Origin of the sequence: Polaromonas sp. CG_23.6, from assembly GCF_029892315.1 — a bacterium.
GTDB lineage: Bacteria > Pseudomonadota > Gammaproteobacteria > Burkholderiales > Burkholderiaceae_C > Polaromonas.
This window is the reverse complement of the sequence record NZ_JARXUY010000001.1, coordinates 2,793,077-2,850,747: the sequence shown is the minus strand read 5'-3', so window position 1 is coordinate 2,850,747 and position 57,671 is coordinate 2,793,077. Positions and strand designations below refer to the sequence as shown.

50 protein-coding genes and 3 pseudogenes (2 of these 53 running past the window's edge) are annotated in these 57,671 nt (G+C 59.2%); 29 read left to right on the top strand and 24 right to left on the bottom strand.

Annotated features, from left to right (window positions below; genetic code table 11):
* The 5 genes from H4V98_RS13460 to H4V98_RS13440 all read right to left on the bottom strand — a co-directional run.
* Positions 1-211: the 5' portion of an AlpA family phage regulatory protein gene (locus H4V98_RS13460; protein WP_280757567.1), read on the bottom strand. It extends 44 nt beyond the left edge of the window; 211 of the gene's 255 nt are visible here — the first part of the coding sequence; its start codon is at positions 209-211; the stop codon falls past the left edge of the window.
* Complete coding sequence (locus H4V98_RS13455; protein WP_280757566.1) at positions 208-741, bottom strand: hypothetical protein; 534 nt, start codon at positions 739-741, stop codon at positions 208-210. Before H4V98_RS13455 ends, H4V98_RS13460 begins: the two co-directional genes overlap by 4 nt.
* Before the next feature lie 106 nt (positions 742-847).
* Complete coding sequence (locus tag H4V98_RS13450) at positions 848-2,686, bottom strand: ParB/RepB/Spo0J family partition protein (RefSeq protein ID WP_280757565.1); 1,839 nt, start codon at positions 2,684-2,686, stop codon at positions 848-850.
* A gap of 16 nt (positions 2,687-2,702) precedes the next feature.
* Positions 2,703-3,086: a hypothetical protein gene (locus H4V98_RS13445; RefSeq protein WP_280757564.1), complete on the bottom strand. Its 384-nt coding sequence runs from the start codon at positions 3,084-3,086 to the stop codon at positions 2,703-2,705.
* Entirely contained in the window at positions 3,083-3,322 is a 240-nt protein-coding gene (locus H4V98_RS13440) for a hypothetical protein (RefSeq protein WP_280757563.1), read from the bottom strand. The genes H4V98_RS13445 and H4V98_RS13440 overlap by 4 nt, the downstream gene beginning before the upstream one ends.
* 147 nt (positions 3,323-3,469) lie before the next feature.
* Between H4V98_RS13440 and H4V98_RS13435 the strand changes: the two genes are divergently transcribed.
* Positions 3,470-4,807, top strand: coding sequence for an IS4 family transposase (locus H4V98_RS13435; RefSeq protein WP_280757283.1), 1,338 nt, complete (start codon positions 3,470-3,472; stop codon positions 4,805-4,807).
* Here H4V98_RS13435 and H4V98_RS13430 read toward each other — a convergent pair.
* From H4V98_RS13430 to H4V98_RS13420, 3 genes are all read right to left on the bottom strand, one after another.
* Entirely contained in the window at positions 4,789-4,971 is a 183-nt protein-coding gene (locus H4V98_RS13430; RefSeq protein ID WP_280757562.1) for a hypothetical protein, read from the bottom strand. The two genes, H4V98_RS13435 and H4V98_RS13430, sit on opposite strands and share 19 nt — an antisense overlap.
* Before the next feature lie 81 nt (positions 4,972-5,052).
* Entirely contained in the window at positions 5,053-6,123 is a 1,071-nt protein-coding gene (locus tag H4V98_RS13425) for an IS3 family transposase (RefSeq protein ID WP_280757561.1), read from the bottom strand.
* Entirely contained in the window at positions 6,120-6,626 is a 507-nt protein-coding gene (locus tag H4V98_RS13420) for a transposase (protein WP_280757560.1), read from the bottom strand. The genes H4V98_RS13425 and H4V98_RS13420 overlap by 4 nt, the downstream gene beginning before the upstream one ends.
* 70 nt (positions 6,627-6,696) lie before the next feature.
* Between H4V98_RS13420 and H4V98_RS13415 the strand changes: the two are divergent.
* Both H4V98_RS13415 and H4V98_RS13410 read left to right on the top strand, forming a co-directional pair.
* Positions 6,697-7,125, top strand: a pseudogene (locus H4V98_RS13415) (ATP-binding protein); the annotation flags it as partial.
* A gap of 207 nt (positions 7,126-7,332) precedes the next feature.
* A pseudogene (locus H4V98_RS13410) lies at positions 7,333-7,554 on the top strand (IS3 family transposase); the annotation flags it as partial.
* Between the two features lie 637 nt (positions 7,555-8,191).
* Here H4V98_RS13410 and H4V98_RS13405 read toward each other — a convergent pair.
* Positions 8,192-9,022, bottom strand: coding sequence for a Hachiman antiphage defense system protein HamA (locus H4V98_RS13405; RefSeq protein WP_280757559.1), 831 nt, complete (start codon positions 9,020-9,022; stop codon positions 8,192-8,194).
* Positions 9,023-9,373: 351 nt separating this feature from the next.
* Positions 9,374-9,949, bottom strand: coding sequence for a hypothetical protein (locus tag H4V98_RS13400; protein WP_280757558.1), 576 nt, complete (start codon positions 9,947-9,949; stop codon positions 9,374-9,376).
* A gap of 617 nt (positions 9,950-10,566) precedes the next feature.
* Here H4V98_RS13400 and H4V98_RS13395 point away from each other — a divergent pair.
* From H4V98_RS13395 to H4V98_RS13335, 13 genes are all read left to right on the top strand, one after another.
* Positions 10,567-14,286, top strand: coding sequence for an Eco57I restriction-modification methylase domain-containing protein (locus tag H4V98_RS13395; protein WP_280757557.1), 3,720 nt, complete (start codon positions 10,567-10,569; stop codon positions 14,284-14,286).
* A 163-nt stretch (positions 14,287-14,449) separates the two neighbouring features.
* The gene (locus H4V98_RS13390) at positions 14,450-14,707 is read left to right on the top strand and encodes a hypothetical protein (RefSeq protein ID WP_280757556.1); all 258 of its coding nucleotides are present in this window, start codon (positions 14,450-14,452) and stop codon (positions 14,705-14,707) included.
* A gap of 3 nt (positions 14,708-14,710) precedes the next feature.
* The gene (locus tag H4V98_RS13385) at positions 14,711-16,324 is read left to right on the top strand and encodes a phage portal protein (RefSeq protein ID WP_280757555.1); all 1,614 of its coding nucleotides are present in this window, start codon (positions 14,711-14,713) and stop codon (positions 16,322-16,324) included.
* Positions 16,321-17,631 (top strand): S49 family peptidase, encoded by a 1,311-nt coding sequence (locus tag H4V98_RS13380; protein ID WP_280757554.1) that lies wholly within the window; start codon positions 16,321-16,323, stop codon positions 17,629-17,631. The genes H4V98_RS13385 and H4V98_RS13380 overlap by 4 nt, the downstream gene beginning before the upstream one ends.
* A 50-nt stretch (positions 17,632-17,681) precedes the next feature.
* A complete protein-coding gene (locus H4V98_RS13375; protein ID WP_280757553.1) occupies positions 17,682-18,047 on the top strand; it encodes a head decoration protein in 366 nt (121 codons plus the stop codon).
* Between the two features lie 37 nt (positions 18,048-18,084).
* Positions 18,085-19,125, top strand: a complete 1,041-nt coding sequence (locus H4V98_RS13370; protein WP_280757552.1) for a major capsid protein — start codon at positions 18,085-18,087, stop codon at positions 19,123-19,125.
* A 5-nt stretch (positions 19,126-19,130) separates the two neighbouring features.
* Positions 19,131-19,439: a hypothetical protein gene (locus H4V98_RS13365; protein ID WP_280757551.1), complete on the top strand. Its 309-nt coding sequence runs from the start codon at positions 19,131-19,133 to the stop codon at positions 19,437-19,439.
* Complete coding sequence (locus H4V98_RS13360) at positions 19,440-19,859, top strand: hypothetical protein (RefSeq protein WP_280757550.1); 420 nt, start codon at positions 19,440-19,442, stop codon at positions 19,857-19,859. It abuts the gene before it with no gap.
* Between the two features lie 41 nt (positions 19,860-19,900).
* Positions 19,901-20,659 (top strand): hypothetical protein, encoded by a 759-nt coding sequence (locus H4V98_RS13355; RefSeq protein ID WP_280757549.1) that lies wholly within the window; start codon positions 19,901-19,903, stop codon positions 20,657-20,659.
* A gap of 138 nt (positions 20,660-20,797) precedes the next feature.
* Positions 20,798-23,500, top strand: a complete 2,703-nt coding sequence (locus H4V98_RS13350) for a phage tail tape measure protein (RefSeq protein WP_280757548.1) — start codon at positions 20,798-20,800, stop codon at positions 23,498-23,500.
* Positions 23,501-23,899, top strand: coding sequence for a hypothetical protein (locus H4V98_RS13345; protein ID WP_280757547.1), 399 nt, complete (start codon positions 23,501-23,503; stop codon positions 23,897-23,899).
* Positions 23,900-23,905: 6 nt separating this feature from the next.
* Positions 23,906-27,406: a hypothetical protein gene (locus H4V98_RS13340; protein ID WP_280757546.1), complete on the top strand. Its 3,501-nt coding sequence runs from the start codon at positions 23,906-23,908 to the stop codon at positions 27,404-27,406.
* 12 nt (positions 27,407-27,418) lie between these two features.
* Positions 27,419-28,621, top strand: a complete 1,203-nt coding sequence (locus tag H4V98_RS13335) for a hypothetical protein (RefSeq protein WP_280757545.1) — start codon at positions 27,419-27,421, stop codon at positions 28,619-28,621.
* Positions 28,622-29,049: 428 nt separating this feature from the next.
* On the opposite strand, the gene H4V98_RS13330 is transcribed toward H4V98_RS13335, so the two are convergent.
* Positions 29,050-30,387 (bottom strand): IS4 family transposase, encoded by a 1,338-nt coding sequence (locus H4V98_RS13330; protein WP_280757283.1) that lies wholly within the window; start codon positions 30,385-30,387, stop codon positions 29,050-29,052.
* A 360-nt stretch (positions 30,388-30,747) separates the two neighbouring features.
* On the opposite strand from H4V98_RS13330, the gene H4V98_RS13325 reads away from it, so the two are divergent.
* The 8 genes and pseudogenes from H4V98_RS13325 to H4V98_RS13290 all read left to right on the top strand — a co-directional run bounded on the left by H4V98_RS13325 (position 30,748) and on the right by H4V98_RS13290 (position 35,888).
* Positions 30,748-32,907, top strand: coding sequence for a hypothetical protein (locus H4V98_RS13325; RefSeq protein WP_280757544.1), 2,160 nt, complete (start codon positions 30,748-30,750; stop codon positions 32,905-32,907).
* Between the two features lie 10 nt (positions 32,908-32,917).
* Positions 32,918-33,139, top strand: coding sequence for a hypothetical protein (locus tag H4V98_RS13320; protein WP_280757543.1), 222 nt, complete (start codon positions 32,918-32,920; stop codon positions 33,137-33,139).
* Between the two features lie 11 nt (positions 33,140-33,150).
* On the top strand, positions 33,151-33,456 hold the full coding sequence (locus H4V98_RS13315) for a hypothetical protein (protein WP_280757542.1): 306 nt from the start codon (positions 33,151-33,153) through the stop codon (positions 33,454-33,456).
* A gap of 5 nt (positions 33,457-33,461) precedes the next feature.
* Entirely contained in the window at positions 33,462-33,968 is a 507-nt protein-coding gene (locus H4V98_RS13310) for a glycoside hydrolase family protein (protein WP_280757541.1), read from the top strand.
* Positions 33,965-34,507, top strand: coding sequence for a hypothetical protein (locus H4V98_RS13305; RefSeq protein ID WP_280757540.1), 543 nt, complete (start codon positions 33,965-33,967; stop codon positions 34,505-34,507). The genes H4V98_RS13310 and H4V98_RS13305 overlap by 4 nt, the downstream gene beginning before the upstream one ends.
* Positions 34,504-34,683, top strand: a complete 180-nt coding sequence (locus H4V98_RS13300) for a hypothetical protein (protein ID WP_280757539.1) — start codon at positions 34,504-34,506, stop codon at positions 34,681-34,683. Before H4V98_RS13305 ends, H4V98_RS13300 begins: the two co-directional genes overlap by 4 nt.
* A gap of 143 nt (positions 34,684-34,826) precedes the next feature.
* Positions 34,827-35,612 (top strand): annotated as a pseudogene (locus H4V98_RS13295) (DNA adenine methylase).
* A 75-nt stretch (positions 35,613-35,687) separates the two neighbouring features.
* Positions 35,688-35,888, top strand: coding sequence for a hypothetical protein (locus tag H4V98_RS13290; RefSeq protein WP_280757538.1), 201 nt, complete (start codon positions 35,688-35,690; stop codon positions 35,886-35,888).
* 106 nt (positions 35,889-35,994) lie between these two features.
* Here H4V98_RS13290 and H4V98_RS13285 read toward each other — a convergent pair whose 3' ends face one another.
* Positions 35,995-36,225: a hypothetical protein gene (locus H4V98_RS13285; protein WP_280757537.1), complete on the bottom strand. Its 231-nt coding sequence runs from the start codon at positions 36,223-36,225 to the stop codon at positions 35,995-35,997.
* A gap of 23 nt (positions 36,226-36,248) precedes the next feature.
* Between H4V98_RS13285 and H4V98_RS13280 the strand changes: the two genes are divergently transcribed.
* Both H4V98_RS13280 and H4V98_RS13275 read left to right on the top strand, forming a co-directional pair.
* Positions 36,249-37,028: a DUF2971 domain-containing protein gene (locus H4V98_RS13280; RefSeq protein ID WP_280757536.1), complete on the top strand. Its 780-nt coding sequence runs from the start codon at positions 36,249-36,251 to the stop codon at positions 37,026-37,028.
* A 170-nt stretch (positions 37,029-37,198) separates the two neighbouring features.
* The gene (locus H4V98_RS13275; protein WP_280757535.1) at positions 37,199-37,507 is read left to right on the top strand and encodes a hypothetical protein; all 309 of its coding nucleotides are present in this window, start codon (positions 37,199-37,201) and stop codon (positions 37,505-37,507) included.
* A gap of 132 nt (positions 37,508-37,639) precedes the next feature.
* Here the strand turns inward: H4V98_RS13275 and betA are convergent, their stop codons facing one another.
* From betA to gabT, 12 genes are all read right to left on the bottom strand, one after another.
* Positions 37,640-39,310 (bottom strand): choline dehydrogenase, encoded by a 1,671-nt coding sequence (gene betA / locus H4V98_RS13270; protein ID WP_196863787.1) that lies wholly within the window; start codon positions 39,308-39,310, stop codon positions 37,640-37,642.
* 24 nt (positions 39,311-39,334) lie between these two features.
* On the bottom strand, positions 39,335-40,804 hold the full coding sequence (betB, locus tag H4V98_RS13265) for a betaine-aldehyde dehydrogenase (protein WP_196863786.1): 1,470 nt from the start codon (positions 40,802-40,804) through the stop codon (positions 39,335-39,337).
* Between the two features lie 81 nt (positions 40,805-40,885).
* Complete coding sequence (gene choV / locus H4V98_RS13260; protein WP_196863785.1) at positions 40,886-42,067, bottom strand: choline ABC transporter ATP-binding protein; 1,182 nt, start codon at positions 42,065-42,067, stop codon at positions 40,886-40,888.
* Positions 42,064-42,906 carry a choline ABC transporter permease subunit gene (gene choW, locus H4V98_RS13255; RefSeq protein ID WP_196863784.1) on the bottom strand — a complete coding sequence of 281 codons (843 nt, stop codon included), beginning with the start codon at positions 42,904-42,906 and terminating at the stop codon, positions 42,064-42,066. The genes choV and choW overlap by 4 nt, the downstream gene beginning before the upstream one ends.
* A gap of 101 nt (positions 42,907-43,007) precedes the next feature.
* On the bottom strand, positions 43,008-43,949 hold the full coding sequence (locus H4V98_RS13250) for a choline ABC transporter substrate-binding protein (RefSeq protein ID WP_196863783.1): 942 nt from the start codon (positions 43,947-43,949) through the stop codon (positions 43,008-43,010).
* A gap of 382 nt (positions 43,950-44,331) precedes the next feature.
* Positions 44,332-45,804, bottom strand: a complete 1,473-nt coding sequence (locus H4V98_RS13245) for an NAD-dependent succinate-semialdehyde dehydrogenase (RefSeq protein WP_280757534.1) — start codon at positions 45,802-45,804, stop codon at positions 44,332-44,334.
* A 107-nt stretch (positions 45,805-45,911) separates the two neighbouring features.
* Positions 45,912-46,856, bottom strand: a complete 945-nt coding sequence (speB, locus tag H4V98_RS13240) for an agmatinase (RefSeq protein WP_196863781.1) — start codon at positions 46,854-46,856, stop codon at positions 45,912-45,914.
* A gap of 159 nt (positions 46,857-47,015) precedes the next feature.
* Positions 47,016-47,843, bottom strand: a complete 828-nt coding sequence (locus H4V98_RS13235; RefSeq protein ID WP_196863780.1) for an ABC transporter permease — start codon at positions 47,841-47,843, stop codon at positions 47,016-47,018.
* A 7-nt stretch (positions 47,844-47,850) separates the two neighbouring features.
* Entirely contained in the window at positions 47,851-49,095 is a 1,245-nt protein-coding gene (locus tag H4V98_RS13230) for an ABC transporter permease (protein WP_196863798.1), read from the bottom strand.
* A gap of 63 nt (positions 49,096-49,158) precedes the next feature.
* Complete coding sequence (locus tag H4V98_RS13225) at positions 49,159-50,190, bottom strand: ABC transporter substrate-binding protein (protein WP_196863779.1); 1,032 nt, start codon at positions 50,188-50,190, stop codon at positions 49,159-49,161.
* Between the two features lie 68 nt (positions 50,191-50,258).
* Positions 50,259-51,335 (bottom strand): ABC transporter ATP-binding protein, encoded by a 1,077-nt coding sequence (locus tag H4V98_RS13220; RefSeq protein ID WP_196863778.1) that lies wholly within the window; start codon positions 51,333-51,335, stop codon positions 50,259-50,261.
* A gap of 122 nt (positions 51,336-51,457) precedes the next feature.
* Entirely contained in the window at positions 51,458-52,750 is a 1,293-nt protein-coding gene (gene gabT / locus H4V98_RS13215; protein WP_196863777.1) for a 4-aminobutyrate--2-oxoglutarate transaminase, read from the bottom strand.
* Between the two features lie 183 nt (positions 52,751-52,933).
* On the opposite strand from gabT, the gene H4V98_RS13210 reads away from it, so the two are divergent.
* From H4V98_RS13210 to H4V98_RS13200, 3 genes are all read left to right on the top strand, one after another.
* Entirely contained in the window at positions 52,934-54,325 is a 1,392-nt protein-coding gene (locus H4V98_RS13210) for a PLP-dependent aminotransferase family protein (protein ID WP_196863776.1), read from the top strand.
* A 72-nt stretch (positions 54,326-54,397) separates the two neighbouring features.
* Positions 54,398-57,022, top strand: a complete 2,625-nt coding sequence (alaS, locus tag H4V98_RS13205; protein WP_196863775.1) for an alanine--tRNA ligase — start codon at positions 54,398-54,400, stop codon at positions 57,020-57,022.
* 300 nt (positions 57,023-57,322) lie between these two features.
* Positions 57,323-57,671 carry the 5' portion of an SH3 domain-containing protein gene (locus H4V98_RS13200; RefSeq protein WP_196863774.1) on the top strand. 104 nt of this gene lie beyond the right edge of the window, so only the first 349 of its 453 coding nucleotides appear in the window; its start codon is at positions 57,323-57,325; its stop codon lies off the right edge, out of view.

The following is a 57,671-nucleotide window of genomic DNA, read 5'->3' as shown; positions in this document are numbered from 1 at the left end:
GTAGCAGGTCTGACACTGGCAGGCTTTTCCCCCAGGCTTCTAGTTCTTCCACCAGCCAGGCACTGCGGCCGGCGCTCAGCTTGCGTGGCTTGGGCAAGCTGCCTTGCGCGACCAGCTTGATCAGCATGCTCTCCGACAGCGACAGAAACGATGCAGCCTGCGCGCTGGCCAAGTACAGCGGCTTGAGGCTAATGATGGTGTCCTTTCTCATGCCTTTGCTCCCGTGTTGTAAATTTCAGGCCCGGCCACGTCCGTCATGCGGGCCGTGCCGTTTCGGACTTTGTCGGCCAGCTCGAACGCACCTGGAAAAGCACGCGTTCCAAAGACTGGCTGCGCCAAGAACACTTCCGTGGCCAGTTGGGCTGCCTCATGCAGGATCTTGGCTTGGCTGCTGCGCCAGCGCCCGCCGTCCACGCTGAATTGCACGACGGTGCGCAGGGCTGCGTGCAGTCGTTTGGAATCGGGGTGGTGCAGCGCCAGGGCCAGTGCGGTCTCGGCGCCGACGCCCAGCACCAGCGCCAAGTGGGACAGCAGCCGCGTGTCACGCTCGCCGTCTTGTGTGAAGTAAATCCGGGTGCTGACGCTGGTCATGCGGGTCATCAGCGCGGCCACGCAGTCAACCTCTTCCTTGGCGATAACGGCCCGGCCCACCGGGCTGGCGTGGGCGGAGTTGAACCGGCTGGCCAAGGCATGGGCCTGCAGGCGCTGGAGCTTGCGGCCGTGGGCAGTGGTTTTTCTCATAAAAAAATCCTCAGGACAATTTCAGCAACGACCACGCAGCCGGCGACCAGGGCCAGTGCTTGCGCAACGTAAATGGCTTGTGAGCGTTTCGGGTAGTGGCGCATGGTCAGGCTTCCAGCTCGGCTGGTTCTTCGACCGTCTCGACGGGGTATGCGCTGCGCACGTCCTCGACCTCTACGCCGTACTGCGTGGCAGCGGCTAACAACGCCGCTGGCGCCTCGGGCTTGCCGTAGCTGAAGGCACGGACGTGGTCCACCAGCGCGCAGTCCAGAAGCAGGGCGTTCAATTCCTTGTGCGACATTCGGCCGGCCTTGATCCTCAACGCTTCAATGTCTTTAGTGTCGTGCAGCGCCAGCAGCGTGTCCCTGTCCTTGTAGGCCACGCCGGCAATGGCCACCTGTGCAATCAGCCGCAGTTCGAACACGCCAGTGCTCACCCGGGTCGCTGTCTCGCGCACCTTGCGCAGCGCGACGACGTTCAGCCGGGTCTGCGCCGCCGCCTTGGCGTCGCGAACCTTTTCCTCCTCCTTGCGGTCAAGCTCGTAGGCATTCCAATTCATGCGGGAATTGGTGGTTTTGGCCGCTGGCGTCTTGACGCCTGCCGCCTCGGCTTCCTTGCGTTTGACCACCTCGATGGTCTTGCCGCTGCGCTGGTCCTGGATCGTCAGGATGGTGACGGCCGGCCCGGCTGTGCCGTTGTTGACGCTCTTGAGCGCTTCGCGCATCTCGCTGATCGGTATGTAGTCGCCCTTGACGTTTCCCTGCGCATCGACCGCCTTGCGCGCTGCGTTGCCGACCACCATCACCTTGCCCTTGGCTTCCAGCGCTTCCTGCTGGCGCTTGAGCTGGGCCGACTTCTTACCTGCAAAGCAGTCGGAGTCGGTGCAGACGTTGTCGCCCTTGGGCGTGTAGTCGTTGTAACCCTTCTTGTCGAGCATGTCGGCATACACGATGGGGTCAACGCCCGAACGCTTGGGGCATGCTGTGCAGGCGCCTGCACTCTCGACCAGGTCAGCGTCATCGAGCGCCCACAGCGCCGTTTTCAGGTCCAGCGTGAACTTTTCGGCCAGTTCGGAGCGGGCCGTGCGGTAGCTTTTCAACTCGCCTGCATAGCCGCCTTCGAGCGCCAGGGCCAGCGCCTTGGCCTGGTTCTTCTCGCCCGGCACCCGGGCTACCAGCGTGGCGACTTCCGTGCGCAGTTTGCCGGCGCGCAATGCCGCCTGGCCGGCCGGGTGCAGCGTGGCCAGTTTCAGGCGGTTGTACACATGGGTGCGGCTCTTGCCGGTCTGCCGTGCCAGCTCGTCCTTGGTGATGCCGTGCGCGGCAATGAATGCCGCATAGCCCAGCGCCTCGTCGATGGGGTCCAGGTCGCGGCGCTGGACGTTCTCGACCGCCTGCAGCTGGGCGCTTTGCGCGTCGGTGAGGTCGCGCACGATGGCCGGCATGATGCTTAGCCCGGCTTGCAGCGCGGCGCGGTGGCGGCGGTGGCCGAACACCAGCTCGTAGCTGCCATTGCCCCTGGGGCGCACCAGCACCGGCTGGATAATGCCCACTTCCTTGGCCGAATTGGTCAGCTCCTGCATCGCGTCTTCCGGGTAGTTGGTGCGCGGGTTAAAAGGCGAGGCGTGGATCGTGGCCGGCAGCAGCTGCTGCACCTGGTTGAGCTTGCTGTCCAGGTAAAGGTTGAGCGTCTTGCGGTGCTCGGTCAGAACCGGGGTGTCTGGATGGAGCTTGTTTGGATAGGGGGTCCAGTCACTTTCGTGGACAACAAAGACCTGGCCCGCCTGCGTTTCAACCTGGTAGGCGGTCTTGCTATTGCACACGATGACGGTTACTTTTTGACCGGCAGCGGGATGCGGGTCGCCACTGATGTCGCTCAAATTTATGTGGAGAACGACCTCTTTGCCAATCAGTAGGGTCGAGAGTTTGGAAGCGGCTTTGGCCATGGTTGGCTCCTTGGTGTTAATGCGTGAAAGCGGTGCGGCGCAGCAAGATCTGGCCCGGCTCTGCGTTGACGCAGGCGGTGCCTGCCGGCGTGATGCGGTAGCTGCGATGCACTGGCTCGATAAGCTGGAAGCGGATCAGTGCGCCAAGGGCGGGCAGCATGTCTCTTTCCCGGCCGGTCTCGCGGCGCAGCATCTGCGCGCTGGTCAGCTGGACCTTGTCCATGAAGCGCAGCACGTGGCGCGCAACGTGTGGCAGGTCGCACATTTGTGTCACAGGCGTAGCGGGTGCAGGCGTCTGCACCGGCAGGGCAGCGCCCTGGTGGTGGCGCAGCGAAAACTCACGCATGGCGACTGCTGCCAGCATGCGCAGCGTCTGGGGCGATGGCGTGGTGCGGATCATGACCGGCTGAGCCTGGAATAGGTAACGCCCATGTTGATCACATCGGCATCGCCCATGCCTGTCTCGGCCATTAGCCAAGCGCCTGTGACAACGCCCTGCAGGTGCTTGATGTCGTAGCAGTTGTGGATCACCAGATCTGGTGCAAATTGGCTGCCGTCCGCTTCGCTGATGTGACTGGTGTTGTGCTTCAGGCCTAGGCGCCTGATGTCCCAGATCACGCCGCCCATGGCACGCACCGCTGCGGCTTCATTGGCAAACCGTACGTCGCTGATGACATGGCGAAACTGCTTGCTTTGCTGCTGGGCATGAACTCGGGCCTTAAGGGCATTTCGTTATACACAACTCCGGCAAAATTCCCCTCAAGAAAGATTTGAAGGAAAACGATGGGCTGGGCAGGCACTGAATTTGAGACGATAGACTTGGGCGATGAGCGGCGCAACAAGCGGGCCATCCGGCTGGTGGAGCGCTTGAGCGCCCAGCCCATGGCGAGCGTGCCGCAAGCCTGCGGGGACTGGGCCGACACCATGGCGGCGTACCGGTTCTTCGGCAACGAGGAAGTCGATTGGCGTGCGATTTTGGGCGCGCACACGGACTGCGCCAAGACGCGCATGGCCGGGCACGAGGTGGTGCTGTGCATTCAGGACACGACCGAGCTGGACTTCAACGGGCAGGAGGCCAGCGGCCTGGGGCCGCTGAGCTACGAAGCGCAGCGCGGCATGTACGCGCATCCGACCTACGCCGTGTCGACTTCGCGCGAACCGCTGGGCGTGCTCGACGCGTGGATGTGGGCACGCGAACCCAAAAACAAGGACGGCAGCCGCCCCGGCATCAAGGAGAGTGTGCGCTGGGTGGAAGGTTACGAGCGGCTGGCCGAAATGGCCGCCGAGTTGTCCGGCACCCGGTTGGTGTACCTGGCTGACCGCGAGGCCGACATCATGGAGTTGATGCGGCGTGCGCGCGCGCTGGGCACGCCTGTGGACTGGCTGCTGCGCTCCCAACACAACCGCACCCTGTCCAGCGGCGACAAACTCTGGATCTCTGTGTTGCAAAGCGAGCCTCTGGGCGAAATACGCTTTGTAATGGCCTCGCGCAAGGGCCAGCGCGCCCGTGAAGTGGTCCAGCAGGTGTGGGCGCAAATGCTCGAACTGCCCGATGGCAAAGGCCACTTTGTGCAGGCCAGTTGCATCGTGGCCAAGGAAATGCAGCCTGCCGCAGGCGACAAGCCTGTCGAGTGGCGGCTGCTGACCAATCTACCGGTGCAGAGCCTGGAGCAGGCCGCGCGCATGATTGACTGGTACCGGGCCCGCTGGGAAATCGAGATGTTCTTTCATGTCCTGAAGAACGGCTGCCGCATCGAGGCGCTGCAACTGGGAAGCATCGAGAAGATTGAGCGCGCGCTGGTGCTGTACATGGTGGTGGCCTGGCGTATCGCCCGGCTGATGCGGCTGGGGCGAAGTTGCCCGGACCTGGATGCCCAGTTGATGTTCGAGCCCGATGAGTGGAAAGCCGCCTACATCCTGAACAAGCAGAAGCTGCCAAGCAAGCCGCCCACGCTCAACGAGGTGGTGCGCTTGGTTGCCAGACTCGGTGGCTTTCTAGCGCGCACGGGTGATGGTGAGCCGGGCGTGAAAACCATCTGGCTTGGTATGCAGCGCATTCTGGACTTTGCCGCCGGCATCAGGTTCTCACGCGAGCTTCAGGCTCAGGGGACTTGTGTATAACGAAATGCCTTAAGGGTGCGTGTCCAGTAGTCCTGGCCGCTGTAGGTGCGGCGGTATTCAGTGCCCCACCACTGCATGATCTGCCGAGCCGAGCGGGGGGCTTGAAATTCATCTTTTATGCTCTTGCCGGGTTCGAGCCATTTGCACTGCTCAATCACCGCCATCGCAAAGCCGTTAACAGTGCTGCAACGGCTCAAGGCCAGGGACGGGCGCTGTCAAGGTAGTTGCCGCAAAAAGTTCGATGCTCAAGCGGCTAGTTTTTCTGGTTGATTCTGCTCCTTTGGTGTTTGCGGGTTGAGGTGCACTTCGGTGATTGGCGACCAATTGCGAGTCCCCCCTGACCAGCGGTTGGGGTTAGCGTTTCGGGCCGCGGCGTAGACCTTGGCGCGCTCAGCCAAAATGGCCTCATCGAGTTTTAAGTGCCGCTGCGCTGGGGTGATAAATCGAATGGCGCTGTGCCGATGCTCGTGGTTGTACCAGTGCACCAGCTCTGTCACCCAGCGCCGCGCCTGCAACAGGCCGTTGAACGGTTTGACGGGCAGTTGAGGGCGGTACTTCAGTGTCCTGAACAAAGCCTCGGAGTAAGGATTGTCGTTACTGACTGCCGGTCGGCTGCGAGAGGCAGCTACGCCCAGGCGCTGCATGGTGGCAAGCATCGTTTCCCCCTTCATCGGCGAGCCGTTGTCCGAGTGAACGGTGAGCTGATGGGGTGCAATGCCGCGCCGCTCGCAAATGGCCCGCAGCAACTGACTGGCCAGCTCGGCGCTCTCGCAATCGAACACCTGCCAGCCCACGATCCGGCGGCTGAACAGATCGACAAACAGGTAAAGGTAAAAGTAGATGCCGCGGACCTCGGTGGGCAAGTAGCTGATGTCCCAGCAATAAATCTGGTCGGGCCCGGTCGCCACCAGCGCGCGTGGCCGGCTGCGTTTTTGCGCCACCCGTTCCAGGCGGCGGTGCCTCAACTGGCCGGTTTCACGCAGCAGCCGGTACAGGGTCGACTCGCTGGCCACATACAGGCCCTGGTCAGCCAGGCGCGGCACGATCTGGCCGGGTGGCAGATCCTTGAACTCATCGCTGTTGACCACCTCCAGCGCAGCTTGCCGCTCAGCCTCGCTGAGCTTGTTAGGCGGCACGGTGATGCGGCGTTTGTTCCCGACCCTGAGGTCGCCCTGCTGGTTCTCCGGGCGCCGCCAGCGCTGAACAGTACGCGCATCCAACCCAATCAGGGCGCAGGCCTTTTGCAGACGTGCGCCGTTGTCGCAGGACTGCCCTATCAGCGTCAGTAGCGTCTGACGCTGTTGGCAACTGGTCATTTCTCCTCGTCCTCCCACAGGGCCTGGAACTTTTTTTGTAGCACCAGCAGGGCTGCGGCTTCCGCCAACGCCTTCTCTTTTCGACGCAGTTCGCGCTGCAGCCCATCGTGTTTGACTTGCAACTCGCGCAGTGCCGTCCTGGCTTCGCGCGATTCAGGCGCTGTGGCGCTGCAAAACGCTTCACCCCAGGCCTTGAGCTGGTGCTCAAACAACCCCTTCTCCCGGCACCAGGCATGCAGTTGTGTGGGCGTCATGGCATGCGTCTGGTTCAGCGCAAGCAAGCGCTGGGAAGGGCTCCACGATTGGGCCGGTAAGTTCTCAAGCAGTTGCGCAGCGAGGCCAGTGACGGCATGCTTTCGGTTGGACTTGCTGATCCATTTTCTCAAGGTGCCCACTGGCATATTCAAATCATTGGCAACGTCCTGCACGCTGCGTGTGCCTCGTTGCCTGGCTTTGCTCAGCGCCTGTTCCTGGAATTCAGTTGAATGTCGATTTGTTTTCATAAATAGCGCTCCAATGCGGATCATCCGCAATCACGGGGGAGCGGCAACTAGTCTGACACGGGGGGAGGGCAAGCGCGTGCGCTTTTACTCCACGGTCGATCTGGTCAATGTGCTGGAGAAGGAAAAGCGTGACGGCAAGGCCGGACGCATGGCTCTGAGCTTGATGCGCATGGACCTGGTCGTTCTCGATGAGCTGGGCTACCTGCCGTTCAGCCAGGCGGGCGGCGCCTTGCTGTTTCACCTGCTCTCCAAGCTGTACGAGCACACCAGCGTGGTCATCACCACCAATTTGAGTTTCTCCGAATGGTCGAGCGTCTTTGGGGACGCCAAAATGACAACAGCGCTGCTCGACAGGCTCACCCACCACTGCCACATCGTGGAGACGGGCAACGAGTCGTACCGGTTTCAGCACAGCACCCTGGCCGCCAAGTCGCGGATCAAAGCGCGCGAGCAAGTGCGCAAGGAGGCAAAAGCAGCACGGCCAGACGAGCCGTTCTGAGCCGGGCGCGCACGGGGAAATCCGCTACGGGCTACGCCCTTCGCTCCTTTCCCCGTGCAGTCTAGGAATTCAAAAAGCCTGGATAAGGAAAGCCAAGAACCAGCTGCTGAGTACACTTATCCACAGTTGCTGGTTCCAACACCAGCGACCCGCCCTGGGTCACTATTGGATCGGCAGGGTGGGTCAATATTCAATCGGCGCCGACACCGCAAGGGCAATTGCTGGGATAACTCGGTGATGGAGCGCTTCTTCTTGAATCTGAAGATGGAGCGGGTCTGGCAACGTGACTACGCCAATCACAGTGAAGCCATCCATGACGTGGCTGACTACATCGTCAACTTCTACAACTCCGTGCGGTTGCACTCCAAACTGGGCAACTTGTCACCCAATGCTTTCGAGCATAAATCGGCAACTCAACCCACCTATTGATGTGTCCGAAATAACTTGACCCCCACAGACGTTTGTGCTGGTGAAGCGCCGCACAAGGTTCTCGAGCAGTCTTGCTGGGATCCATTCACTGGCACTGTCATCTAGCTTCTCTTTGGACGCGTTCTCTGTTTCACGGCGGGCGTCATCAATCTGTGAAAGTTCTCCCCGTTCAAGTGCATCAAGCAGAGATTGCCCCAACGCTGATCTCATGGCATTCGGTCGCTTGAGGAGGTCAGTACAGGCTAGGTAGCTTTCTGGCCCAGCAAGATCGACAGATTGACTCCGGATGGTGATGTAAGCCGAGGCGGGGAACCCACCACAGTAAAACGCAGCTGCAGCGAATAGCGTTGCTTCCGACTGCGAGATGCCAACGCGCTTGAGCTCGCTCTCTTGGCCAGGTGCTGCTATCTGCGCAAGGGCGTTACCTAGCTTAGACCAGCCCTCAGCGTCTTCCGACCCGGTGCGCATCCTGGTGAAAAGCTCACCCACCAGAGCTATGTAGTAGTCATCGACTCGCGCCCGCACTTCTGCCTGCTCGACAGTGACTTGGGGAACTTTAAAATGCTCAATGTGCCTGATTGCGTCTGCATCGCCAATCCATCGGAGAAGGTGTTGGTCCATTTTTGATGAGATGAAACTACTTAGTGTTCGTAATTTTGGCGGTTGCTACAGCCGACGGCACCGCGTTCATGGCAGCTGTGTATGCGGCTTCGTATGTGGCTTTCAGCTTCGGAACTGAGATGACCACCACCTCGTAATCCGGAGAAGCGGTCGCGGGGGCCTTCGCAGCCTCCTCGGTTACGAGCGAGTCGCATACAACGGCGACAGCTTGAAATTTTTTGACCGTTGGTGGAAGTCCTGCGAGCTTGATGAACCGATTCAACTGTGCGACGGAGGCACCCTCAGTTGCTCCAGTGATGGCGCGTTCTCGGAGCCAGACCAGTGTTCCTGCTAGCCGACTCGTCCGGTCGGTTTCGCAACCCTCAATGGCATTCTTTATGGGCTCGAACTTGCTCTTGGTCGACTTTGCTTTCACCTCTGAGCAGAGCACTGTGTCCATTGCAGACGAAGTGGGCCAGTTAGGTAAAACCAGATGTACGACATCGGAGTACGGTGCTGCCTTGTTGCGGTCTTGCTTGAGATGCCATCTTCTGAGCCCAACCGCCGCTTTTGGCAGAGCCGTTGCGCCTTGGTAGAAGTAGGTCAAGATCTCGCCGAACTCGCCCGACATCACTGACCCAGGATCTGGCAAAGCGGCCGCAATCACCTGGGTTGCCGGGGGGTATTGGATGGCCTGAATGTTGACCCTGTCATCGGAGATGTAGCACCGGCGTATCGCCATCCCAAGGGCTGTGGGGAGCGCGGCGGCATGTGCGTTTGTCACGCTTACAAAAACGTAGGATGGCCTCTTAACGGCGGAAAACCAACCAGCTGTGGCGTGAAAGGAAAGCCCAAGATCATTACTCATGTCGTCTCATTTTTCATTAAGGCGCTCAACACCTGCTCGCCTAGTGCAGGCACTCTTGCTCTAGGCGCACAACGGGATTCCAGTCACGGGCAAATTCCATCGGTTGTCCGCTCCTAGCCGATAGTACCTGTTCGACTCTCGCTGGGAAACGACGGCAACCGCTGCAAAACGGAAGTCCGTTTCAGACTGAGACCGGCTGTAGCCGTTTGCGATTTTCCTACTTCAAACCTGCCCGTGGGTGACATACGCCGACTGTCAGCAATATGGCCCTGCTTTCGTCAAGGCCTATTTCGGGAATCGACCGGGAGCGGGCGCTCGTTGCCGACTGGTTTGAGGTAAAACCAACGGCTGTCAAAAGAAAGTATTCGCTGAGAACTTCATCTTGCCCGACTGAAATAATTGCTCAAATTGGGCGCGCCTACTGCTAGGAGCGTTGATCAGGAACGCGCAGGCAACTGGGGCAAACGCTTCTATGGCATCGATGGGCTCGGAATAGACCAAGCCCTTGCGCGCGACTTTCATCACATCGGTCACGTTGTTGATGGCTCCCCATTCGATTTTTGGAGTCAGCGTATGACTGAATTTGTTGCGCACTGAATTTACGTTCTGAATCGCGGGCTTTACGAATGCCGCCGCTGAAAGCCCATCCTTTAAGCGCTTTGTCTTCTGGCTGAATGTAAGCCTGAGTTCCTCCAAATTGTTGATCTTGTATTCCACCTTAATGTGCTCGTTCATGTACTGTTCGATCACAAGGTGTACGCGAAGTATTCGTCCTATCGCGTTGTGGTCCGCAGAAAATGCCGCATCAAATCGCTCAATCTCGACTTGTGCCTCCTTTGACATTTCGTCCATGATCGGCGCAAACAAGTTCAAGAAGGCCTTTTGAGCCTCAAGGCTTAGCGGGTTGACTGGGGTTGTGTCGTACATGATGCGCTTCGTACGGTTGTGTCGTGATCGATGAGATGATCTTAAACGTAGAGGGACATCATCTTGCAACCGGACTTGGGCGCCGGGTCGCCAACGTAGGATGCCGTACGTTGGCCGTCAGCAATGGGCACCATGTGGGCCGTCGTGAATGACCGCAGACGAGCAGGCAAGATGTAGGAATTGAACTTCCAGAAAGCTGCCGGTGTTGAATACCTGGATACGCTGAAAAACGGAAGTCCGTTTCAGACTGATTGGCGTCGTTTAATTGCTCGACTCTGTTTTCGAAACTCAAAATTAACATTGGCATTCCAAATGCTTGTCAATTTGGTGATGTTGTTAACGTAAACAATCATTACTGATGCCGTGGCCAAAGCAATCAATGGACTATAAAGACCGAATCAATTCACTGCCGAGCGCTTTAAGAGATCATTAAAGTTGTTGAGCTAGGATCCCTTAAACAGGTTTTCTGGCTCAACCATCTACTGCCAAATCTGAATACATATATTTCATTGGACGGAGCTGAAACAAACTACTATAGGTAACTTGCCGAAAAGACCGAGGCTGAGGTCTAAATTTAATTAACTAGTTTTCACGAAACCCTGAACAATTTAGAAAAAATGCAAATTTCCATCCAAACTCCACGCAAATTTCTTAATCCCTTGCTTTCACAAAAAAGTATTGTTTCAAGCGATTTTGAGGAATTTAAAGTTGCTGCTCTAAAGTATGTCCAGGACGTGCAGCAGCAAAGAGCTAGCAAGCAAAGCGAACCAAATATCGTTGCTGGGGCATTGATGCCATTTTTACAATCGAATCCGCTTGCTTATAACTGCCGCCCTTATAGTCAGAAAGGGCAAAGCGGAATTGACCTTGCAATTCTGACTGGCAACGATATTAACGTCATCATTGAAGCCAAAGTCGTTGGCAGTAAAGACATGATTACGGTTCATGATTTGAATCGTAAATCGTTTCATGAAGCTATTTTTTACTTCATGCAAGAGCGAGAGCGAGGCAACGACAAGCTAACCCATATCATCATCACTGATTTTTATGCGTGGTTTGTATTTGATGCCAAAGATTTTGATCGTTTATTTTGGCGCAATGAGCAGTTGAAAAAAAACTTTCATGCTTATCATAATCCTAATCTGCTAACCAAAAGCACGGCTGAAGTCTATGCAGCCATAGAAGCACATCTTCCCAAGATGCTAAATGATCTATTTACCGAAGTAACCATTGACTGCGCCTACTTTAATATATCTGCGCCTGATAAAATTCAAGACAAAGATCTGACAGCCATTTATAAGCTCCTCAGTCCAGATGGTTTGATAAAGGCATTTAATCCTAATGATGCCAATAGTTTGAATCGTGAGTTTTATAACGAGTTGCTATACATACTGGGTTTGCAGGAGACAAAGGACGGTGGCAAAAGACTGATTAGTGCGTCAAGCACTGCAGGCGGCCTGTATGATGGTATTGCTGATAAGCTAGACCAGCAAGGGAAACCTCATGCGTTTGAAGATGTGATCAAACTCATCATCATCTGGGTAAACCGCATTTTATTTCTAAAACTTCTGGAGTCACAAATCGTGACTTGGACAGGAGATAAAAAAAGCCGTTTTTTAAATATCGAAAAAATCAGCAGTTACGATGAATTAGAAAGTTTGTTTTTTGACACTTTAGCGCGGCGCCTACCGAACCGAAAAAATAAGAGCTTTTCATATATACCATACCTCAACAGTTCACTGTTTGAGATGCAGAATGAAGAAAATTCTGGTATTGGCATCAGTGCATTGTCTGATAGCATGCAAATTGCTTACTATCCAAGAACCGTAGTGAAAGACAGCGCACAAAACTGTAAAAATGGAAAAACAAAAACACTGTCTTATTTGTTTGAGTTTTTAGATGCATATAACTTTGCCAATGACAGCAGTGATGAGGTAGTAGTTGAAACGAAAAATCTGATCAGTGCATCGGTGCTTGGATTGATTTTCGAGAAAATCAACGGCTATAAAGACGGTAGCTTCTATACCCCCAGCTTTGTGACCATGTATATGGCGCGTCAAACTATCCAAAAAGCTATTCTCCAAAAGTTTAATGAAAAATACAGCTGGACTTGTACGGCGCTTGTGGGCGAAGGGGGATTAAAAAACGAGATCAAAGATCACCACATCAAAAAGAAAGACAGTAACGCACTGATTGACAGCCTGAAAATTTGTGATCCTGCGGTAGGCAGCGGACATTTTTTAGTTTCCGCCCTCAATGAGATTTTGTATATTAAAAGCAGGCTGGGTTTGCTGGTGGATGAAGAGGGCACTTTGCTCGATTACGACATCACCATAGAGAACGATGAGCTTATTGTGACCAGCGACGAAGGCGAGCTGTTTGAATACAAGAAAGGCAGTAAAGAAAAAAACCTAGTACAAAAAACCATGTTCCAGGAAAAGCAGAAAATCATTGAAAACTGCTTGTTTGGGGTTGATATTAACCCAAACTCGGTAAATATTTGCCGACTCCGATTGTGGATCGAGTTATTGAAGAGTGCTTATTATCTGCCAGATGGTACGCTGGAAACGCTTCCTAACATCGACATTAATATCAAATGTGGCAATAGTCTGATAAGCCGCTTTGCGCTGGATACAGACTTAAAAAACGCTTTGAAGAAAAGTAAAATATCTGTGAAAGATTATCGTGCTGCCGTAAGTAGCTACCGCAACACAAGTGACAAAACGCAAAAACGGAAGCTTGAGATTTTAATCAACGATATTAAAAATAAGTTCCGAGAAGAGCTGCAGACCAATGATCCCAACCTGGAAAAACTTAAAAAAGTGCAAGGTGCGTTGAAGACATTGAAAGGACAGGCTGCACTGTTTGAAGAAGACAGCAATAAGAAAAAAGAAAAACAAAAGCTTGCTGCTAATCTTAACGCTGACATTGTCAAATGGGAACTAGCTGTTGAAAATGCCAAGAGCAATAAAATTTATTCAAATTCATTTGAATGGAGGCTGGAGTTTCCCGAAGTTCTGGATGAAGCAGGAAATTATGATGGATTTGATATAGTTATTGGAAATCCTCCATATTTTAACATTGACAGTTTTGGCGGCGGCTCAACTATGTTGCGTTACTTGCCACTCAATTATCCACAAGTTTATATGGATAAGAGCGACATCCTGTTTTACTTTTTGGCATTGGCTGGAAAAATTTCAAAGCTACAAACTGCATTTATTATCTCAAATGCAATGATGTACTCGGATAAAGCCCAGAAACTGCGCAATCATCTTTTGCAAAGTAGTTCGATTGAAAAAATAATAAATTTTGAAAAGTATCAAGTGTTTGACGAAGCCAGCATCACGTCAATGATGCTTTTTTTAAACAAACCTCATGTTGCCAACAGCACAACACAGGTGAAAAATTTCGTTGAAGCAAATTATGACAAGAACAAATTGATACGTGAGGTTAATAGTAATGCTGGATATTTCAATGTTATTTTAGAAGAGAACCGTGTTTTTGCTTTGGCTAAAAATGACATTGCAGCGCTCAATAAAAAAATTGAAAGCTCTCACAAAACCTGTGGAGACTTATTCCACGTTGGAAAGGGTATGGAAACTGCCGCTAATGAGGTATTTTGCTTCGATCATTACCCTGTGCAATTCGATGCAAAGTATATTAAAAAGCGCATGAGTGGTGGAGTTATTGAAAAATATACTTATAAATCGGCTTTGGAATTTATTTTGTATTTTGAAGATATACCAAGTTACGAGAAATTGGATAAAAATATAAAAGCACACCTGCAGTCGTTTAAAGCTAAATTAGAAAACCGCGCAACCGTCAAAAATGAAGGCCGTGTTTGGTGGCGTTTTAGCCGCCCCATGCACAAGGAGTATTATAAATATGATAAGTTGTGGTGCTCATACCGTGCCAAGGAAAACATTTTCTGTCTGGATGAAAGCACTGAATTCATTGGCCTTACCAACACCACGGCAATTTTTGCAACCAACCCCGAGGTATGCATCAAATACGCACTTGCTTTGTTGAATTCAAAAACCCTGAATTTTCACTATAAATCAATCGGCAAGCAAACTGGCAACGGCGTATTTGAATATTTTGAAAATCAAGTTTCTAAGCTGCCCATACCTGTTATTGGCAAACAAGCACAGCAACCCTTCATTGCCAAGATAAATTCAATTTTGAAGGCCAAAGCAAAAGGTGCAAACACGATTACGCTGGAGCGACAGATTGACGATATGGTTTATAAGCTTTATGGCTTGACGTATGACGAAGTGAAAATGATTGAACCTGAGTACAGCAGCATGAGCCAGAAAGAATACGAAGCACTTCCATAGTCATTGTCTTATCTATAAAGATTAATCTGCATATTACAAAAACGGTCGTTCATGGACGGCAGCTAACGCTGCACAGCAGCTTTTCATTGACTATTCGTTTACGAATTCGTTTGTCCGAATATTTGAGCAAGCGGACATGATTTGGTGACAATGTCAGCTGTAAATGTCCGCGCCGCCCCGGCATTCTCGGGGCATGGGTCTTTACAGCTACTACTCCACATCTGATCTTGAAGCGCTGCGCCAGCGCCTCATGGACTCGCTCCATGACCGGCTGACTGGCCCGACCTCGGCTACCAGCAACGGGCGCAGCGTCCAGTTCCAGCAGCAGACCGATCACATCCGCAAAGAGGCGGCCGAGGTCGCTGCCGAGCTGGCCCGCCGCAACGGCCAGTTCGACCGCCGCCCGATCTACCTGGTCTGACGTATGGCACGCAGCAAACGCCCCGCCAGCCGCCACGCCGCGCATGCCCTCAAGGGCGCAGGTGCGGGCGCCAGCCTATCCGCCTACCAGGGCGCCTCGTTCACCGATTTGGCCCTGAGCGGCTGGACCCCGCCAGCGGCCAGCGCCGACGCCGACCTGCTGCCCGACCTGGACGCGCTCACCGCGCGCTCGCGCGACCTGAGCCGCAACAACGGCGTCATGGGCGGGGCGATGCAGACGCTGCGCGACAACATCGTCGGCCCGGTCCTGCGCCTGAGCGCCATGCCCGACTACCGGCTGCTGGGCTGGACGCGGGAGCAGGCTCACGCCTGGGGCAACGATGTCGAGGCCAAGTTCCGCAGCTGGGCCGAAACCACCGAATGCGATGCGGCCCGCTCGCTGAACCTGCTGGGCATGACGGTGCAGGCGCTGGGCGGCGCGATGCTCAACGGCGATGCGTTTGCGCTGCCGCTGTGGCTGCCGCGCCCGGGCAGCCGCTGGAGCACCCGCCTGATGGTTATGGAAGCCGACCGCCTGTGCACGCCCGACGGCCTGCAGTTTCGCGACGACATTCGCGCTGGCATCGAGCTGGACACCTACGGCGCGCCGACCGCCTACCACCTGCTGCGCCGCCATCCGGGCGACGCCTACGGCGTCTATGGCGCGACGGTTTCGCAGCTCAAGCAGTGGGACCGCATTCCGGCCTTCACCGACTGGGGCCGCCCGCGCGTCATCCATCTGCACGACAAGGAGCGCACCGGCCAGTCGCGGGGCCGGCCCATTGTGTCGGCCGTGATGCGCGAATTTCACATGACCGGCAAATACGCCAGCAACGAACTGCAGGCGAGTCTCGCCAACTCGCTGGTGGCGGCGTTTCTGGAGTCGGACCTTGACCAGGAATCGGCTGCCGCGCTGTTCGGCGACGACCCGCGCACCGCCTGGAACAAGTCCGTGGGCCAGGCCCAGAGCATCGGCAAGCTGCAGGGTGCGGCGGTGATTCCGCTGCCCGCCGGCGCGCGCATGAGCAGCTTCACGCCGGGCCGGCCCAACGCGGCCTTCTCGGCCTTCATGGACGTGCTGCATCGGCAGATCGGCGTGGGCGTCAACCTGCCGTATGAACTCTTGATGAAGGACTTCAGCAAGACGAGCTGGTCCAGCGCCCGGGCGACGCTACTGGAGGCGTGGCGCTACTTTCACGGTCGGCGCCGCTGGCTGATGGACTACTGGCTCCAGCCCATCTATGCGCTGTGGTTCGAGGAAGCCGTCAACGCGGGCGAGATCGAGGCGCCCGGTTTTTACGCCAACAAGTACGCCTACACCCGGGCCAAGTTCATCTTCGGCGGTCGCGGCTGGGTGGACCCGGTCAAGGAGGCGCAAGCGGCCGTCATGCGCATGGAGGCGGGCCTGTCCACGCTGGAGAAGGAATGCGCGGAGCAGGGCGACGACTACGAGGAAGTGATGGACCAGCTGGCCGTCGAGCGTGCCATGAAGCTGGCGCGCGGCCTGCCGCTCGATACGGCCGCGCCCGTGCAGACGTCTGCACAGCCCGTCGAGCAGCCTGAAGAACAGCTAGATGACGCCGTTCCCGGCACCGCGCAACCACAAGGCAACGAATGAAATACCCCCACCTGGCCGCGCGCATCTTCAACACGCCGCTGCTCATCCACCCGCAAAAGCTCGACGCCATCATCGCCGGCCTGGGCGAGCGCCTGGCCGGCGCGCCGCTGCAGCTTGACGCCATCGGCCAGCCCGCCGTGCCCACCATGTTCACGACCCGCAAGGGCGAGCGCTCGGACCGGGGTTACCGCGTGGTCGATGGCGTGGCGGTGCTAGGCATTGGCGGCGCGCTGGTGCACCGCACCCGCATGGAAGCGGACTCGACCGTGCTGCTGGGCTACAACGATGTGGCGGCTGACCTGGAAGAGGCCATGCACCACCCGGACATCCATGCCGTGCTGCAGGTGTACGACAGTCCGGGCGGGGAGGTCGCTGGCGCCTTCGAGTATGCGCAACGCGCTTTTGCATTGCGCGGCAAGAAGCCCATGCTGGCGATTGCTGACAGCATGGCCGCGTCGGCCGCCTACCTGGGCGCGAGCGCCGCCGACGAGCTGGTACTGACCACCACCGGCTACGCCGGCTCCATCGGTGTCGTGATGCGCCATGTGGATTTATCGCAGGCGCTGGCTTTGGAAGGCGTGGCCGTCACGCACATCTTTGCCGGCGCGCGCAAGGTCGATGGCAATGCCTTCGAGCCGCTGCCCGAAGCCGTGCGCGTCCAGCTGCAGGGCGAAATGAACGACCTGTACGACGAGTTCATCAACGCCGTGGCCCTGCAGCGAAAGATGGCGCCCGACGAGGTGCGCAAAACGCAGGCCGCGATGTACCGGGGCGTGGCCGCCATCGCTTGCGGGTTGGCCGACCGCATCTCGACCACCGACCAATTGATTACCGAACTGGCCGCGCAGCGCGTGCGTTCGTATTCCGCCGGGCCATCGGCCCGATCCACCGCCAACGACAACCACAAAGGAAACACCATGTCAGGCAACACCACCCCCGGCGGTCCAACCCCCGCCAATTCCGCACCCGCAGCGGCCAGCTTCACGCAGGCCGATGTGGACGGCGGCCGCGCCCAGGGCGCGGCCGCCGAGCGCGCCCGCGTCGGCGCCATCCTGACGCACCAGGGCGCGGCGACCAACATGGCTCTGGCGATTCAGTGCGTCAACACCGGCTTGAGCGCCGAGCAGGCCAACGGCATTCTGGGCGTCGCGCCCGTGGCAGCAGCTAGCCAGGGCAACCCGTTTGCCGCCGCCATGGCCCATGTCGGCAATCCGAAGGTTTCCGGCGTCGAGGGCAAGCCCGATGCGCAGGACGACCCGGCGACCCTGGCCGGTTCGTGGAACCGCGCTTTTGGCATCAAGGCCTGACGCGCCGCTTTCACCCCTAACGCACTCTTCAACGCAACAGGATCACTGCCATGACCACCCTCACCGAAGGCCGCCACACCGGCGAACACCTCATCAGCGAAGCCAGCGGCACGCGCTCGCGCGAAGTCGTCACGCTCATCAGCGGCCAGAACCTGGCGCCCGGCAGCGTGCTGGGCAAGATCACTCTAAGCGGCAAATACACCCAGCTCGCGCCCGGAGCCGCCGATGGCAGCGAAGCGGCCGCTGCCGTGCTGTTTGCCGAAGTCAACGCCAGCGCCGCCGACAAGGCCGCCGTCGTCAGCGCCCGCGACACCGAACTGGACGGCACCGCCCTGGGCTGGCCCGCAGGCATCACCGGCAACCAAAAAATCGCCGCCACCGCCCAGCTCAAGCTGCTGGGCATCGTCATCCGCTGATCGTCAGCACCCACCACAAATCACACAAGGACAAGACATGGCTCACATGGATGTTTTCAGCGGTCGCCCCTTCAACATGGTCGAACTCTCCGCCGCCGTGCAGCGCGCGCCCTACAAGCCGCGCTTTCTCGGCGACCTCAACCTGTTCACCACCAAGCGCGTGCGCACGCAGATGGTCTCGATTGAAGGTAAGGGCGGCGTGCTCTCCCTCATCCAGACCAGCGAGCGCGGTGCGCCGCTGGAAGAGGGCAAGCGCGAAAAGCGCGACATGAAGGACTTCCGCACGGCACGCATCGCTCGCGGTCACACGCTGTATGCCACCGAACTCGACGGCATCCGTGCGTTTGGCACCGAGAGCGAACTGCAAAGTGTGCAAAACGAGATTGCCGAGATCATGGATGGAACCACCGGCCTGCGCTCGGCCGTGGAACTGACGCACGAGAACATGCGCCTGGGTGCGGTGCAGGGCATCGTGGTCGATGCCGATGGAAGCACGATCTACAACTGGTTCAACGAGTTCGGTATTGCCCAGCCCGACGAACTGGACTTTGACCTGGACAATGCTGCTGCAGCTGAGGGCGCGGTACGTAAGAAATGCAATGCCGTGACCCGCGCCATGCAGCGCGCGGCCGGTGGCGCCTGGCTCGACGGCAACACCTATGCGGTGGGCCTGTGTGGTGATGCTTTTTGGGATGACCTGACGGCCAACCCGGAAGTGCGCGGCACTTTTCTGAATCAGCAAGGCGCCAGCGAACTGCGCAACAACGTGGGCCGGGCCTTTAGCTCATTCATGTATGGCGACATCCTGTTCGTCAACTACCGGGGCACCGACGACAACAGCACGGTGGCCATCAACACCAACGCCTGCAAGTTCTTCCCGGCGGGCGCGCCTGGTGCGTTCGTGTCGGCCTTCTCGCCAGGCGAGTTCCTGCCGTTCGTCAACACGCCTGGCCAGGACGTGTACGCCATGGTGGTAATCGACAAGGATCGCCAGGCTTGGGCGCGGCCCGAAATCTACAGCTACCCGCTGTTCATATGCACCCGCCCGGGCATGCTCCAGCGCGCCAAGCGGACCTGATTGCCATGACGCTTCCCCCCTTTTTCGACATCGACGCGCTGATCAACCAGGGGTGCGCTGCCACGCTGGCCAACGCCGTGGCGTCTTACCAGGGCGGCGCGCCGTTCGGCGTCATCCTGGACAGTGCGCCCGCCGATCCGTTTAACGGCGTGTTGGACGCATCCAGCCGCATCTGTGGGTTCGATGGCGGGCATGCGCCCGGCATCGTCGAGGGGAGCATGCTGCTGATCAATGGCGCGGCTCATCGCGTGGCAGGCGGCACGGTGCCCGATGAAACCGGCTGGTTGCAGCTGCAAGTGTTCCCGGTGGCTTAGATGCTCGCGCTCGAATTCCACCTCAAGGCCCGCCTGGCGGCCCTGTCCGCCCTGACCGGCTGGGCCGTGCGCACCGGCACCGAGCAAAGCGAGCGACGCTCGATGCCCGCTGCCGACGTGCGCTGTACCGGGGCGCGAACGACCGACAGCGAGGCGACTGCCGTCACGCTCGATCCTGCCTGGACCGTCACCCTGGTCGTGCCGCGCAGCGACCAGGCGGCCGGGCAGCTGGACGCCGCGCTGGCCGCTGTCATCGGCAGCCTGCACAACTGGCATCCCGGCCAGTTATCGGGCCGTGTGTGGCGGCGCTTGGCGCTGCAGACCGTGCGCGAGCCCGAGTTTGCCGCCGAAGGGCAGGCTGGCTTGGAGCTGGTCTTTGCCACCAGCACCGTGTACCACGGCCAGGTGCTGACGCGCTGAACCTTCTATTTTCCCAACCACTTACCGAAAGAATCCCCGCCATGTCAATCATCAAACAGATCTACAAGCCGTCCATGACCGTGGGCCAGGTGTATGCCAAGATCTACGGCAGCGAAGGCCTGCCGATGCCCATTGGCAACGTGCTCGAACTCGGACTGGAGCACGATGAGGACGTCAAGAAGCAAGACGACATGACCGCCTTAGGTGGCGGCACCCATGCCGAGGTACGCCGTATCAAGGACGCCAAGATCACCATGAAGCTGGCTGATCTGAACGTGGTCAACCTGTCCCGCGCCATTTTTGGCGAGGCGTCGGAAAAGGCCGCCGGTGACGTGATCGACGAGGAGCATGCCGCCACGCTGGGCGGTCTGGTCCGCCTGGCGCACATCCAGCCCACGGCCGTGACGGTCCAGAAGGGCGCCACCGCTGGCGCTGCCACGGTGGTTACCGCGCCGGGCAATTACGAAGTGCGCCCTGAAGGCATCTTCATCAATGCCGATGCTGCAGGCGTAACAGACGCCGACAAGCTCTGGATCAGCTACACCTACGGCGCCTATGCCGTGATCGAGGCCATGACCACCAAGTCGGTCGAGCTGGCGCTGACCTTTGGCGGCCTGAACGAGGCGGACGGCGGCAAGCCGGTGGTGGTGGACATCTACCGCGCCAGCCAGGGCATCACCAAAAAGCTCGCGCTGATCAACAAGGACTTCGGCGCCTTGGATGTCGAGGGCTCCGTGCTGCTCGATTCGACCAAGACCGGCGTGGGCATCAGCCGCTACTACAGGGTCTCGATGGCCTAACCCTGCCGGCGCGCAGCCTGCGCGCCACCCCCGCCACGGCGCCGCACAGCGCCGTGCGGCTTCAAGTGCTGCTGCCAAAACGGCATTAGTTGAAGCCGCTGCATTGCCCGTCAACCCTGTTTATTGAGTACACCGCCCATGGCCATGAAGCCCATTGAGATCCTGATCAACGCCAAGGACAACGCGTCTTCGGTGTTCGACAGCCTGAAGGCCCGGGTCATGGCCGTGGGCGTGGCTATCCTGGGCTACTTTGGTGTCCAGGCCTTTGCCGGCGCAGTAAAGGGCGCCGCCGACTTCGAGCAGGCCATGAGCCGCGTGCAGGCCGCCACGGGAGCCAGTGCTGCCGAAATGGCCCAGCTGCGCAAGGCCTCCGAAAACGCGGGCGCCAATACCAAATTCACCAGCACCGAAGCGGCGGGCGCTCTGGAAAACCTGGCCAAGGCGGGCCTGTCGGCCAAGGACGCGATTGCCGCGCTGCCGGCCGTGCTCAACCTGGCGCAGGCCGGCGACATCGAGCTGGGCACCGCCAGCGAATTCCTGACCAAGGCCGTTATGGGCATGGGCCTGGCCTTTACCGACGCGGGCCGCGTGGCCGATGTGCTGGCGCTGGGTGCGAACGCCACCAACACCAGCGTGACCGGTCTGGCGCAGGCTCTGAGCTATGCAGCGCCCGTGGCGCAAAGCCTTGGCATGTCGCTCGAAAGCACGGTCGCCATCATCGGCAAATTCGCCGACGCGGGCATTGATGCCAGCCGGGCGGGCACGGCCCTGAACAGCATCATGAGCCAGTTCGGCGACCCGGCCAGCAAGTTTCGCCAGGAACTTAGCGCGGCCGGCATCACCACCAGCAACTTCGAGACCGCACTGCACCAGCTGGCCAAGGCCGGCCCGACAGGCGCCAAGGCGATCAACGCGGTCGGGCAGGAAGCCGGCCCGGCGCTGCGCGCACTGCTCAACCAAGGCATGGGCGCGCTGGACGACCTGACCGCCAAGCTCAAGAATGCGGAGGGCAGTGCCGCCGCCACCGCCAAGGTGATGCAGGACAACCTGAACGGCTCGCTCAGCGACCTGTCCAGCGCGTGGGACACGCTCAAGAACGCGCTGGCCACGCCGGTACTGCCCGTGCTCAAGGATGGCGTGGACCAGCTGGCCGGCGCCTTCAAGTCGGCCGTCTCGGACGGCACCATTGCTCGCTTCGGCGAAGCGATTGCCGCGTCCTTTCAGGCGGGCATCAAGTGGGTGCGCGAATTTGCCGCGCAGATCGATTTCAAGCAGATCACGGCCGACCTGCGCGGCTTTGCCGACCGAACTGGCGAGGTATTCACCCGCATCGGTGAATACGCCACCAAGGCCGGTAACAGTGTCCAGCTCGCCTATGGCGTGATGTCGGGCGGCACCAATGCCGTGCTGGGAAGCATCTACGCGCTGGGAAGCGGCTTTGCCACGGTGGCCAGTGGCATTCAGTCGGGTCTGGCGGCGCTCTATGAAGCATCAAGCAAGGTCACCTTTGGCGCGCTGTCGCAGCAGTACAAAGCGATTGCGGCCGAGATCCGGCTGTCGTCGGATGCTACCGCTGCTGCAGCGCAGGCCTTGAGCGACAAATCCCGCGCCGCGTTCTTAGATGTGGCCGATGGTGCCCAGCAGGCCCGTGACGGCTTTGCCCGGCTGGCCGGGGCCATGACGGGCGCAAAGCCAGCCGCTGATGTGGCTGCCAAGGCGATTGACGACGTGGGCGCCAAGCTCGAAGCAACCCGGCAAAAAAGCCGTGATGCGCAAAAGGCCACCGACGACAAGCGCGCCGCTGACGTTGCCGCCACAGTCGCTGTGCGCCAGCTCAAGGACGAATACGCCGCGCTGATCGCCAGCGGCAACTTGCAAGCGGCCGCCGAAAAGATCAAGGACATCAAAAAAGCCTTGCAGGCTACGCCTGCAGCAGCGAAGGACTCGGTCAAGGCGGCGCAGGATGCTGCCAAGCTAACGGCTGAAGCTTTCGAAGCGCTGGGCATTTCTAGCCAGGCCAGCTTGATGATGGTCGCCAGTTCGGCAAAGATCTACTATGACCGCATCAAGGCCGATGGCACATCGACCGCTGCAGACCTAACGAATGCTTTCAAGGCCTATGCCGAAAAAGCCATCGCGGCCAACAACGGCGTGGCCACGGAAACCATCAAGAGCCAGGCGGCCATGCGCGGCCTGGAGATCCAGACCGACAGCGCCGGCAAGACTGTCGTCAAGGCGATGGGCGAAGGTCAGGCAGCCACGGCCAAGCTGGGCGAACAGGTCAAGTTGACCGCCGAGCAGGTGAGGGCGCTTGAAGACGCGCAGGACCGGCTGGCGATGAAATACAAGCTCAGCGCCGATTACACCGAGCGCCAGATCGGCCTGCTTGAAAAAGAAAACGCCCTGGTCGAGCGGCGAAATGCCCTGGAGCGCGAGCGCCTGAACATCGACAAGGAAGGCTACAGCCTGAACACGGCCGGCCAGCGCGTCAATGTCGCCGTAGAAAGCCAGGCCAGCATCTACCAGCGCGCCAAGGACTCGGGCCTGACCGAAGCGCAGGCGCTGGAACTGTCGAAGAAAACCGCGTTGCCCTACAACGGCCCCGGGCTCAGGGTTGCTTCGCCTCTGGACGACGGCTCGAACTGGAGCACCAACCTGCAAAAGAAGATCGACCAGCTCGTGCTGTCCAACGCGGCCGGCTCGACCAGTGGCGCCCAGACCAAAACGTACCGCGTCGTTCTGGAAAACAACGGCAAGTCCGATGAATTCAACCTGACCAGCGACGCGGACGCCCAGCGCCTGGTCGCTGCCTTCCAAAACGCACGACTCACGGCCGGCTAAATGACCATCCTCCTTACCTACAACGGCACCACCACCGCCTTGAGCGACCGGTTGCAGTGGCTTGATGAATACGACTGGAGCCCAGTCGAGCAAAGCACCGAATTCAGCACGACCGGCGCGCTGCTTGTCGATGTCGCCATGAAGCAGGCCGGCCGGCCCATCACGCTCGAAGGGCTGGAAACCGCCGCCTGGCTGACTCGCGCCGTGTGCGACACGCTGCAGGCTTGGGCCGCGCTGCCGGGCATCGAGTTGACCCTGACCGTGCGTGGCATGCCCCGCGCCGTCTTTTTTGACCAGTCCAGAAAAGGCTTCACCGCCGCACCTGTCTGGCGCCTGTCTGATGGCGAGTACACCGAAGAGACGCTTTACCTGCCCACCTTTCGCTTCCTGGAGAAATAACTCACTATGCCGATCCTCACCGAAGACATCAAGCTGCTGAAATCCGCCGTCATGGCCGATGTGCCCGAAGGCGGAGGTGCCATGACGGGCGTTGCCGTGATCGACGGGCAGAGCAACAACCTGTTTCCCGACACCTCGGCAGTGGACCGCGCACTGGGTCGTGTCGCCGCCCGCAAACTGTTCGGCGTGGCGCACTCGGATGACACCGACACCCTGATGGGCGCGCATGCCATCGTCACGGACGCTCCTGACGACGAACTGGTGCATTGCACCTTGATGCAGACAACGGGATGGGCCGACGAGCGCCGTGTCGCGCAGGACCGGATTGAAAAGTACCTTGTCAAAGGCCCTCGCTTGGTGTTTCGCCTGTGGGACACCCACTACACCGGGTCGTTGATTCTCAAATTGATCTGCATGGTTGAAGGCACGCCGCCTGCAGGCGGGGACGCCATTGTGCTGGTCAACCCCACGGGGGAGGAACAGTACGTGCGTATCTTGCGCGTGAGCACTGCGCGTCAGCAAGTCGCCGTGATTGAATCCGGTAGCACCGTCTTGGTGTCAGCGCTGGTGGCAAGTTGTGAAATCGGCAATCCCTTGGAATTCGACTTCTTTGGACCGCCCTCGCTTCGCGTGGGGCTAGACGAAGAAGCGTATGCACAGTCCTATTCAACCAACATTGCAGGCGGGGCCAAGTTTTTCGGCATCAAGCCGCTGGCCTCGGCTGGTGCAATTGGCGACTTTAGTGTCATAGCAGCAGGCGGCATTTATACCCCTGTCGTGCCAGCGGCCACGGTGGAAAGCCCGATCATCGACCTGTACCCGTTGCTGAACCGAACCGGCATTGCTACTACGGCACAGTCAACGCTCACTATGACGAGCGGGGGGCAGATTGGACCGGGCACACTGATAACGCTACCCACCCCAATATCCCCCGGCAGTTTGCGACTGGTAACAAGTTCTGGCGACTTCACCGACGATGCAGGCGATCTCAAGCAGGGGACGCTGACTGTCGGGAAAGTCGAGTACAAGCTGGGCACCGTGACCTTTGCGAGTGACGCACCGGACTACGGATACAACAACGTCACTGCGACGTACCTGCCCGCCACTGTGGCGCAGGTGGCAAGTCACTCGGCGTCATTCTTGGTCACCGTTGCCAATCAGGGACGGGCCTATGTCAATGCGTTTGAGCCACCGCCTGCCGCGAGCAGCTTCACGCTGGCGTATATGGCACAGGGGCGCTGGTACGAGATGGTGGACAACGGCACGGGGAAACTTGGCGGCACGGACATCAGCTACGGCACGGGCATGCTCGACCCCACCACCGGCTCCATGGCTGCAACGCTGGGCGCTGTCCCTGACGTTGGCAGCTTGCTGATCGCCACATGGGGCAATAAAGCTGGCGCTGTGGCCGTCCATCCTGACCGCCTTCCCTTGCGCTTTGGTGCGCGACTGCAGATGCCTGAATCGTCGTCCTTCCCCGTCACGATGTCATGGTCGAGGGCAGGGACCACCTACACCGCCAGTGTTGACGCAACGGGACTAATCACCGGGGACGCCACCGGGCGACTGGGTGGTGGAACAGCCACCTTTGAGCCCGACGTTTTCCCCGATGGGTTGGTCTCAGTCACCGGGACAGTGTTCGAGACCCGAGTGGACATCACCGTAACCCCTGTGACCAATGCCAATGCCTACCAGTACCAAGCGGACGCTAGTCAGCTTCCCGTTGGGCCGGGCACTCTTGTCGGCAAGCTGACCATCACGACCCCGCCGAACGCGATTTATCCTGCATCCGTGGTGGATGTGTTTGACCGCAACGGCAACGTCTACGCCCGCTACCACGGCAACAAAGAGGACGGCATTGCGAACAACGGCAGCGAAATACGGGTCGGTTCTATCGACTACGCATCGGGCCTGATTACCCTGATGGCTTCGGCTGACATTTACATGTGGTTTGACTGGGACGCGGCACCTGTAGGCGCATGGGTACTAGAGACCTACAAGAGCCGAAAGCTGGTGCTGACGCAGTTCACCATCGCCGATTTCGGCGCACTGACTGCCCCAGCCTACTCCACCGGGACCACGACCACGACCACGACTACCTACGAGACGATCAGCACTGAGAAGGCAGTTACCAACGTGCAAACCGCAACGGGGTGGACTGCAGTGGTTTACACGGGGGGCGTTCCTCTGCGCATGAGTGGCATGGCATTCACGATGGGCGGAGAAACCTACTCTGTGGTTGATGGTGTACTGCGGCGAGGTTGGGATACCTTGACAGGGGTCCCGGCTGTTGCGTCTGCAGGCACGCTAACCAGCGATGGAGTCATCACGGTGACGAGCCTGCCTGCCAACTTTTCCAATGCGATCACTTGGAGTAATGCCGTACAGGATGAGGCAGCTAAACAAGTCGGCGGTGGCGTATTCCGCACAGCCAGCGCCCCGCTCAAGACCGGCGTGATGCAACTGCAGTCAGGGGCGCGAATCGCCAGTGCCAATGAGTCAGGCGTCTTGTTAGGGGACGGCTTCACGGGCACAGTGGACTTCCAGCGCGGCACAGTCAAGTGGGCATCCTCACCTGAGATTCCAGCGGACACCTTGAGCTACAACGCCGTGTTTTTGCAATACCTGCCGCTGGACAAAGCATTGCTGGGCATCGACACCGTGCGCCTGCCGCTTGACGGGCGCGTGCCTATCTACCGCACGGGCGACCTGGTGGTGGTGCATAACACGCTGACCACCCAACTGCCCAACCCTGCCGTCAAGGGGACCGCGTACCCACTGGGGCGCACCCGGCTGGCCTCTGTGCGTGTCAAGGACGCGGCAGGGGCCTTAGTGCCAAGCAATTTGTACGTCTCGATCCTCACCCCCGGAACATTGGCCCTGAACACCGATGCTGACTTGTCGATGTACACCGAGCCCTTCAGCGTGGAGCACCGGATTGAGGACTTGCTGCTTTGCTCGCAGGCCGACATTTCAGGGCAGGTGAAATTCACCCGAGCCCTGACGCACGCCTTCCCGGCTGGCACCTCGTTTGTCTCCAGTGCGCTGCCGTTTGGCGACCTGTTCGCCCGACCACACACGTACATCGAGCAGGAAACGTGGGCAGGACTGTGGGCTGACGAGTTGATTGGCACTGCACCGTTGCCAGCCTACAACGAGGGCCAGTTCCCCATCACTGTCACGAACCGGGGGGCGATCTCCGAACGCTGGGCCATGATTTTCACCAGTTCCACCGAATACCGGATCGTGGGGGAGTCCGTTGGAATCATCGGTACAGGCATCACAGGGGCGAACTGCTCGCCGATCAACCCCGCGACCTCGGCTCCCTACTTCACGTTGCCTGAAGGTGGATGGGGCGCAGGCTGGTCCGTGGGTAACGTGCTGCGCTTCAATACCGCCGCCTGTGGCTCGCCATTTTGGGTGATCCGCACTGTGATGCAAGGCCCATCGTCACTCGACAGCGACCAATTTTCCCTCGCCTTTCGGGGTGATGTGGACCGCCCGTAAGAAAGAAACGCCATGACTTCACCCGTAGATACCTCTGTTAAATTCTTCCACTCCGGGATGCTCGGGGCACCTGTTCTTCGTGGGCAGGCTGGTTCCCTAATCGCCCTCATGGACGCCTGCTTGGTCAACGGCTGGGGCATTCAAACCGCCTCGTCAGTCGTCGTCTCAGGGGGCGTCTGCACCATGACTTTTCCACTGGATCACGCTGCCCCCGTGGAAGCCGTGGTGCTGGTGGCAGGCTCGTCCATTGCCGACCTCAATGGCGAGCAAAAGGTGACCGCTGTCGCCGCTAACGTCATCAAGTTCGCTACAGCGGTAGCAAACGGAACGGCCACTGGAACTATCACCGCCAAGATGGCCCCTGCGGGTTGGGAGAAGCGCTTTAGCGGAACCAACTTGGCGGTGTACCGCAGCCTTGATCTGACAGGCAACCGCTTCAACCTGCGTGTCAATGACACCAACGCGATAGACACTCGGATCTTGGGCTACGAGACCATGACCACGGTGAGCGCAGGCACAGGAATTTTCCCAACCAGCACCCAGCAAAGCGGGGGTCTCTACTTAACGAAAGCCTATGCAGCGGGGGCAGACGTTATCCCGTGGGTGCTCATCGCAAACACAAAGCGTCTGTACCTCGGAAATGCGTGGGCAGCTTCGCCCGGATATGGTGGACCCACCTATACGGCAATGGCGATCCATGGCTTCGGCGACTTCCCGTCATTGAAGTCCACGGTGGACTCCTTCAATTGCATGATTGCAGGAGAAACCGGCACCAATCAGATGTATGCCAACTTTGGTCTCGCGCTACATGCGAATCCAGGTCTGTACATGGCACGCGGCAATGCGGGTACAGGGTCCTCCGTCACCGCAGAGCAAATACCGGGCTATGCCAGTGGGTCTGGCGAAGGGTCAGGCAACGCGACTACTTTCGGGGTTTTCCCCGGAAACACAGGAAAACTAATGTTGGCGTCCCCCGGCTTAGCAGTAACTCCTGTGAGTAGTAACGGGATACGGTCGGTGTTAACCGAGGTGCTCCACTGCCCGCAAGCCATATTACAGGCGTCGAAAATACCGCCATTTGACACTATTTCAGGGCAAGGGCTGACACTGGGTAGGCGGCTGCTCGCCATACCGGCCACAGCCTCGCCCATTGATCCAACAGCCCAGCCCTACCACCCAGCTGCCTTTTTTGACATAACCGGACCTTGGGCGTAATCATGGCTACAAATGCTGCGTCCATGTATGCCATACCTCCACTGTCTAACTCGTTGAAAGACTACGTGAATGGCGCTCTTGTCACAGGGTCCATAACCGGGACGGTGAAAACCAAGGCGGTATCCGGGGAACCTCCCCCGACCTACTGCCGCGTCGTTCTCTTGCGCGACATAGACCTCGTGGCCGTTCGCTCCATGTGGACCGACCCCGTAACGGGGGCATACCAATTCAGCGAAATCGATAAGCACCTGACCTACACCGTGATCGCTATCCACCCGACAACCAGCTTCAGGGCTGTCATTGCCGACCACCTAACCCCGGAATAAGACCATGGCCCTCTCTATCTCAACCCCTCACCGTGACGCCCGCTCACTTGCCACGATTGCCTTCGCAGACGAGGGGGTGGGGGGCTCGTTTATCCCATTTCGTTATACACAAGTCCCCTGAGCCTGAAGCTCGCGTGAGAACCTGATGCCGGCGGCAAAGTCCAGAATGCGCTGCATACCAAGCCAGATGGTTTTCACGCCCGGCTCACCATCACCCGTGCGCGCTAGAAAGCCACCGAGTCTGGCAACCAAGCGCACCACCTCGTTGAGCGTGGGCGGCTTGCTTGGCAGCTTCTGCTTGTTCAGGATGTAGGCGGCTTTCCACTCATCGGGCTCGAACATCAACTGGGCATCCAGGTCCGGGCAACTTCGCCCCAGCCGCATCAGCCGGGCGATACGCCAGGCCACCACCATGTACAGCACCAGCGCGCGCTCAATCTTCTCGATGCTTCCCAGTTGCAGCGCCTCGATGCGGCAGCCGTTCTTCAGGACATGAAAGAACATCTCGATTTCCCAGCGGGCCCGGTACCAGTCAATCATGCGCGCGGCCTGCTCCAGGCTCTGCACCGGTAGATTGGTCAGCAGCCGCCACTCGACAGGCTTGTCGCCTGCGGCAGGCTGCATTTCCTTGGCCACGATGCAACTGGCCTGCACAAAGTGGCCTTTGCCATCGGGCAGTTCGAGCATTTGCGCCCACACCTGCTGGACCACTTCACGGGCGCGCTGGCCCTTGCGCGAGGCCATTACAAAGCGTATTTCGCCCAGAGGCTCGCTTTGCAACACAGAGATCCAGAGTTTGTCGCCGCTGGACAGGGTGCGGTTGTGTTGGGAGCGCAGCAGCCAGTCCACAGGCGTGCCCAGCGCGCGCGCACGCCGCATCAACTCCATGATGTCGGCCTCGCGGTCAGCCAGGTACACCAACCGGGTGCCGGACAACTCGGCGGCCATTTCGGCCAGCCGCTCGTAACCTTCCACCCAGCGCACACTCTCCTTGATGCCGGGGCGGCTGCCGTCCTTGTTTTTGGGTTCGCGTGCCCACATCCACGCGTCGAGCACGCCCAGCGGTTCGCGCGAAGTCGACACGGCGTAGGTCGGATGCGCGTACATGCCGCGCTGCGCTTCGTAGCTCAGCGGCCCCAGGCCGCTGGCCTCCTGCCCGTTGAAGTCCAGCTCGGTCGTGTCCTGAATGCACAGCACCACCTCGTGCCCGGCCATGCGCGTCTTGGCGCAGTCCGTGTGCGCGCCCAAAATCGCACGCCAATCGACTTCCTCGTTGCCGAAGAACCGGTACGCCGCCATGGTGTCGGCCCAGTCCCCGCAGGCTTGCGGCACGCTCGCCATGGGCTGGGCGCTCAAGCGCTCCACCAGCCGGATGGCCCGCTTGTTGCGCCGCTCATCGCCCAAGTCTATCGTCTCAAATTCAGTGCCTGCCCAGCCCATCGTTTTCCTTCAAATCTTTCTTGAGGGGAATTTTGCCGGAGTTGTGTATAACGAAATGCGTTTATCCAGATCAAGGACGCGAGCGATACGGTCCTTGTGACGGTTAACCTGACCAAGCCGTGCGGCACGCTTGAGTCCGGGTCAATACGCCTCAAGCAAGCAGCCGCTAACGGAGACCAGATCACGGCAGATGGTGTTGCCGCGAAAGCGACATGGCTGAACCGCAATGGTGAGACCGTGGCAGAAGGCACGGTCTCAGACTCCGTCGGAACGGGCGACTTCAAGATTTCCTCGGCAGCAGGCACCAGCCTGTACGCTGGAGGCTATGTGGTCCTTGGCGTCACCGACCTGAGCTGATCCGTGACGGTTGACCTGCTCTTTTCCCAGACCCCGGCGACCAGTGGTGCGCTGGTGTTTGGGGGAGACACGGCAGGGCCTGTCAGCAAAGACGCGACCCTCGCGCTCAGTGCCTACCTGCCGGGGTTAGGTGGTGCAGTACGGCTGGGGCAGGCAGGGGATCGCTTGACACTGGTCGGCACCCTGCCTACGTTGACCGGGCAGGTATTGCTGAAGACGAACGCCACCAACAGTACGGCATTCACCGCACGTCTTCCAAGTTTGGTCGGTACGTTTGCGCTGACTGTGCAGGGGGTGTCTCGCCTGACGATGGCAGGAACCTTTCCGTCCCTGTCAGGTGAAGTGCCGTTAACGGTCAGCCTGCCCACGTTGCTATTGCTCAGCGGGGGACTGCCTGAGTTGTCCGGGGTCATTCCATTTTCTCAGGTGCGACCTGCGTACTTGGCATTTTCGGGCAGCTTTCCGGGGTTATCAGGGACCATGGGGATGGCCTACGACAACCAAGTCACAAACTGGCTGGACAGTCGCGTCAAGGCGTCACACCAGCCCGCTGACCCGGCAAGCACAGGCTCGGTTTCCGCCTGGACCGGAACCACTCCCCATCGAGACGCGGTGTCTCCCCAGTGGCAAACCGCCCGTCCTGACCAGCATGAGAACGAGTCGGGATTTTTCGTATCGCTGGCACAGCGCCTGGATGCAGCATCGACATGGACTCCAGCGGACCCCGTCGAAGCACAGTTCAATGCCACGCACCAGCAGGCAGAATTTCACGAGGTGGTTGTGGAGACAGATTGGCAGGTCGCCGTTCGCCGTCAACTTGAAATGCTGTGCAGGCTGCAGACAGGTATTTTCCACGCCCCCGAGTACGCGGGGCGATGGCAGGACGCTGTATCGCAAGTGCGCAACCAACAAGGCCGTTCCGGGGCCAGCCTGCAGCACCGTGGCAAGTCGAACACCTTCATGCCTTGGCAAGTGGCGGGTCAGGCGAAAAACGGCCTGAGCATCTTGCCTCTTCCGGTCATTGTCCTTGCGCCGTGCTACATCCCCAGCGCTGAGCTTTTGTTCTCCGAGGCCTACACCAACGGCATGGAAATGCTGTTTGTCTGCGAGCGCCACACCCTAGTGCCACCCGTCATTCCTGGCGCTGTCGCCGTGCCTGTCTTGAGGACTTATGTGACCATCAACTCCATTGTCTTGCGCCGCATCGACGGCAACGTGCCCATCCCACTCCATGCCTTTGGAATGTCGCTCGATGCCGACTCGTGGACCTGGTCCTGGAGCGCCTCAATCCCGCTGGCCGCGCTGGCGCTGGTGCAACCTGGCAACGATGGCGCGCCGGTTGAGGTCGAGGCGATGGTCAACGGCGTGCCTTACCGGCTCTGTGCCGAGGGCATATCCAGTCAGCGCCAGTTCGCCCAGGGTCGCATTGCCGTTAAGGGGCGCGGCTTGGCGGCGGTGCTGGACGCACCGTATGCGCCGGTTGGCAACCACGGTAATACGGCCGCCCGCACAGCCCAGCAACTCATGGCCGATGTCTTGAGCGTCAACGGCGTAGGGTTTGGCTGGGCGGTGGACTGGGCTCTGACCGACTGGCTGGTGCCTGGCAACACTTGGACGCACCACGGCGCCTATATCTCCGCCATCCTCGACATTGCCAAGGCTGCAGGCGGCTACGTGCAGCCGCATGACACCGACCAGGCGCTGCGTATCCTGCCGCGCTACCCGTCAGCGCCCTGGAATTGGGCCAGCGTCACGCCGGACTTCGAGTTGCCCTCAGCGGTGGTCAGCGTCGAGGGCATTGACTGGACGCGCAAAGCCGATTACGACCGCGTGTTTGTCAGCGGCATCCAAAACGGCGTGCTGGGACAGGTCACTCGCGCCGGCACAGCGGGTGCAAGCGTGGCGCCCATGGTGACAGACCCCCTGATCACGCAAGCAATTGCAGCCCGCCAGCGCGGCCTGGCTATCTTGTCAGACACCGGCAATCAGGCACGCGTCTCGCTGACGCTGCCCGTGTTGGCTGAAACAGGCTTGATCAAGCCTGGGCAGTTCGTACGCTACCAGGACGGTGCCGGCTCCCGGCTTGGTCTGGTGCGCAGCACATCGCTTGTCTGGAGCCGCCCGAAGCTGCGCCAGACCATCGCCGTCGAGACCCACGCCTGAGGACCCATCCATGAGCAACTTATTCAAAGCATTCCTCGATCTGCTCCCGGACCGGCCGCTGCTGGTTGGCACTGTGCTGTCTGTCGCCAACAGCATCGCCCGCGTCGAGTTGCCTGGGGGCGGCATGGTGCAGGCGCATGGTCAGGCGACGGCTGGCCAGCGTGTGTTTGTCCGGGACGGGCAGATCGAGGGCCTTGCACCTGGTCTGCCTGTCGAAATCATTGAAATCTAAAGGAGAACGATTTGGTGCAAGACGACTTTGGCAACCTGGTGCACACGCCCAGCACGGCGACCCTGACGGCCCGGCTCGACGCGGGTGACGCCCGCTTCGACCGCGTTGAGAAAGATCTGGCGGCGAACACCGCAGCCACCCGTGAGGTGGCCACCAACACGGCCGAGCTAGTGGATATTTTTAAGGCATTCAAGGGTGCGATGAAGGTGCTGGAGTATGTTGGCAAGCTGGCCAAGCCGCTGGGCTACATCCTCAAAGCAGGCCTGGCGGTCGCAGCCGTCTGGGTGGCGGTCAAGACGGGAGGGCAGTCGAGATGAGCGGCATGAAAAACCGGATCATGGTGGCGGTCCTCAGTCTGAGCGCGACGGCCCTCGTCGGGCTGGCACTGGATGAGAGCTACACCAGCGGTGCCATTATCCCGACCCGGGGGGACGTGCCCACGCTGGGCTTTGGCAGCACCACGCATGCGGATGGCCGGCCGGTGCGCATGGGCGACACTACCACGCCCACCAAGGCGCTGGCCAGAACATTGCAGTACATCCAGGCCGACGAAGCTGATATGCGAAAGTCGCTTGATGGCGTGGCGCTGCACCAAGCTGAGTACGACGTCTACATCGACTGGCGCTACCAGTATGGCGCGTCAAGGTGGCGCAACTCTAGCATGTTGCGCGAACTGCGCGCTGGCAACTATGTGGCGGCATGCCATGCGCTGCTGGAGTACAAATTCTCTGACGGTTACGACTGCAGCACGCCTGGCAACCGGCGCTGCATGGGCGTCTGGACACGGCAACTCAAGCGGCACGCACAGTGCATGGCGGCGCAATTATGAGCTGGCTTTACCGCGTCTTGGCCATCAGCGGACTGTTGGCCGTGCTGTATCTAGGCTATGGAGCATGGGTCACGCACCAGCAGGGTATTGGCGAAGCGCGGGCAACGGCCGGCTACAACACCGTCATCGACAAGCAAAAAGCCAAGGTTGTTCAGCTGCTGCAGACGGAAACCGATAGGGCCAATGCCGCCACGGCCAAGCTGGTCGAATTTAGAACTGAACGGGAGAAACACGATGCAGAAAACAAAAGCGTTATTGCGGGTCTGGCTGGCCGCTTGCGTGCTGCTGCCGGCGCTGCTGGCCGGCTGCGCGACCCCAGCGCCAGCCATGCAGGATGTGGGAGCGGTGGTGGTGGCGCCTCGGGCGCAGATTCCACCCATTCCAGCGGTGGTGCTGCAGACGAAGCCGAGGCCCGTGGGTTTTTATCAAAGCAGCTTACTGAATTTCTTCTCCGCCAGGCCGCAGACGCAGACCAAGTGAACCTGGCCTATACATCGTGCCGGCTCGATGCCTTGAGTCTGCGTGAGGTGCTGCGGTGAGTGCCGTGCAGACGCCTGCACTGTTCGAAGTAGAGCACCTGCTGGCGCGCTTGAAAAGCCTGGGCGCGCAACATCAAAGGGCAGGGCGCATCAGCCATGCCCAAGGCGTTCATTGCGCGATTGAACTGATCAAGCGTGATCGCAAAGCGGGAAAGGGCTTCAAGCCGCAGAAATAATAGCAAAAAATACAGGGCGGCTGGACTGAGTGCGTCAACACCCGATCCAGCCACCAATCCACAGAACACGCCTGTGAACCAGCCAAGACCCTGCCACCTCGCGAGGCAGGGGAAGTGTAACCACCTCTTACTGAAATTCACAAATGGCCTCTCCCATCATTCCCTGGCTCGGCGGCAAACGGCGCCTGGCCGACACCATCATTCCGCGATTTCCCCCGCATACCTGCTACGTCGAGGTGTTCGCGGGCGGCGCGGCACTCTACTTTTTACGCCAGCCCGCTGACGTCGAGGTCATCAACGATGTCAATGGTGACGTGATCAACCTCTACCGCGTCGTCAAGAACCACCTGGAAGAATTCGTTCGCCAGTTCAAGTGGGCGCTGAGCAGCCGCGAGGTCTTCAAGTGGACCCAGGCCACAGCCAGCGAAACCCTGACCGACATTCAGCGCGCAGCCCGTTTTTACTACCTGCAGCACCAGGCGTTCGGCGGTCGCGTGCAAGGGTAGAGCTGGGGAACGGCCACCACGGCGCCGGCTGTCAACCTGCTTCGGATCGAGGAGCAGCTCAGTGCCGCCCATCTGCGCTTGTCCAGCGCTTACATTGAGCGGCTGGACTGGAAAGACTGCATGAAGCGCTATGACCGGCCGCACAGCTTCTTCTACCTGGACCCGCCATATTGGGAAACCGAGGGCTACGGGGTGCCGTTCCCGTGGGCGGAATACGAAACCATGGCAACCGTGATGCGCGACCTGAAAGGCAAGGCCATGCTGAGCATCAACGACCACCCGGACATCCGCCGCTGCTTCGAAGGCTTTCACATCGAAGAGGTGCCGATCAAGTACACCGTGGGAGGCGGCCAGGGCGTAGACCGGATCGAGCTGATCATCAGTAGCTGGGACGTGGCGGCTGAGCCTGCTGGGTTGTTTTAAGTCATTTCAAACCGGCACGTGGGGACACTCTCGTGCTGGGTTGACTCCGCCGGCCACCAGAGCTGTACTGTAGCTATGCAAACACAAATCACCGCCGACCAAACCGCGCAGGCTCTAAGCGCCTGCCTGTCAAAAATAGCGCTTGAAAAGCTGGGCGTCATGAATCTGGTCACCCGCAACAGCGATGGCGAGGATTTTTATGAACTGGCTGTTTGGTCGATTGAGAAAGCCTTGCATGCGGCTTACGTCGCAGGACGCCAATCGGTCCAGGGGTGAGGGGCTGTCTTCTACATCTGATAGATTTCAAGCCAGCAACTGGACTCTGCAGGAGTTCGGAAAATCTAAGAGATAAAGCTGCTCTCCAGCAGGCAATCGTTCTGGCTTATCTTCCCATTTGCGCGCTGCTTTCATGCGCATCAATCTCACGCAACTGATACGTCATCAGCTTAAAGCCAAGATCTGCTTGCATTACCAAGTTCTCCGAAAAACTATTCCAAGTCAGCTTAAAAGGTTGCTTTGGAGCGAGAAAAGAATCTTCCTTAAAGCGGTCAGCATTAGCGCGATGCTCAGCAGGAAAGTGGCTAGATTCAAGCTTTGAGTACATTAAAGCCATAGTCAAACTTTTTGGATTTTCCTATGCCACATGACGATTGTTTGTACCACTACTGCTCCACGCAAACCTTCCATGCCATCGTTGATTCAAAAACCATTCGCCTTTCCTCGCTGGCCCTTTCTAATGACTCGCTGGAAGGAAAAATTGTTCCAGAAACCGTGAGAAAACTTATAAAACCGCTAGGAAAAGAGCATGAAGAGCTTTTGTCTGAAATCAAAGTCACAGAAGATCACCTCGGAAACGCGCTGGGCTTCTGCTTGTCCGAAGCGGGAGATCTTTTGAGCCAATGGAGAGGCTATGCGATGGATGGTATGGGTTTATCCATAGGTTTTTCTAGAAAATATTTGGATCAATTTATGATTCCGATTAATAGAACTGATGAAATTGAACTGAATAAGGTTGAATATTTTACGGATGCCAAGGTCATCGCTGAATTTGAGGGGTTTGCCAAAGCGCTTGATGCAGACAAAGCCAATAACTATGCAGATGTTCGTCAATATATTAGAAGCCGTCAAAGTTATATGTATGGGCTACATAGACAAAAGTTTAGGGTTAAGTCTGATGCTTTTAAGGAAGAGCAGGAATGGAGGCTTCTAACATTTAGAAAAGGAGATTTTTTCAGACCGGCTTCCAATTGCTTGATTCCTTACATCGAATTTTCTTTGGACGATCCCGCAGCAGCGATCACGAAGGTGGTCTTGGGCCCCAAGCACGTCACACCAACTGAGGTGGTGGAAGAATTTTTGAAGAAATCCGGCTTTACAAATGCTGACGTTTCCCAGTCGCGGGCTTCGTACCGCTGAACTGTTGAGTGGGAAAGAACTATGTAGTTCCCAATGCAGCGATGGTTACTCCAGTGCACGCGGCAGTAGGGCAAACGGACTACTCACTCATTGGTAAAGCTTTTATGTAGAGACGTATGCTCTGAAAAGCCATATCACTGGTTTTTACCCAACATCAGGGGAGCGTCACCATGTTCACCAAGCCGTCTTATCTGTCTGTACTTTGGACTTCAGACTCAACGGGGAACGTGGTTGAAAAACAAGCCTGGTGCATTCTCGCGACAGGGCCCTGTATTCACGTTCTGATCGGCATGGTGTGCGCTGCGGTAGCCCTGCCTTTTGGTTTGAGATCGGCTGCTTTGGTGCCTGTTGTCGTAGGCTTTGTCAAAGTGATTTTTGAACACTATGCCAAGGGCGATGCTGATCCAGCTAACTTTGCTTGGATCATTGCCGGTGCTGTACTGGTTCTATGCTTCGTCAAGCTGGTGGGGTTAGCGTAGCTTTTGGCGTAGCTTTTGGAGAGATAAAGGCTTTTTTAGAGGAGGCTTATGTTCTGCCATTGAACTACACCCGCATGGCAAATATTTTACTTGAGGTGATGGCGCTTCATGCTTTTTGCCTCAAGCCATTTGTCAGACCCGTCGAGCCGGGGCTTCGCCAGCCACGAAATATCGCGCTGTTGAACGGGCCAGCGGTGTTTTGCCACGAATCTTGTCCGCGATCTTCTCGGCCATCATGATCGTGGGCGCGTTCAGGTTGCCGGTGGTGATCTCCGGCATGATGGACGCGTCCACCACCCTTAGCCCTTGCAGGCCATGGACACGGCCTTCGTTGTCGACCACGGCCATGTCGCCGACACCCATGGCGTTGGTGCCGCAGGGATGGTATGCCGTTTCGGCATTTTCGCGCACAAATGCGTCGAGCTCGGCATCGCTTTTTGCAGATTCACCGGGGGTGATTTCGCGGCCTGCGTAAGGCTTTAGTGCTGGCTGGCGCATGATCTCGCGCGTGATGCGAATGCCTGAGCGGAACTCGGCCCAATCTTGCTCCGTGGACATGTAGTTGAACAAAATGCTCGGGTGCTGGTGCGGGTCTCTTGAGCGCAGGTGCACACGACCCCGGCTGGGCGAGCGCATGGAGCCCATGTGGGCTTGGAAGCCGTGAACCTTGATGGGATTGCTGCCGTTGTAGTTGATCGCGACAGGCAAAAAGTGGAACTGGATATTGGGCCAGTCGAATTGGTCCGATGACCGGATGAAGCCACCCGCCTCGAAATGGTTGCTCGCGCCGACGCCCGTGTTTAAAAACATCCATTCAGTGCCAATGGCAGGCTGGTTCCACCACTTCAATGCGCCCACCAGCGACACCGGTTGCAGGCATTCGTATTGTTGGTAGACCTCCAGGTGGTCTTGAAGGTTGGCACCCACGCCAGGCAGGTCGTGCACCACGGGAATGTCAAGCGATTTCAGCAGCGGCGCAGGTCCGACGCCTGAGCGCTGAAGAATTTGCGGTGAGGCGATTGCGCCTGAACACAGTAGCACTTCGCGCTTGGCGTTGGCAGTTGCGGACTTGTCCCCGAGCAAGTAGTCCACGCCAATGGCGCGCGTGCCGGAGAACACGATGCGATCGGTCAACGCATGGGTAATGATGGTCAGGTTGGGACGCTGCCGGGCCTGATCCAGGTAGCCGCGGGCCGTGCTGGCGCGTCGGCCTTTGGGCGTGGTGGTGCGGTCCATTGGACCAAAACCCTCTTGCTGGTAGCCGTTGAGATCGTCAGTACGTGGGTAGCCGGCTTCGACACCAGCATCCACCATGGCCTGGAACAGCGGGCTGTGATCAGGTTTGGGGGTGGCGACGCTCAGGGGTCCGCTGTCACCGTGGTAGTCGTTGCCACCAATGTCCCGGGTTTCGGCTTTTCGAAAATAGGGCAGGCAGTCGAGGTAGGTCCAGTCTTCCAAGCCTTCGCGCTGTGCCCAGCCGTCGTAGTCTAGGGCGTTGCCGCGGATGTAACACATGCCGTTGATAAGTGACGAGCCACCCAACCCCTTGCCGCGCCCGCATTCCATGCGCCGGTGGCTCATGTGGGGTTCTGGATCGGTCTCATAGGCCCAGTTGTAGCGGCGGCCTTGCAACGGAAAAGCCAGGGCGGCAGGCATCTGGGTGCGAAAGTCGAGACGGTAGTCGGGACCGCCAGCTTCAAGCAGCAAGACACTCACATCGGCATCTTCTGTCAGCCGCGTGGCCAGCACATTGCCTGCTGAACCGGCGCCGATGATGATGTAGTCAAATTCTTGATTGGCCATAGGGGTGTGTTTCTCCTTGCTGGCTCAGAACACCGACGCGTATGCGCCGAGTTCGACCTGAATGGATTTGTTGCGGGTGTACGCCTTGAGCGTTTCGATTCCGTTTTCCCGGCCCACGCCCGACTGCTTGTAACCCCCCACCGGCATTTCAGCGGCGGATTCGCCCCAGGTGTTGATCCAGCAGATGCCAGCCTGCAATTGATGGATCACGCGGTGCGCCGTGTTGAGGTTTTGCGTGACCAGGCCAGCAGCGAGGCCATAGGCCGTGTCGTTGGCACGGCGGATCACTTCGGCTTCGTCGTCAAAACCAAAGATGGCCATGACTGGGCCAAAGATTTCGTCTCTTGCGATCTTCATGTGGTCGGCGCAGTCGGTGAAAACCGTGGCTTGCACGTAAGCGCCTTTGGCCAATGCGCCCTCGGTGGCGCGTTTACCGCCAACCAGAAGCCTGGCGCCTTCGACCTGGCCCGATGCGATGTACCCCAGGACTTTTTCCATGTGTGCATGGCTCACCAAGGGACCAAAATTGGTGTTTTCATCTTGTGGGTCGCCCAGGCGGATACGCTTGACGCGCTCCACGATTTTTGTTTCAAGAACCTGCTTGACTGAGCTGTGAACAAACACGCGGGTGCCGTTGGTGCATACCTGGCCTGAGCTGTAGAAGTTGGCCATCAGGGCTATATCTGCAGCGCGGTCCAGGTCGGCATCGGCAAAGACGATCAGAGGCGACTTGCCGCCCAGCTCCATGGTCACATCCTTGAGTGTGGAGCTTGAGGCGCTGGCCATGACTTTTTTGCCTGTGATGGTACCGCCGGTGAACGAGATTTTCTCAATGCCCGGGTGCTCGGTGAGCCATGTGCCCACGGCTGCGCCACCGTTGACCACGTTGAACACGCCAGGGGGCAGGCCGGCTTCGGTGTAGATTTCGGCCAATTTCAAGGTGGTCAAGGGGGTCACTTCGCTGGCTTTGAAGACCATGGCATTGCCTGCGGCGAGGGCCGGCGCCGACTTCCAGAGCGCGATCTGGATGGGGTAGTTCCACGCGCCGATGCCCGCGACCACGCCGATGGGCTCGCGGCGTGTGTAGACAAAGGCGGTGTCGCGCAGCGGCACTTGCATGCCTTCAATGGCAGTGGCCAGCCCCGCGTAATACTCCAGCACGTCTGTTCCTGTCACGATGTCGACGAAGCGCGTTTCCGACACTGGCTTGCCCGTGTCCAGCGTCTCCAGGTCGGCAAGTTCGTCATTGCGTTCGCGCAGTATTTCGACCGCTTTGCGCAAAACACGCGAGCGCTGCATCGCGGTGTAGCCCGCCCAGATGCGTTGACCGGTCTTTGCGCTGGCTACGGCTGCGTCAACGTCTTGCTTGGAGGCGCTTTGCAGGGTGGCGAGAACGGCACCTGTAGCCGGGTTGAGTGTGTCGAACGTGTCGCCGCTGGTGGCATTCACGCGGACGCCACCAATATAGAGTTGTTGCAGGGAAATGGCAGGCATGAAAGGCCTCCTTGTTCAGTGTTCAAAAAAATAGCAAAGCGCAACAGCCCTTAAAAGCCGATTGCAGTGCAGACACGCAGGTCAGCCCATGGCTTTGCCCAGCAGGGCGTGGTAGAGCTCGCGATCACCCAGGATGCCGACCAACCGATCGCCATCGCACAGCACCAGTTTCTGGCCAGTCTGGTAGCGGATGTGCAGCGCGTCGCGCATGCCAATCTTGGCATTGACGACCGTAGGCAGTCGGGAGTTGAGCGCTTCAATGCTGTCACCGGCCGACCAGTGTTGCAAACTGATGGCGTCGTCTCCACGGCGAACGCTGTCCAGTGCGCCCTGATCGTTGAGCTTGAGCCAGATGTGGGCCACGTCATCGACACAGATTTCACCATCGCATTGTTCAAACTCGGCAATCGGTCGCATCAGGCTGTGGCCTCTGAGCACGTTCAAAGGATTGGTGTGCGCAACAAAGGAGCGTACGTAATCATTGGCCGGGTTGAGCACGATTTCTTCCGGCTTGCTGTGCTGAACAATCTGGCCACCTTTCATGATGACAATGTTGTTTCCCAATTTGAGCGCTTCATCCAGATCGTGGCTCACGAATACGATGGTCATGTTCAATTGGCGTTGCAGGCCCAGTAACTCGTCTTGCAAACCTTGGCGGATCAGTGGATCAAGTGCCGAAAACGGCTCGTCCATCAGCAAGATGTCGGCATCCATGGCAAGCGCCCTGGCCAGGCCGACGCGCTGCTGCATGCCGCCCGATAGCGCGTCGGGGCGTTTGTCGCGCCATTGAGAAAGACCCACCAATTCAAGCTTGTCGTTGATGCGCTTCTTGCGCTCACCGCTGGGCAAGCCTTGCATTTCCAGGCCCAGGCTCACGTTTTCTGCCACGGTCAGCCACGGCATGAGCGCGAACTTCTGGAAAACCATTGCAATGCGCTGAGTGCGCATGGCTTTCATCTGTGCGGCCGAACAATTGGCCATGTCTACCTGGACACCTTCATGCTCAATCAGCAGGCGGCCACGGCTCACGGTGTTAAGGCCATTGATGCAGCGCAGCAGGCTGGACTTGCCGGAGCCCGACAGGCCCATGAGCACGCAAATCTCGCCACGTTCAACCGACAAGTTGGCTTTTTCCACCCCAACGATCAGACCGGTTTTTTTGAATATTTCATCGCGTGAAAAACCTTGATCGAGCAGATCGAGCGCGGGCTTGGGCGAGTTGGAGAAAACGACATCAAGGTCTTGAATCTGGATCAGGCTCATGCGGCTCCTCCCTTCGATGGAGCGCGCTGTTTACACACGCGGTCCAGGATGATGGCCAGCAACACAATTGCCAGACCAGCTTCAAAACCCACAGAAATGTCCGCCGTGTTCAAGGCGCGCACGACCGGCTTGCCCAGGCCATCAGCGCCCACCAGGGCCGCCACTACCACCATGGACAGTGACAACATGATGCACTGAGTGATGCCCGCGGAAATGCTGGGCATGGCATGGGGCAACTCGATACGGGTGAGTAATTGGGTGCGCGAGCAGCCAAAGGCCTTGCCAGCGTCCATCAGGTCGGTGGGCACATCGCTGATGCCAAGATAGGTGAGGCGAATTGGCGCGGCCAAGGCAAAGACCACTGTAGAAATCAAGCCGGGCACGACACCCAGTCCAAACAGGGTCAGTGTGGGTATCAGGTAAACAAACGTCGGCACCGTTTGCATCAGGTCCAGCACCGGCTGTATGACCATATAAAAGCGGGGTTTGTGGGCAGCGTAAATGCCAATCGGTACACCAATGATCACGCACACCAAAGTGGCAAACAGCACTTGGGCCAGTGTTTCAATGGTTTCTTGCCAGTAACCCAGGTTAAGGATCAACAAAAACGAGGCAACGCAAAAGAGGGTCAACATCCATTTGCGCTGAATGCCATGGGCAATCAAACCAAAAATGGCGATCAGCGCCAAGGGATGAAACCAGAGCAGCGATTGGGTGGAACCATTAATGGCTGCACCGAGGGTGTCAGCGAAAGCGTCGAAATAGTCGGCGCCGTGCAGCGTGAGCCAGTCGATGAAGTTAGCAATGTAATTGCCAAGGGGGATTTTTTGAATTTCCATGGAGCGAAGAAAGATCGCCAAAAGGCGGGCTCACCTGGTGATGCGGGTGAGGGCTTTTGAGCTCTTTGCGGCTTGTGACCACCAAGGCTCAGGGAGCGGCCTTATTTAGCCAGCGCGGCATTCACCACGCCAAGGGCCGGCTTGCTGCCGTCAAAATTGGTTACGCCGTCGAGCCAGGCTTCCAGCACGGATGGGTTGGCTTTGAGCCAGGCGGTGGCTGCGGCACGGGGCTTTTTCTTGTCGTTCAAGACAGCGCCCATAAGCTCATTTTCCATCTTCAGGTTGAATTTGAGGTTGCTCAGCAGCTTGCCTACATTGGCGCACTCTGCGACATAGCCCTTGCGCACGTTGGTATAGATGGTGGCGCCGCCGAGATTGGGGCCGAACACGTCGTCGCCCCCTTCGAGATACCTCATCTTGAAGCGGCTGTTCATGGGATGCGGCTCCCATCCCAGGAATACCACCCACTTGTTGCGGCGCTCGGCGCGCTCAACCTGCGACATCATGCCGGCTTCGCTGGACTCGACCAGCTTGAATTTGCCCAATTCAAATTTGTTTTCGTCGATGATGCCCTGGATCAGGCGGTTCCCATCGTTGCCGGGTTCTATGCCATAGATCTTGCCACCGAGTTTTTTCTGAAACTTGGCGATGTCGGCGAACGACTTCAATCCGGCATCGTATGCGGCAGCAGACACGGCCAGCGTGTACTTGGCGCCTTCCAGATTGGCACGCACTGTTTCTACGCTGCCGTTGTCGCGGTAAGGCTTGATGTCGGCTTCCATGGTGGGCATCCAGTTGCCCAGGAACACATCGATGTCATTGTTTTCCAGCGACTTGTAGGTCACGGGTACCGAGACCAGGTGGGTCTTGGTCTTGTATCCAAAGGTATTCAGGATTTTGCTGGTAACCGCAGAGGTGACGGTGATGTCGGTCCAGCCGACGTCGGCAAAGCGCACATTTTTGCATGTGGCAGGTTCGGCGGCCTGGACCAACAGGGGCGAGCCGAGTACGGCCGCGAGCAACACGGATTGGGCAATATTCATAAGCGTAAATTCCTGGGTGATAGCCCTGCGCATCATGAAAAAACGCGCATTGACTGACTGCAGTGGCAACAAAACAATATCGCCCAGCGCTGTCCGGCAGTTTCGCGCACTACACGGGACTGGCCATAAGTTGAAAGCGATAAAGGCTGAGCACAACAACCGCGCAACATAAAGTTGGTGAATAAATCGATAAAACCAATTATTTCATATTTAACATATTTATTCGCTGTGGCGGTAAAAAGCCAAGGATTTGAGTCAGCTATCCGATTAGCGACAAAGTGCCTTCCGCGCGCGCATAAAAAAAGGGCTACTGAAAGCCCTTTTTTTAATGAGTGAAGGCAGTCATGCCTCGAAATCCGGACGTTCTGGTTGTCGGTGCTGATTAGCTCAGGATGTCACCCATACACAGGTACTTGAGCTCGACGTAATCATCCATGCCGTGGTGTGAGCCTTCGCGGCCCAGGCCGGACTGCTTGACGCCGCCAAACGGCACATGCTCGGTGGCTATCACGCCCGCGTTGATGCCGACCATGCCGTACTCCAGCGCTTCCGCTACACGGTAGATGCGGCCGATGTCGCGGCTGTAGAAATAGCTCGCAAGGCCGAATTCGGTGTTGTTGGCCGCGTCAATGGCTTCCTGCTCCAGCTTGAAGCGAAATATCGGCGCAAAGGGGCCGAACGTTTCTTCTCTGGCGCACAGCATGTCGGCAGTGGCTTCTGAAATAACCGTTGGCTCGAAGAACTGGCCTTCAAGCTTGTGGCCTCCGACCAGCAGCTTGCCACCCTTGGCCAGCGCATCCTGCACATGGCGCTGTACTTTTTCAATCGCGGAGTCCTCGATCAACGGGCCCTGGCCCACGCCGTCCTCAAAGCCATTGCCGACTTTGAGCAATTTGACCTTCTCTGCAAACTTGGTCACGAACTGGTCGTACACGCCTTCCTGGACATAGAGGCGGTTGGCGCAGACGCAGGTCTGTCCGGCATTGCGGTATTTGCTGGCCATGGCGCCTTCCACGGCCGAGTCGATGTCGGCATCGTCGAACACGATGAACGGCGCATTGCCGCCGAGCTCCAGCGACAGCTTCTTGATTGACGGAGCGCTTTGTGCCATCAGGATGCGGCCCACTTCGGTGGAACCGGTAAAGCTGATGTGGCGCACCACGTCGCTGGCGCAAAACACCTTGCCGACCTCAGCGCTGTCGTCCGTCGTGAGGATGTTGAGCACGCCCGAGGGAATCCCGGCGCGCACGGCCAGCTCGACCGCCGCCAAGGCGGTCAGCGGCGTGAGTTCTGCCGGCTTGATGACGACCGTGCAACCTGCGGCCAGCGCGGGCGCCACCTTGCGGGTGATCATGGCCAGCGGGAAGTTCCAGGGTGTGATGGCCACGCACACGCCGATGGGCTGCTTGAGCACCGTCAGGCGGCGGTTGTTGTCGAACTGCGGCAAGGTTTCGCCGTTGACGCGCTTGGCTTCCTCGGCAAACCATTCGACAAAGCTTGCGCCGTAAGCCACTTCGCCCTTGGCTTCGGCAAACGGCTTGCCTTGTTCGGCGGTCATGATGCGTGCCAGGTCTTCCTGGTTGGCCATCAGCAGCTGGAACCACTTCATCAAAATGGCATGGCGCTCCTTGCCGGTCTTGCTTCGCCAGGCGGGCCAGGCGGCATTGGCGGCGGCAATCGCCGCTTCGGCATCGGCCATGCCCAGGTTGGCCACGTCGGCCAGCTTCTGGCCATTGGACGGGTCGAATACATCAAACCGCGAAGTGCCGGCCAGCCACTGACCATTCACCAGTGAATCGGTCTTGAGCAGGCTCGGGTCGTTGAGCAGCGAAAGGGGAGAAGTTTTCATGTCCATGGAGGTTCTTTCTGAAGAGCTTGCCGCTGACGAAGAGACGGACGGCTAAAGGGCGGTTTCAACGGGCAAGGATACCGCGCGTGGCTGCTTGATGTAACCTGAGGGTGTTACCGGTAGTGAACGCCGGGCAGCACGCACAGCATTTCATACAGCAGGTTGGCGCCCAGCAGGGCGGTGTTGCCCGACGTGTCATAGGGTGGCGACACCTCGACCAGGTCGGCGCCGACCAGGTTCAGGCCCCGACAGCCGCGAATGATCTCCAGCGCCTGCGGCACGCTTAAGCCCCCGACCTCGGGTGTGCCGGTGCCGCCGGCAAAGGACGGGTCGATGCCGTCGATGTCAAAGCTCAGGTAGCAGGGCGCCTGGCCGATTGATTCGCGCACCCGGGCCATCAGTGGCGCAAGCGACTGGTACCAGACCTCGTGCGCCGGCACCACGGTAAAACCCTGCTGGCGCGGCCAGTCGAAATCATCCATGCCGTAACCGGTGCCTCGCAGGCCGATTTGCCAGACTTTGTTGCCCTGCAGCAGGCCTTCTTCCACGGCGCGGCGAAACGGCGTACCGTGGGCGATGCGCTCGCCGAACATGTCGTCGTTCACATCGGCATGGGCATCGACATGCACCAGCGCCACCGGCCCGTGCTTGCGGGCGAGGGCGCGCAATATGGGCAGCACGATGGTGTGGTCGCCGCCCAGCGTCAGCGGAATGCAGCCGGTGTCGATGATGGGCCGGTAATGCTGCTCGATGATCTCGACCGACTTTTGCAGGTTATAGGTGTTGATCGCCACGTCGCCCAGGTCGGCGACCTGCAGCGCATCGAAAGGCGCGGCGCCGGTGGCCATGTTGTAGGGGCGGATCAGGCTCGACTCGGCGCGGATCTGCCGGGGGCCGAAACGCGCGCCGGGCCGGTGGCTGGTGCCAATGTCCAGCGGCACGCCGATGAAGCCGGCATTCAGGCCATGGGCCTCGTTGCACATTGGCAAGCGCATCATGCTGGCCCAGCCGCCGAAACGCGGCATGGCGTTGCCGCTCAAGGGTTGGTTGAAGGTCATGAATCTCCGTTCTCAAAAAAGTGAGGTGGCCAAAACGCCTTGGGCTTGACCTGAAAACAAATGTTAGGCATCAAAAAGGCCGTTTGCGCATGCTAGGAAAGCTCGAGCAGCTATTGATTAAGTAGCAAATGTCACCCTGGTGGATTCCACGCCATGACGCTATTTCTTCACGCGTCCGCGCAGCCATTCGAGCGTCATCATCAGGCAGGCGGTGAACAAAATCAGCAAGGTCGCCACGGCGGCAATCGTCGGCGAGATGTTCTCGCGGATGCCGGTGAACATCTGGCGCGGCAGCGTGGTTTGCGTCGGCCCGGCCAGGAACAGCGTGACGACGACCTCGTCGAAGGACGTGGCGAAGGCAAACAGCGCGCCCGAGATCACGCCGGGCGCAATCACCGGCAGCGTGATGCGAAAGAAGGTCTGCAGCGGCCCGGCGCCCAGGCTCAGGCTGGCCTTGACCAGGTTTTGGTTGAAGCCCTGCAGCGTCGCCATCACGGTGGTGACGACAAACGGCGCGCCGAGCGCGGCATGCACCAGCACCAGGCCGGTGTAGGAGTCCGACAGGCCGATCTGTGCAAAGAACAGGTAGGTGCTGACGCCCACCACCACGATGGGCACGACCATGGGCGAGATCAGCAGGGCGGTCAGCAGGCCCTTGCCGGCAAACTGCACCCGCGCCAGGCCGACGGCGGCCATTGTGCCGAGCGCTGTGGCCAGCAAGGTGGCCAGCGGTGCCACTATGAAGCTGTTGCGTGTGGCGCGCGCCCAGTCGCTGGAGGCAAACAGTTCGTGGTACCAGCGCAGCGACCAGCCCGGAATCGGGTACGACAGGAACGATGAGTCGCTGAACGACAGGGGAATGATGACGATGATCGGCAGCAGCAAAAACAGCAGCACCGCGCCGCACAGCACGCGCAGGCCATACCAGCCGAGCTTGTCCAGCGGCGTGTAGTAGGCGGGAAAAACAGGAACGGCAACAAGTTTCATGGTGTGTTCAGCCCAGACTCAGTTCGGCTTTGGCAAATCGGCGGTACACCGCATACAGGATCAATGTGGTGACCAGCAAGACCGAGCCCAGCGCGCAGGCCATGCCCCAGTTCACATCCACATTGGTGTACTGGGCGACGTAGTAGCTCAGCATCTGGTCGGCCGGGCCGCCCAGCAGGGCTGGCGTGACGTAGTAGCCAATCGAGGTGATGAACACCAGCAGGCCGCCGGCGGCCACGCCGGGATAGGTTTGCGGCACGTACACGCGGAAAAATGCGGCCAGCGGCGTGCTGCCCAGCGACACGGCGGCACGCACATAGTTGCCGGGCACCGACTTCATCACGCTGTAGAGCGGCAGGATCATGAAGGGCAGCAGGATGTGCACCATGGCAATGATGACACCCAGCCGGTTGAACAGCAGCGGCACCGGCTCGCCGGTCAAGCCGGTGAACATCAAAAAGCGGTTGACCAGCCCGTTGGTCTGCAGCAGCACGATCCAGGCGGCGATGCGCACCAGCACAGATGTCCAGAAGGGCAGCAGCACCAGGATCATCATCAGGTTGGCCTTGCGTTCATTCAGCGTGGCCAGCCAGTAGGCCAGCGGATAACCCAGCAAGATGCAGATCAGCGTGACCACCGCGCTGATGGAAAAGGTGCGCAGCAAAATGCTGCTGAAGGCGGCTTCATCGGCGCCCACGCGAATGACCTGGCCTTGCGCATCGCGTTTCAAGTCGACCGAGGCCAGCAGGTAGTCGGGGGTCCAGCGCGAGCTGTTCTTGGCAATCGCCCACCAGTAGGGCAGCTCGGCCCAACGTGGGTCATGTGCCAGCAGCTTGTCTTTTGCCTCGGCGGGGCTCAGATTGGTGCCCAGCGGCAAGGCGCGGTAGGTGCCCATGATGAGCGAGCGGGCGCCGCTGACTTCGCTGTTCAGCCGCCGCGCCAGTACGCCAGCCTGCGCGGTTTCGGGAATGGCCGCCAGGTCGGCCAGCAATGCGGCATAGGCGGCATCGGGTGGCGCGGCCTTGCGGTCCCAGCCGGCCAGCGCATCGCCGGTCCGGCTCAGGGTGCCGGCGACTTCCGGGTTTTCGACCGCCCTGACGAGCAGGGCGCCCAGCGGCACGAGGAAGGTGAACGCCAGGAAGATCAGCAGCGGCAAGGTCAGTGCAATGGCGCGCAGCCGCTTGCGGCGCTCCACCCGCCGCAACTGGGCGGCCAGGGCCGGTCCGGTGGCGCCATCGGTTGCCGATGGCATCAGGGGAAGGGAAGCCGAAGCCGTTGCGTTCATTGCAGTGTTCCTTGAGCTGTTAACCAGCGCTTACTGCGCAGACCACGCGGCAAAACGCTTTTCGAGCGCTTCGCCCTGGTCAGCCCAAAAGGAAATGTTGAACTGCAGTGCATCCTTGCCGTTGGCCGGCGAGGTCGGCAGCAGCGCCAGCACCTTGGCATCTAACTTGGCCAGGGCCTTGTTGTTGGTCGGACCATAGGAGATGTTCCGGGCGTATTCGGCCTGCGCATCGGGGCTGGACGCCATGCTGATGAATTTCAGTGCCAGGTCCTTGTTCGCGCCACCCTTGGGCATGACCCAGTAGTCGAGGTCGTAGATGCCGCCGGTCCAGGCGATTTGCAGGTTCTTGCCTTCGCGCTGGGCAGCGTCGATGCGCCCGTTGTAGGCGGTGGTCAGTGCCACATCGCCGGCAACCAGGAACTGCGGCGGCTGCGCACCGGCTTCCCAGAACTGGATGCTGGGCTTGAGTTCGGTCATCTTCTTGAAAGCGCGGTCGGCGCCGTCTTTGGTGGCCAGCACTTTGTACACATCGGCGGTCTTCACGCCGTCGGCCATCAGGGCAAATTCCAGGTTGTAGCGGGCGCCCTTGCGCATGCCGCGCTTGCCGGGAAATTTCTGGGTGTTCCAGAAGTCGGCCCAGGTGACGGGTGCGGTCTTTAGCTTGTCAGCGTCGTAGGCCATGACGGTGGACCAAATGAAGGTGCCAACGCCGCATTCATGAACGGCGGCGGGCTGGAAGTCGGCCTTGTTGCCGACCTTGGACCAGTCGATTTTTTCAAACAGGCCTTCGTCGCAGCCGCGGTTCACGTCGGGGCTTTCGACCTCCACCACATCCCAGGTGATTTTCTTGGCTTCGACCATGGCCTTGATCTTGGCCTGCTCGCCGTTGTATTCGACCTGCTGGATCTTGCCGGCGCCCGATTTCTCGAAGGCCTCGAAATAAGCTTTCTTCTGGGCCGCGCCGTTGGCGCCACCGAAATTGACCACGGTCAGCTGGCTTTGGGCCAGTGCCGGCAGGCAGATACCGGCTGCAATTGCAATGATCAGGGGCTTGAGTTTCATCGGGAATTCCTTTGGTGGGAGGTTGGCTAGGGCGAAAGAAAACGGGGTATGTCAGGCGGGACTAAAGCTCAGCGGTACATGCGCAGGTGTTCAACCGGCGCATGCACATGGATGGTCTGGCCAGGCTCGGGCAGCTGGTGGTGGCCCAGCGGCATCTTGATGGTTGCGTCTGGCTGGCCGGGCAGTTCGCAGCGCAGGCGCAGGTGGTCGCCGAAATAAATCACGTCGAGCACCTTGCTCTGAAAGGTGTTGCTGCCAGCACCTTCGGCAAGCTTCAGGCGCTCGGGACGCGTGCCGCATTGCACGGTGTCTCCAACGCGGGATGCATTGACATTCAGGCCGCGCAGCACAATGCCGCAGGGCAGGCGAACCTCGCAATGCGCGCCGTCCAGCCGGGTCACTTCGGCCTGCAGTACCGTGCTGTCGCCGACAAATCCGGCCACGAAGCGGTTGCTGGGCGTTTCATACAGATTGCCTACCACGTCGATCTGCTGGATGGCTCCGTCGTTGAACACGGCGACCCGGTCGGACATGGTCAGGGCCTCGGTCTGGTCGTGGGTGACATACACAAACGTCACGCCCAGCCGTCGGTGCAGCGCCTTGAGTTCGATCTGCATGTGCTCGCGCAGCTGCTTGTCAAGCGCGCCCAGCGGCTCGTCCATGAGCACCAGCTGCGGGTCGAACACCAGCGCCCGAGCGAGCGCCACGCGCTGCTGCTGGCCGCCCGAAAGCTGGCCGGGGTAGCGGCTGCCCATGCGGCCGAGCTGCACCATGTCCAGCGCTTGCAGCACCTTGGCCTCGCGCTCGGCCTTGGGCAGCTTGCGCACCGTCAGCGGATAGGCGATGTTCTCGGCCAGCGTCATGTGCGGAAACAAGGCGTAGTTCTGGAACACCATGCCGAAATTGCGCTTGTGCGGTGGCGTGCGGGTAATTTGCCGGCCATTGAGCAAAATATCGCCCGCCGTGGGCGACTCGAATCCTGCCAGCATCATCAGGGTGGTGGTTTTGCCCGAACCCGAGGGACCGAGCAATGACAAAAATTCGCCTTGCCGGATGTCCAGGTTCAGGTCTCGAACCACCAGGTGGATGCCGTCGTAGGTTTTCTGGACACCGCTGAAACTTACCAGTGTGGGGTTGCTTGTCATTCGTGTAAGGCCTGATTCTGGAGGGCTAAGGGCGGTCGCCGTGCTGCAACCGTACGCGCAACATGCATGCCAGAATGACTGACGATGTTTGTTCAATAGCATGCCTGCGCATCATGGACCGATCAGGCCGCAGCGTCAAAGCAGTCCGCCATGATGGCCAGCCCTTCGTCAAGCAACGCGTCACTGGCGGTCAGCGGCACCAGGATGCGGATGACATTGCCGTAAGTGCCACAGGTCAGCAATATCAGGCCGCGCGCAGTGGCCTCGGCGGTGATGCGCCTGGCCAGGTCGGCGTCGGGCTGCTTCACATCGCCGTTCTTGAACAGCTCTACAGCCACCATGGCGCCCATGCCGCGCACGTCGCCAATGCAGGCGTGGCGGGCGGCCATTGCCTTGAGCGCTGCTGTCAAACGTTCGCCGACATCGCGGCTGCGCTGCAGCAGATCTTCCTTGTCGAATACGTCCAGCACGGCCAGCGCAGCGGCGCAGGCAATCGGGCTTCCAGCGTAGGTGCCGCCCAGGCCGCCGGGCGCGGCCGCATCCATGACGTCGGCGCGGCCCACCACGGCTGAAATGGGGAAGCCGCCCGCCATCGACTTGGCCATGGTGATCAGGTCAGGCGCCACGCCGCTTTGCTCCACGGCAAACCAGGTGCCGGTGCGTCCGGCGCCGGTTTGCACCTCGTCGCAGATCATCAAGATGCCGTGCTGGTCGCACAAGGCACGCAGGCGCTGCAGCATTTCGGGCGGCGCCACGGTAAAACCGCCTTCGCCCTGCACCGGCTCGATGATGATGGCGGCCACGCGTCTGGCCTCGATGTCGTTCTTGAAAATCGCTTCCACCGATGCGATGGAGTCCTCGACCGTCACGCCGTGCAGCGCGTTCGGGAAGGTGGCATGAAAAACTTCTGCCGGAAAAGGACCGAAGCCGGCTTTATACGGAACCACCTTGCCGGTCATGGCGAGCGTCAGTAGCGTGCGGCCATGGTAGCCGCCGCTGAAACAGATCACGCCCGAACGGCCGGTAAAAGCGCGGGCGATCTTGATGGCGTTTTCAACCGCTTCCGAGCCGGTGGTCAAAAACAGGGTTTTTTTGAGGAAATCGCCTGGCGCTTTGGCGTTGATGCGTTCGGCCAGCTCTATATAAGGCTCATAGGCCAGCACCTGGAAACAGGTGTGGGTGTATTTGTCGAGCTGGTCTTTTACCGCCTGGATCACGGCTGGGTGACGGTGGCCTGTGTTGAGAACGGCAATGCCGCCGGCAAAGTCGACGAAGCGCCGGCCTTCGACATCCCATATTTCCGCATTTTCGCCGCGCGCAATGAAAATCTGGTGGCTGTGGCCCACGCCACGCGGAATGGCGGCTTCGCGTCGGGCAAACAGGGTGGCATTGGTCAAATGAGGTTCACGGTGCATGGGAAACATCCTTGTGGGTAGTTGACGTCCGGGCTCGTCATCGGTTGTTGAGCTTATGCCTGTACTTTAGGCACGGCAGCCCGGCGTTACCATATACAGATAACCTCTGCTGCGCGGTGTACTGTGCTGCCAGCACCACCTGTACATACAAACCCTTTGCCCCTTGTTGGGGCCTGCTTTTCCATGTTCGTACTTGATCCCCAGTCATCCGTTGCGCTGGTCACCCAGATCGTCGGGGGATTCCGGCAGATGGTCGATGATGGTGCATTGCGCCCCGGCGCCAAGCTGCCATCCATCCGCCAGTTTGCCCATGCCCATGGCGTGAGCGTCTATACCGTGGTTGATGCCTATGACCGGCTGGTGGCCCTCGGTTATTTCCAGTCGCAGGCCAATTCAGGTTTTTTTGTTCGCAACCGCGTCATTCCGGCCGCACTGTTCGTGGACGCTTCAGGCCCTTACAGCTTTGACTCGATGTGGTATCTGCGGCGCATTTTTGAAAACCGTGCACTGCGCTGCAAACCCGGCTGTGGCTGGCTGCCTGGCGACTGGCTGTTCACCGAAGGCATGCGCCGCAGCTTGCGCAACCTGGCGGCCGAGGGCGTCGATCTGGGTGGCTACGGCGAGCCCAAGGGCTATTCTCCGCTGCGTCAGGTGGTGCGTGACCTGCTGGCCAGCCGCGAAGTCGTGGTCAATGTCGAGCAGGTGCTGCTGACCCAGGGTTCCAGCCAGGGCCTGGACTTGGCCGCGCGCCAGCTGGTGCGACCCGGCGACGCCGTGCTGGTCGATGAGCCGGGCTATGCCAACTTGCTATTCTCGCTGCGCTTTCTGGGCGCCCGGCTGGTGGGTGCGCCACGCACCCCGGCGGGCTACGACCTGGACACGCTGGAAGCGCGGATCATCCAGCACCGGCCCAAGGTGTTTTTTACCCAGCCGCGCATGCAAAGCCCGACCGGCTCCACCGCCGTGCTGTCGCACCTGCACAGGGTGCTGCAGCTGGCTGAAAAGTACGATTTTGTGGTGGTGGAAAACGACATCTATGCCGACCTCGACCCCGAGTCGCGCCCTTCGCTCGCCAGCCTGGACCAGTTGAAGCGGGTGATCTACATCAGCAGCTTTTCCAAGACCATCTCCCCCAATATCCGCACCGGCTACCTCGCCGCCGCCCCCGAACTGCTGGAAGACCTGGCGCGGCTGAAGATGATCTCGGGCCTGACCTCCTCCGAATTCACCGAGCGCCTGGCGTATGGCGCGCTGGTGGACGGCCGCTGGCGCAAGCACATCAAGACCCTGCGCGACCGGCTGGCGCTGGGCCAGCGGCGCCTGGCCAGCCTGCTGCTGGCGATTGGCTTCGAGCTGTTCTGCGAACCCAAGGCCGGCATGTTCCTGTGGGCGCGCCACCCGGCCATCCAGAACGCCGGCGAGCTGGCTTATAAAGCGGCCGAGCAGGACATCCTGCTGGGACCGGGCCACCTGTTTTCAGTCGATCTGGAGCCCAGCCCGTGGCTGCGTTTCAATGTCGCCTGGTCCGACGACGATGCCTTGCTGCGTTTCCTCGTGACCCTCAAAGCCGCCTAAAATCAGCCGCTTGCCTGCATTTGCAGCAGCCCGATTCTGTTTTATGCCATTTCCTGAGAGTTGAACCCACCCATGAGCACACCCGACTTCACCGTTGCCGACATCCGCAAGACCTTTCTCGACTTCTTCGCCTCCAAGGGCCACACCGTGGTGCCCTCCAGCTCGCTGGTGCCGGGCAATGACCCGACGCTGATGTTTGTCAACTCGGGCATGGTCCAGTTCAAGGACGTGTTCCTTGGCACCGACAAGCGGCCGTATGTGCGCGCCACCTCGGTGCAGGCTTGCCTGCGCGCCGGCGGCAAGCACAACGACCTGGAAAACGTCGGCTACACCGCGCGCCACCACACCTTCTTTGAAATGCTCGGTAATTGGAGCTTTGGCGACTACTTCAAGCGCGAATCGTTGAAATGGGCGTGGGAGTTGCTCACAGAGGTGTACAAGCTGCCCGCCGACCGCCTGCTGGCCACCGTCTATGAAGAGGATGACGAGGCCTACGACATCTGGACGAAGGAAATCGGCTTGCCGCCCGAGCGCGTGATTCGCATCGGCGACAACAAGGGCGGGCGCTACAAGTCCGACAACTTCTGGATGATGGCCGACACCGGCCCCTGCGGCCCCTGCAGCGAAATCTTCTATGACCACGGCGACCACATTCCCGGCGGCCCGCCTGGCAGCCCCGGTGAAGACGGCGACCGCTTCATCGAAATCTGGAACAACGTGTTCATGCAGTTCAACATGGCCGAAGACGGCTCGGTAACGCCGCTGCCCGCACCTTGCGTTGACACCGGTATGGGGCTGGAGCGGCTGGCGGCCATCCTGCAGCACGTCCACAGCAATTACGAAATCGATATTTTTGATGCGCTGGTGAAGGCCGCTTCGCGCGAAACCGGCGAAAAAGACCTGGGCCACAAGAGTTTGCGCGTGATTGCCGACCACATCCGCGCCACGTCTTTCCTCGTCAGCGACGGCGTGAACCCGTCAAACGAAGGACGCGGCTACGTGCAGCGCCGCATCATCCGCCGCGCGATTCGCCACGGTTACCTGCTGGGCAAGAAAACACCGTTTTTCCACAAGCTGGTGACCGACCTGGTGCGACTCATGGGCGATGCTTATCCCAAGCTTCGCGAACAAGAGGTGCGCATCACCGCCGTGCTCAAGGCCGAGGAAGAGCGCTTCTTCGAGACGCTGGAAACCGGCATGCAGATTCTGGATGCCGCGCTGGCCGATGGCGTTCAGGTGTTGCCGGGCGAAGTGGCTTTCAAGCTGCACGACACCTACGGCTTTCCGCTTGACCTGTCCGCCGATGTGTGCCGGGAGCGCGGCCTGAGCGTGGACGAAGCCGGTTTTGCTGTCGCCATGAACCAGCAAAAAGCCCAGGCCAGAGCCGCCGGCAAGTTCAAGATGGACCGCGCGCTTGATTACACCGGCAACATCAACCTTTTTACTGGTTACGGACAACTGGAAGAAAGTTCAAAAATCATAGCAATTTATATAGACGGGATAAGCGCACAAGCCTTAAAAGGTGGTCAAGGCGGTGTGGTGGTGCTGGACTCGACACCGTTTTACGCTGAAAGCGGCGGCCAGACGGGTGACGAAGGTGAACTCATCAGCGGTTCAGCCCATTTTGCCGTCAGCGACACGCTCAGAATCAAGGCCGACGTGTTTGGTCACCACGGCACGCTGGAAGAAGGCACGCTCAATGTGGGCGACTCTGTGAACGCACAGGTCAACAAGGCGGTACGCGCTGCCACCGTGCGCAACCACAGCGCCACGCACCTGATGCACAAGGCGCTGCGCGAAGTGCTGGGAACGCATGTGCAGCAAAAGGGCAGTCTGGTGAATGCCGAGCGCACCCGCTTTGACTTTGCGCACAACGCGCCCATGACCGATGCGCAGGTTCGCGAGGTCGAAGTTCTGGTCAATGCCGAAATCCTGGCCAACAGCGCCACCGATGCCAGCGAAATGGACATGGAGTCTGCGCAGCAATCCGGCGCCATGATGCTGTTTGGCGAGAAATACGGCGAAACCGTGCGCGTGCTCAGCATCGGTTCGAGCAAGGAACTGTGCGGCGGCACCCATGTGGGGCGCACCGGCGACATCGGCCTGTTCAAGATCGTCGCCGAGAGCGGTGTCGCCTCGGGCGTGCGCCGTGTCGAGGCTGTCACCGGTCAAAACGCGCTGGCTTACCTGCAGTCGCTCGAGTCCACGGTGCAGTCGGCTGCCGGCAGTCTCAAGGCCAGCCCATCCGAATTGCAGAACCGTATTGGCCAGGTGCTTGAGCAGGTCAGGTCGCTTGAAAAGGAAGTCACTGCGCTCAAGGGCAAACTCGCTTCGTCGCAAGGCGACGAATTGATGCTGCAAGCAGTCGATGTGAATGGCCTGAAGGTGCTGGCTGCCCAGCTCGAAGGGGCGGACGCCAAGACACTGCGCGACACCATGGACAAGCTCAAAGACAAGCTGAAAACGGCCGTCATCGTGCTGGCGGCGGTCGATGGCAGCAAGGTGCAGATCGCGGCGGGTGTGACCAGCAACGCTACGTCCAAGGTCAAGGCTGGCGAACTGGTCAATTTTGTTGCCAGCCAGGTCGGCGGCAAGGGCGGCGGCAAGGCCGACATGGCGATGGCTGGCGGCACCGATCCGTCAGGGCTGGAGGCGGCGCTCAAATCCGTGCAAGCATGGGTCGCTGATCGCGTCTGAAAATAAAACTGGAACGGTCCCTACAGCGGGCACTTGCAGCTTTTTATTCAAGAGCTGCAAGTGCCCGTTTTTATTGAACAAGAACTTTATATTGTTCGAGTAAAAAATAGCGCTCAAGTGCATGGACGGTGTGGGGTTTCCTGGGCGCGGGTGCGGATAACACACCCGGGAGATTGACGCGTCATCGCGCTGGGTAATTCCCCGTGTGCGACTGCGCGATAGGGCCGGTTTGGCTGTATCGGCATAAGGTGAAACAATGAAACGTCGTTTTTTTGTTTCAAGTCATACAACTGGAGTCTCATGTCCCGATTGAAAAGCCTGTCCGGCGTTCTGGCCGCCCTGTCGCTGGTGGTGTTTGCCGCAGGAGTACAAGCCAAGGAGATGGTGAGCGTGGACCGCGCAGTGGTCAACATGCGTTCGGGCAGCAGCACCAAGCACCCTGTTTTGTGGGCACTCAGCAAGGGCTATCCACTCGAAGTGACCCGCCGCCAGGGCAACTGGTTGCAGGTGCGCGACTTTGAGAATGACAAAGGCTGGGTTTACCGGCCAATGGTGAGTAAAAAAGCGCATGTGATTGTGAAGGGGCGTGTGGTGAATGTTCGCAGCGCGCCGAGCACCAACAGCCGCATTCTCGGCAAGGCTGAATACG

What these genes read in the sequence shown, in the direction of transcription:
- H4V98_RS13455 (WP_280757566.1), bottom strand. Translation starts at nt 741, where the DNA reads ATGAGAAAAACCACTGCCCACGGCCGCAAGCTCCAGCGCCTGCAGGCC.
- H4V98_RS13450 (WP_280757565.1), bottom strand. Translation starts at nt 2,686, where the DNA reads ATGGCCAAAGCCGCTTCCAAACTCTCGACCCTACTGATTGGCAAAGAG.
- H4V98_RS13445 (WP_280757564.1), bottom strand. Translation starts at nt 3,086, where the DNA reads ATGATCCGCACCACGCCATCGCCCCAGACGCTGCGCATGCTGGCAGCA.
- H4V98_RS13435 (WP_280757283.1), top strand. Translation starts at nt 3,470, where the DNA reads ATGGGCTGGGCAGGCACTGAATTTGAGACGATAGACTTGGGCGATGAG.
- H4V98_RS13430 (WP_280757562.1), bottom strand. Translation starts at nt 4,971, where the DNA reads ATGGCGGTGATTGAGCAGTGCAAATGGCTCGAACCCGGCAAGAGCATA.
- H4V98_RS13425 (WP_280757561.1), bottom strand. Translation starts at nt 6,123, where the DNA reads ATGACCAGTTGCCAACAGCGTCAGACGCTACTGACGCTGATAGGGCAG.
- H4V98_RS13420 (WP_280757560.1), bottom strand. Translation starts at nt 6,626, where the DNA reads ATGAAAACAAATCGACATTCAACTGAATTCCAGGAACAGGCGCTGAGC.
- H4V98_RS13405 (WP_280757559.1), bottom strand. Translation starts at nt 9,022, where the DNA reads ATGAGTAATGATCTTGGGCTTTCCTTTCACGCCACAGCTGGTTGGTTT.
- H4V98_RS13400 (WP_280757558.1), bottom strand. Translation starts at nt 9,949, where the DNA reads ATGTACGACACAACCCCAGTCAACCCGCTAAGCCTTGAGGCTCAAAAG.
- H4V98_RS13395 (WP_280757557.1), top strand. Translation starts at nt 10,567, where the DNA reads ATGCAAATTTCCATCCAAACTCCACGCAAATTTCTTAATCCCTTGCTT.
- H4V98_RS13390 (WP_280757556.1), top strand. Translation starts at nt 14,450, where the DNA reads ATGTCCGCGCCGCCCCGGCATTCTCGGGGCATGGGTCTTTACAGCTAC.
- H4V98_RS13385 (WP_280757555.1), top strand. Translation starts at nt 14,711, where the DNA reads ATGGCACGCAGCAAACGCCCCGCCAGCCGCCACGCCGCGCATGCCCTC.
- H4V98_RS13380 (WP_280757554.1), top strand. Translation starts at nt 16,321, where the DNA reads ATGAAATACCCCCACCTGGCCGCGCGCATCTTCAACACGCCGCTGCTC.
- H4V98_RS13375 (WP_280757553.1), top strand. Translation starts at nt 17,682, where the DNA reads ATGACCACCCTCACCGAAGGCCGCCACACCGGCGAACACCTCATCAGC.
- H4V98_RS13370 (WP_280757552.1), top strand. Translation starts at nt 18,085, where the DNA reads ATGGCTCACATGGATGTTTTCAGCGGTCGCCCCTTCAACATGGTCGAA.
- H4V98_RS13365 (WP_280757551.1), top strand. Translation starts at nt 19,131, where the DNA reads ATGACGCTTCCCCCCTTTTTCGACATCGACGCGCTGATCAACCAGGGG.
- H4V98_RS13360 (WP_280757550.1), top strand. Translation starts at nt 19,440, where the DNA reads ATGCTCGCGCTCGAATTCCACCTCAAGGCCCGCCTGGCGGCCCTGTCC.
- H4V98_RS13355 (WP_280757549.1), top strand. Translation starts at nt 19,901, where the DNA reads ATGTCAATCATCAAACAGATCTACAAGCCGTCCATGACCGTGGGCCAG.
- H4V98_RS13350 (WP_280757548.1), top strand. Translation starts at nt 20,798, where the DNA reads ATGGCCATGAAGCCCATTGAGATCCTGATCAACGCCAAGGACAACGCG.
- H4V98_RS13345 (WP_280757547.1), top strand. Translation starts at nt 23,501, where the DNA reads ATGACCATCCTCCTTACCTACAACGGCACCACCACCGCCTTGAGCGAC.
- H4V98_RS13340 (WP_280757546.1), top strand. Translation starts at nt 23,906, where the DNA reads ATGCCGATCCTCACCGAAGACATCAAGCTGCTGAAATCCGCCGTCATG.
- H4V98_RS13335 (WP_280757545.1), top strand. Translation starts at nt 27,419, where the DNA reads ATGACTTCACCCGTAGATACCTCTGTTAAATTCTTCCACTCCGGGATG.
- H4V98_RS13330 (WP_280757283.1), bottom strand. Translation starts at nt 30,387, where the DNA reads ATGGGCTGGGCAGGCACTGAATTTGAGACGATAGACTTGGGCGATGAG.
- H4V98_RS13320 (WP_280757543.1), top strand. Translation starts at nt 32,918, where the DNA reads ATGAGCAACTTATTCAAAGCATTCCTCGATCTGCTCCCGGACCGGCCG.
- H4V98_RS13310 (WP_280757541.1), top strand. Translation starts at nt 33,462, where the DNA reads ATGAAAAACCGGATCATGGTGGCGGTCCTCAGTCTGAGCGCGACGGCC.
- H4V98_RS13305 (WP_280757540.1), top strand. Translation starts at nt 33,965, where the DNA reads ATGAGCTGGCTTTACCGCGTCTTGGCCATCAGCGGACTGTTGGCCGTG.
- H4V98_RS13290 (WP_280757538.1), top strand. Translation starts at nt 35,688, where the DNA reads ATGCAAACACAAATCACCGCCGACCAAACCGCGCAGGCTCTAAGCGCC.
- H4V98_RS13285 (WP_280757537.1), bottom strand. Translation starts at nt 36,225, where the DNA reads ATGGCTTTAATGTACTCAAAGCTTGAATCTAGCCACTTTCCTGCTGAG.
- H4V98_RS13280 (WP_280757536.1), top strand. Translation starts at nt 36,249, where the DNA reads ATGCCACATGACGATTGTTTGTACCACTACTGCTCCACGCAAACCTTC.
- H4V98_RS13275 (WP_280757535.1), top strand. Translation starts at nt 37,199, where the DNA reads ATGTTCACCAAGCCGTCTTATCTGTCTGTACTTTGGACTTCAGACTCA.
- betA (WP_196863787.1), bottom strand. Translation starts at nt 39,310, where the DNA reads ATGGCCAATCAAGAATTTGACTACATCATCATCGGCGCCGGTTCAGCA.
- betB (WP_196863786.1), bottom strand. Translation starts at nt 40,804, where the DNA reads ATGCCTGCCATTTCCCTGCAACAACTCTATATTGGTGGCGTCCGCGTG.
- choV (WP_196863785.1), bottom strand. Translation starts at nt 42,067, where the DNA reads ATGAGCCTGATCCAGATTCAAGACCTTGATGTCGTTTTCTCCAACTCG.
- choW (WP_196863784.1), bottom strand. Translation starts at nt 42,906, where the DNA reads ATGGAAATTCAAAAAATCCCCCTTGGCAATTACATTGCTAACTTCATC.
- H4V98_RS13250 (WP_196863783.1), bottom strand. Translation starts at nt 43,949, where the DNA reads ATGAATATTGCCCAATCCGTGTTGCTCGCGGCCGTACTCGGCTCGCCC.
- H4V98_RS13245 (WP_280757534.1), bottom strand. Translation starts at nt 45,804, where the DNA reads ATGGACATGAAAACTTCTCCCCTTTCGCTGCTCAACGACCCGAGCCTG.
- speB (WP_196863781.1), bottom strand. Translation starts at nt 46,856, where the DNA reads ATGACCTTCAACCAACCCTTGAGCGGCAACGCCATGCCGCGTTTCGGC.
- H4V98_RS13235 (WP_196863780.1), bottom strand. Translation starts at nt 47,843, where the DNA reads ATGAAACTTGTTGCCGTTCCTGTTTTTCCCGCCTACTACACGCCGCTG.
- H4V98_RS13230 (WP_196863798.1), bottom strand. Translation starts at nt 49,095, where the DNA reads ATGCCATCGGCAACCGATGGCGCCACCGGACCGGCCCTGGCCGCCCAG.
- H4V98_RS13225 (WP_196863779.1), bottom strand. Translation starts at nt 50,190, where the DNA reads ATGAAACTCAAGCCCCTGATCATTGCAATTGCAGCCGGTATCTGCCTG.
- H4V98_RS13220 (WP_196863778.1), bottom strand. Translation starts at nt 51,335, where the DNA reads ATGACAAGCAACCCCACACTGGTAAGTTTCAGCGGTGTCCAGAAAACC.
- gabT (WP_196863777.1), bottom strand. Translation starts at nt 52,750, where the DNA reads ATGCACCGTGAACCTCATTTGACCAATGCCACCCTGTTTGCCCGACGC.
- H4V98_RS13210 (WP_196863776.1), top strand. Translation starts at nt 52,934, where the DNA reads ATGTTCGTACTTGATCCCCAGTCATCCGTTGCGCTGGTCACCCAGATC.
- alaS (WP_196863775.1), top strand. Translation starts at nt 54,398, where the DNA reads ATGAGCACACCCGACTTCACCGTTGCCGACATCCGCAAGACCTTTCTC.